The sequence below is a fragment of the Streptomyces sp. TAA486 genome (assembly GCF_000426165.1).
In genome coordinates this window covers 399889-457267 of sequence record NZ_AUEV01000002.1, presented here as the reverse complement: position 1 = coordinate 457267, position 57379 = coordinate 399889, and the positions used below count along the sequence as shown (strand labels likewise).

At 70.3% G+C, this 57379-nt stretch carries 53 protein-coding genes (2 of these 53 running past the window's edge); 34 read left to right on the top strand and 19 right to left on the bottom strand.

The window, feature by feature from the left end; all coding sequences use genetic code 11:
• Nucleotides 1-210, top strand: the 3' portion of a protein-coding gene (gene nadE / locus I004_RS0105990) for an ammonia-dependent NAD(+) synthetase (protein WP_028434730.1). Its footprint begins 633 nt before the window's first position; 210 of the gene's 843 nt are visible here — the last part of the coding sequence; the start codon falls outside the window, past its left edge; the stop codon is at nt 208-210.
• A 127-nt stretch (nt 211-337) separates the two neighbouring features.
• Here the strand turns inward: nadE and I004_RS0105985 are convergent, their stop codons facing one another.
• The 4 genes from I004_RS0105985 to I004_RS32495 all read right to left on the bottom strand — a co-directional run bounded on the left by I004_RS0105985 (nt 338) and on the right by I004_RS32495 (nt 5027).
• On the bottom strand, nt 338-2782 hold the full coding sequence (locus tag I004_RS0105985; RefSeq protein ID WP_028434729.1) for a Tex family protein: 2445 nt from the start codon (nt 2780-2782) through the stop codon (nt 338-340).
• 164 nt (nt 2783-2946) lie between these two features.
• On the bottom strand, nt 2947-3072 hold the full coding sequence (locus tag I004_RS40180; protein WP_281393654.1) for an LPFR motif small protein: 126 nt from the start codon (nt 3070-3072) through the stop codon (nt 2947-2949).
• A 96-nt stretch (nt 3073-3168) separates the two neighbouring features.
• On the bottom strand, nt 3169-4029 hold the full coding sequence (locus I004_RS0105975) for an SCO6745 family protein (RefSeq protein ID WP_028434728.1): 861 nt from the start codon (nt 4027-4029) through the stop codon (nt 3169-3171).
• Nucleotides 4030-4127: 98 nt separating this feature from the next.
• Nucleotides 4128-5027 carry an enoyl-CoA hydratase/isomerase family protein gene (locus I004_RS32495; RefSeq protein WP_078510864.1) on the bottom strand — a complete coding sequence of 300 codons (900 nt, stop codon included), beginning with the start codon at nt 5025-5027 and terminating at the stop codon, nt 4128-4130.
• A gap of 223 nt (nt 5028-5250) precedes the next feature.
• Here I004_RS32495 and I004_RS0105965 point away from each other — a divergent pair, with 223 nt between their 5' ends.
• Nucleotides 5251-5799: an ATP-binding protein gene (locus tag I004_RS0105965; RefSeq protein ID WP_078510863.1), complete on the top strand. Its 549-nt coding sequence runs from the start codon at nt 5251-5253 to the stop codon at nt 5797-5799.
• On the opposite strand, the gene idi is transcribed toward I004_RS0105965, so the two are convergent.
• The 3 genes from idi to galE form a co-directional block, all read right to left on the bottom strand.
• Nucleotides 5774-6334 carry an isopentenyl-diphosphate Delta-isomerase gene (gene idi, locus I004_RS0105960; RefSeq protein ID WP_051344740.1) on the bottom strand — a complete coding sequence of 187 codons (561 nt, stop codon included), beginning with the start codon at nt 6332-6334 and terminating at the stop codon, nt 5774-5776. The two genes, I004_RS0105965 and idi, sit on opposite strands and share 26 nt — an antisense overlap.
• A 65-nt stretch (nt 6335-6399) precedes the next feature.
• Complete coding sequence (locus tag I004_RS0105955; RefSeq protein WP_028434725.1) at nt 6400-7335, bottom strand: cation diffusion facilitator family transporter; 936 nt, start codon at nt 7333-7335, stop codon at nt 6400-6402.
• A gap of 172 nt (nt 7336-7507) precedes the next feature.
• Entirely contained in the window at nt 7508-8500 is a 993-nt protein-coding gene (galE, locus tag I004_RS0105950; protein WP_028434724.1) for a UDP-glucose 4-epimerase GalE, read from the bottom strand.
• Nucleotides 8501-8881: 381 nt separating this feature from the next.
• Between galE and I004_RS0105945 the strand changes: the two genes are divergently transcribed.
• From I004_RS0105945 to I004_RS0105915, 7 genes are all read left to right on the top strand, one after another.
• Nucleotides 8882-10774 carry a CDP-alcohol phosphatidyltransferase family protein gene (locus I004_RS0105945; protein WP_028434723.1) on the top strand — a complete coding sequence of 631 codons (1893 nt, stop codon included), beginning with the start codon at nt 8882-8884 and terminating at the stop codon, nt 10772-10774.
• Complete coding sequence (locus tag I004_RS0105940; protein WP_028434722.1) at nt 10771-11523, top strand: phosphocholine cytidylyltransferase family protein; 753 nt, start codon at nt 10771-10773, stop codon at nt 11521-11523. Before I004_RS0105945 ends, I004_RS0105940 begins: the two co-directional genes overlap by 4 nt.
• Nucleotides 11511-12572 (top strand): iron-containing alcohol dehydrogenase family protein, encoded by a 1062-nt coding sequence (locus I004_RS0105935; RefSeq protein ID WP_028434721.1) that lies wholly within the window; start codon nt 11511-11513, stop codon nt 12570-12572. Before I004_RS0105940 ends, I004_RS0105935 begins: the two co-directional genes overlap by 13 nt.
• Nucleotides 12550-13329, top strand: a complete 780-nt coding sequence (locus I004_RS0105930; protein ID WP_078510862.1) for a CDP-alcohol phosphatidyltransferase family protein — start codon at nt 12550-12552, stop codon at nt 13327-13329. Before I004_RS0105935 ends, I004_RS0105930 begins: the two co-directional genes overlap by 23 nt.
• Nucleotides 13330-13343: 14 nt before the next feature.
• Nucleotides 13344-14252, top strand: a complete 909-nt coding sequence (locus I004_RS0105925) for a glycosyltransferase (RefSeq protein ID WP_051344739.1) — start codon at nt 13344-13346, stop codon at nt 14250-14252.
• Nucleotides 14253-14319: 67 nt separating this feature from the next.
• On the top strand, nt 14320-15264 hold the full coding sequence (locus I004_RS0105920; protein ID WP_028434718.1) for an ABC transporter permease: 945 nt from the start codon (nt 14320-14322) through the stop codon (nt 15262-15264).
• On the top strand, nt 15251-16084 hold the full coding sequence (locus tag I004_RS0105915; RefSeq protein ID WP_028434717.1) for an ABC transporter ATP-binding protein: 834 nt from the start codon (nt 15251-15253) through the stop codon (nt 16082-16084). The genes I004_RS0105920 and I004_RS0105915 overlap by 14 nt, the downstream gene beginning before the upstream one ends.
• A gap of 98 nt (nt 16085-16182) precedes the next feature.
• On the opposite strand, the gene I004_RS0105910 is transcribed toward I004_RS0105915, so the two are convergent.
• Nucleotides 16183-18414 (bottom strand): efflux RND transporter permease subunit, encoded by a 2232-nt coding sequence (locus tag I004_RS0105910; RefSeq protein WP_028434716.1) that lies wholly within the window; start codon nt 18412-18414, stop codon nt 16183-16185.
• A 102-nt stretch (nt 18415-18516) separates the two neighbouring features.
• Between I004_RS0105910 and I004_RS32490 the strand changes: the two genes are divergently transcribed.
• The 9 genes from I004_RS32490 to I004_RS0105865 all read left to right on the top strand — a co-directional run bounded on the left by I004_RS32490 (nt 18517) and on the right by I004_RS0105865 (nt 29201).
• The gene (locus I004_RS32490; RefSeq protein ID WP_486579759.1) at nt 18517-19266 is read left to right on the top strand and encodes a TetR/AcrR family transcriptional regulator; all 750 of its coding nucleotides are present in this window, start codon (nt 18517-18519) and stop codon (nt 19264-19266) included.
• 191 nt (nt 19267-19457) lie between these two features.
• On the top strand, nt 19458-20372 hold the full coding sequence (hpnC, locus tag I004_RS0105900) for a squalene synthase HpnC (protein WP_028434715.1): 915 nt from the start codon (nt 19458-19460) through the stop codon (nt 20370-20372).
• Between the two features lie 7 nt (nt 20373-20379).
• On the top strand, nt 20380-21321 hold the full coding sequence (gene hpnD / locus I004_RS0105895) for a presqualene diphosphate synthase HpnD (protein ID WP_028434714.1): 942 nt from the start codon (nt 20380-20382) through the stop codon (nt 21319-21321).
• Nucleotides 21318-22895 (top strand): hydroxysqualene dehydroxylase HpnE, encoded by a 1578-nt coding sequence (hpnE, locus tag I004_RS32485; protein WP_078510861.1) that lies wholly within the window; start codon nt 21318-21320, stop codon nt 22893-22895. The genes hpnD and hpnE overlap by 4 nt, the downstream gene beginning before the upstream one ends.
• Nucleotides 22892-23962, top strand: a complete 1071-nt coding sequence (locus I004_RS0105885) for a polyprenyl synthetase family protein (RefSeq protein ID WP_028434713.1) — start codon at nt 22892-22894, stop codon at nt 23960-23962. The genes hpnE and I004_RS0105885 overlap by 4 nt, the downstream gene beginning before the upstream one ends.
• 52 nt (nt 23963-24014) lie before the next feature.
• Nucleotides 24015-26027, top strand: a complete 2013-nt coding sequence (gene shc / locus I004_RS0105880) for a squalene--hopene cyclase (RefSeq protein WP_028434712.1) — start codon at nt 24015-24017, stop codon at nt 26025-26027.
• Entirely contained in the window at nt 26024-26716 is a 693-nt protein-coding gene (locus tag I004_RS0105875) for a phosphorylase family protein (RefSeq protein ID WP_028434711.1), read from the top strand. Before shc ends, I004_RS0105875 begins: the two co-directional genes overlap by 4 nt.
• Before the next feature lie 7 nt (nt 26717-26723).
• The gene (gene hpnH / locus I004_RS0105870; RefSeq protein ID WP_028434710.1) at nt 26724-27737 is read left to right on the top strand and encodes an adenosyl-hopene transferase HpnH; all 1014 of its coding nucleotides are present in this window, start codon (nt 26724-26726) and stop codon (nt 27735-27737) included.
• An 81-nt stretch (nt 27738-27818) separates the two neighbouring features.
• A complete protein-coding gene (locus tag I004_RS0105865) occupies nt 27819-29201 on the top strand; it encodes a class-III pyridoxal-phosphate-dependent aminotransferase (protein WP_028434709.1) in 1383 nt (460 codons plus the stop codon).
• Nucleotides 29202-29222: 21 nt separating this feature from the next.
• Here the strand turns inward: I004_RS0105865 and I004_RS0105860 are convergent, their stop codons facing one another.
• The gene (locus I004_RS0105860) at nt 29223-30014 is read right to left on the bottom strand and encodes a tyrosine-protein phosphatase (RefSeq protein WP_028434708.1); all 792 of its coding nucleotides are present in this window, start codon (nt 30012-30014) and stop codon (nt 29223-29225) included.
• Nucleotides 30015-30996: 982 nt separating this feature from the next.
• Between I004_RS0105860 and I004_RS32480 the strand changes: the two genes are divergently transcribed.
• From I004_RS32480 to I004_RS0105835, 5 genes are all read left to right on the top strand, one after another.
• Nucleotides 30997-32772 carry a sensor histidine kinase gene (locus I004_RS32480; RefSeq protein ID WP_486579758.1) on the top strand — a complete coding sequence of 592 codons (1776 nt, stop codon included), beginning with the start codon at nt 30997-30999 and terminating at the stop codon, nt 32770-32772.
• Between the two features lie 210 nt (nt 32773-32982).
• Nucleotides 32983-33399, top strand: a complete 417-nt coding sequence (locus I004_RS0105850; protein WP_028434707.1) for a roadblock/LC7 domain-containing protein — start codon at nt 32983-32985, stop codon at nt 33397-33399.
• A 9-nt stretch (nt 33400-33408) separates the two neighbouring features.
• Entirely contained in the window at nt 33409-33792 is a 384-nt protein-coding gene (locus I004_RS0105845) for a DUF742 domain-containing protein (RefSeq protein ID WP_028434706.1), read from the top strand.
• Complete coding sequence (locus I004_RS0105840) at nt 33770-34375, top strand: ATP/GTP-binding protein (protein WP_028434705.1); 606 nt, start codon at nt 33770-33772, stop codon at nt 34373-34375. The genes I004_RS0105845 and I004_RS0105840 overlap by 23 nt, the downstream gene beginning before the upstream one ends.
• Nucleotides 34365-34934 carry a GAF domain-containing protein gene (locus I004_RS0105835; RefSeq protein ID WP_028434704.1) on the top strand — a complete coding sequence of 190 codons (570 nt, stop codon included), beginning with the start codon at nt 34365-34367 and terminating at the stop codon, nt 34932-34934. The genes I004_RS0105840 and I004_RS0105835 overlap by 11 nt, the downstream gene beginning before the upstream one ends.
• Before the next feature lie 62 nt (nt 34935-34996).
• Here the strand turns inward: I004_RS0105835 and I004_RS0105830 are convergent, their stop codons facing one another.
• Complete coding sequence (locus I004_RS0105830) at nt 34997-36199, bottom strand: acyl-CoA dehydrogenase family protein (RefSeq protein ID WP_028434703.1); 1203 nt, start codon at nt 36197-36199, stop codon at nt 34997-34999.
• A gap of 669 nt (nt 36200-36868) precedes the next feature.
• Here I004_RS0105830 and I004_RS0105825 point away from each other — a divergent pair.
• A complete protein-coding gene (locus I004_RS0105825; RefSeq protein WP_028434702.1) occupies nt 36869-37810 on the top strand; it encodes an alpha/beta hydrolase in 942 nt (313 codons plus the stop codon).
• Nucleotides 37811-37915: 105 nt separating this feature from the next.
• Nucleotides 37916-38206, top strand: a complete 291-nt coding sequence (locus I004_RS0105820; RefSeq protein WP_051344786.1) for an MmcQ/YjbR family DNA-binding protein — start codon at nt 37916-37918, stop codon at nt 38204-38206.
• Nucleotides 38207-38247: 41 nt separating this feature from the next.
• Here I004_RS0105820 and I004_RS32475 read toward each other — a convergent pair whose 3' ends face one another.
• Together I004_RS32475 and I004_RS0105810 are read right to left on the bottom strand one after the other, a co-directional pair.
• A complete protein-coding gene (locus tag I004_RS32475) occupies nt 38248-40461 on the bottom strand; it encodes an EAL domain-containing protein (RefSeq protein WP_037975065.1) in 2214 nt (737 codons plus the stop codon).
• The gene (locus tag I004_RS0105810) at nt 40458-41279 is read right to left on the bottom strand and encodes an SAM-dependent methyltransferase (protein WP_028434700.1); all 822 of its coding nucleotides are present in this window, start codon (nt 41277-41279) and stop codon (nt 40458-40460) included. Before I004_RS0105810 ends, I004_RS32475 begins: the two co-directional genes overlap by 4 nt.
• Nucleotides 41280-41886: 607 nt before the next feature.
• On the opposite strand from I004_RS0105810, the gene I004_RS0105805 reads away from it, so the two are divergent.
• From I004_RS0105805 to I004_RS32465, 3 genes are all read left to right on the top strand, one after another.
• Nucleotides 41887-42087, top strand: coding sequence for a DUF2180 family protein (locus I004_RS0105805; protein WP_028434699.1), 201 nt, complete (start codon nt 41887-41889; stop codon nt 42085-42087).
• A gap of 113 nt (nt 42088-42200) precedes the next feature.
• Nucleotides 42201-42539: a DUF6343 family protein gene (locus tag I004_RS32470; protein WP_158677007.1), complete on the top strand. Its 339-nt coding sequence runs from the start codon at nt 42201-42203 to the stop codon at nt 42537-42539.
• A 49-nt stretch (nt 42540-42588) separates the two neighbouring features.
• The gene (locus tag I004_RS32465) at nt 42589-43092 is read left to right on the top strand and encodes a midas domain-containing protein (protein ID WP_199779333.1); all 504 of its coding nucleotides are present in this window, start codon (nt 42589-42591) and stop codon (nt 43090-43092) included.
• A 75-nt stretch (nt 43093-43167) separates the two neighbouring features.
• On the opposite strand, the gene I004_RS0105790 is transcribed toward I004_RS32465, so the two are convergent.
• Complete coding sequence (locus I004_RS0105790) at nt 43168-44484, bottom strand: transglycosylase family protein (RefSeq protein WP_028434698.1); 1317 nt, start codon at nt 44482-44484, stop codon at nt 43168-43170.
• Nucleotides 44485-44656: 172 nt separating this feature from the next.
• Nucleotides 44657-45436 carry a DUF6227 family protein gene (locus tag I004_RS0105785; RefSeq protein ID WP_028434697.1) on the bottom strand — a complete coding sequence of 260 codons (780 nt, stop codon included), beginning with the start codon at nt 45434-45436 and terminating at the stop codon, nt 44657-44659.
• A 197-nt stretch (nt 45437-45633) separates the two neighbouring features.
• Here I004_RS0105785 and I004_RS0105780 point away from each other — a divergent pair, with 197 nt between their 5' ends.
• Complete coding sequence (locus I004_RS0105780; RefSeq protein WP_028434696.1) at nt 45634-46278, top strand: phosphoribosyltransferase family protein; 645 nt, start codon at nt 45634-45636, stop codon at nt 46276-46278.
• A gap of 75 nt (nt 46279-46353) precedes the next feature.
• Here the strand turns inward: I004_RS0105780 and I004_RS0105775 are convergent, their stop codons facing one another.
• Nucleotides 46354-47535 (bottom strand): alcohol dehydrogenase catalytic domain-containing protein, encoded by a 1182-nt coding sequence (locus I004_RS0105775; protein WP_028434695.1) that lies wholly within the window; start codon nt 47533-47535, stop codon nt 46354-46356.
• 275 nt (nt 47536-47810) lie between these two features.
• Between I004_RS0105775 and I004_RS0105770 the strand changes: the two genes are divergently transcribed.
• From I004_RS0105770 to I004_RS0105755, 3 genes are all read left to right on the top strand, one after another.
• Complete coding sequence (locus I004_RS0105770) at nt 47811-49358, top strand: FAD-dependent oxidoreductase (RefSeq protein WP_028434694.1); 1548 nt, start codon at nt 47811-47813, stop codon at nt 49356-49358.
• Between the two features lie 336 nt (nt 49359-49694).
• Entirely contained in the window at nt 49695-51023 is a 1329-nt protein-coding gene (locus I004_RS32460) for an LCP family protein (protein ID WP_051344738.1), read from the top strand.
• A gap of 637 nt (nt 51024-51660) precedes the next feature.
• Nucleotides 51661-52167 (top strand): GNAT family N-acetyltransferase, encoded by a 507-nt coding sequence (locus I004_RS0105755; RefSeq protein ID WP_028434692.1) that lies wholly within the window; start codon nt 51661-51663, stop codon nt 52165-52167.
• A 37-nt stretch (nt 52168-52204) separates the two neighbouring features.
• On the opposite strand, the gene I004_RS0105750 is transcribed toward I004_RS0105755, so the two are convergent.
• The 4 genes from I004_RS0105750 to I004_RS0105735 form a co-directional block, all read right to left on the bottom strand.
• A complete protein-coding gene (locus tag I004_RS0105750) occupies nt 52205-54007 on the bottom strand; it encodes an acyl-CoA dehydrogenase (RefSeq protein WP_028434691.1) in 1803 nt (600 codons plus the stop codon).
• Between the two features lie 112 nt (nt 54008-54119).
• Nucleotides 54120-54926 carry an SAM-dependent methyltransferase gene (locus tag I004_RS0105745; protein ID WP_028434690.1) on the bottom strand — a complete coding sequence of 269 codons (807 nt, stop codon included), beginning with the start codon at nt 54924-54926 and terminating at the stop codon, nt 54120-54122.
• A gap of 120 nt (nt 54927-55046) precedes the next feature.
• Nucleotides 55047-55304, bottom strand: coding sequence for a DUF397 domain-containing protein (locus I004_RS0105740; RefSeq protein ID WP_028434689.1), 258 nt, complete (start codon nt 55302-55304; stop codon nt 55047-55049).
• Nucleotides 55305-55308: 4 nt separating this feature from the next.
• Entirely contained in the window at nt 55309-56166 is an 858-nt protein-coding gene (locus tag I004_RS0105735; RefSeq protein WP_028434688.1) for a Scr1 family TA system antitoxin-like transcriptional regulator, read from the bottom strand.
• Between the two features lie 217 nt (nt 56167-56383).
• On the opposite strand from I004_RS0105735, the gene I004_RS0105730 reads away from it, so the two are divergent.
• Together I004_RS0105730 and I004_RS0105725 are read left to right on the top strand one after the other, a co-directional pair.
• A complete protein-coding gene (locus tag I004_RS0105730; protein WP_028434687.1) occupies nt 56384-56836 on the top strand; it encodes an ATP-binding protein in 453 nt (150 codons plus the stop codon).
• 174 nt (nt 56837-57010) lie between these two features.
• Nucleotides 57011-57379, top strand: the beginning of a protein-coding gene (locus I004_RS0105725; protein ID WP_028434686.1) for an SAM-dependent methyltransferase. 447 nt of this gene lie beyond the right edge of the window; the window shows 369 of its 816 coding nt (coding positions 1-369); the start codon lies at nt 57011-57013; its stop codon lies beyond the right edge, outside the window.

The following is a 57379-nucleotide window of genomic DNA, read 5'->3' as shown; positions in this document are numbered from 1 at the left end:
GAGAAGGTGCCGACCGCCGACCTCGAGGACGACCGGCCTGCGCTGCCCGACGAGGTGGCACTCGGCCTGAAGTACAGCGAGATCGACGCCTATCTGGAAGGCGCCGACGTCACGCCTGACCTGGCGGCAAAGGTGGAGTCGCTCTACCTGGCGACCCGGCACAAGCGGACCGTTCCGGTGACCCCGCTCGACGACTGGTGGCGGAATTGATCTCTGTCTCAGTCCTCCACCCGCCCAGCTCAAGGCGGGCTTGGACGGGCCCGATGTGAAACGACGGCAACCGCGCGGGCCGGGCCGCCCCTGAGGGACGGCCCGCGCCCGCGCAACACGCTTTCGCTCAGCGCTTCTTCTTGCCGTCGCCGCCCAGCAGCCCGGCCCGGCGCAGCGCGTCGGCCATCTCGCTGTTCGCGGGCGCGGAGTCGCGGCGCTGCTGCCTGCCGCCGTTGCCGCCCCCGTTCTGCTTCCTGCCCTCGGGACGGCCTCCGCCCTGCCGTCCGCCGCCGCCCTTGCGGGGTCCGGGCGTGCGGTCGTTGGCGCCCTGGCGCTTACGGCGCTCACCGCCACCGCCGCCCTCGCCGGAACCCGAACCGGCCGCGGAGGTGTCGTCGTCCAGACGCATCGTCAACGAGATGCGCTTGCGGGCCGCATCGACTTCGCGGACCTTCACCTTCACGATGTCGCCGGGCTTGGCGACGTCCCGCGGGTCCTTCACGAACGACTTCGACATCGCGGACACATGCACGAGCCCGTCCTGGTGCACACCCACGTCCACGAAGGCACCGAACGCGGCCACGTTCGTGACGACGCCCTCCAGGACCATCCCCTCTTCGAGGTCCGTGAGCTTCTCCACGCCTTCCTTGAACGCGGCCGTCTTGAAGGCGGGACGCGGGTCGCGGCCGGGCTTCTCCAGCTCACGCAGGATGTCCGTGACGGTGGGCAGGCCGAACGTCTCATCCACGAACTGCTTCGCGTCGAGGGAGCGCAGCACCGCCGTGTTGCCGATGAGCGAGGGCACGTCGGTGCCGGTGGTGCTCACCATCGTGCGGACGACGGGGTAGGACTCGGGGTGCACGCTGGAGGCGTCCAGAGGGTCCTCGCCGTCGCGGATGCGCAGGAAGCCCGCGCACTGCTCGTACGCCTTCGGGCCCAGCCGCGCCACGTCTTTCAGTTCGCGGCGGCTCTTGAAGGGGCCCTGGCCGTCGCGGTGCGCGACGATGTTCTCCGCGAGGGACGTGCCGATGCCCGAGACGCGGGAGAGCAGCGGTGCGGACGCCGTGTTCACGTCCACACCGACGCCGTTCACGCAGTCCTCGACCACGGCGTCGAGCGAGCGCGACAGCTTCACCTCGGACAGATCGTGCTGGTACTGACCCACGCCGATCGACTTGGGGTCGATCTTGACCAGCTCCGCGAGCGGGTCCTGGAGCCGCCGTGCGATGGAGACGGCGCCGCGCAACGAGACGTCCAGGTCCGGCAGTTCCTGCGAGGCGTAGGCCGAGGCCGAGTACACGGAGGCGCCCGCCTCCGAGACCGTGACCTTCGTCAGCTTCAACTCCGGCTGCTGGGCGATGAGTTCGGTCGCCAGCTTGTCGGTCTCACGGGAAGCCGTGCCGTTGCCGATGGCGATCAGCTCCACGGAGTGCTCCCGCGCCAGCACGGCAAGCTTGGCCAGGGACTGGTCCCACTGCTTCTGCGGAGCGTGCGGATAGACGGTGTCCGTCGCGGCCACCTTGCCGGTCGCGTCGACGACGGCGACCTTCACGCCCGTGCGCAGACCGGGGTCGAGGCCCAGCGTGGAGCGCGTGCCCGCGGGCGCGGCCAGCAGCAGGTCACGCAGGTTCGACGCGAAGACGCCGACCGCCTCGTCCTCCGCGGCGGTACGCAGCCGCAGCCGCAGATCCAGGCCGAGGCGCACCACGATGCGCGTACGCCATGCCCAGCGCACCGTCTCCTGCAGCCAGGCGTCGCCGGGCCGGCCCTCGTCGCGCACCCCGAAGCGCTGCGCGACGGTGGATTCGTACGAGCTGGGCGTGCCCCGCGGCGCGGTCTCGCCCGGCTCCTCCGGCTCCAGCGTCAGATCGAGGATCTCTTCCTTCTCACCGCGGAGCATGGCCAGCACCCGGTGCGAGGGCAGTTCCGTGAAGGCTTCGGTGTAGTCGAAGTAGTCCTTGAACTTGGCGCCCTGCTCCTCCTTGCCCTCGCGCACCTTGGCGGCGAGGTGGCCCCGCAGCCACATGCGCTCGCGCAGTTCGCCGATCAGGTCGGCGTCCTCGCTGAAGCGCTCGGAGAGAATGGCACGGGCACCCTCCAGCGCCGCGGCCGCGTCGGCCACACCCTTCTCGTCGTCGACGAATGCGGCGGCCGCCGCCTCCGGCTGCACGCTCGGGTCGCCCAGCAGCCCGTCGGCGAGCGGCTCCAGGCCGGCTTCGCGGGCGATCTGTGCCTTGGTGCGGCGCTTGGGCTTGAAGGGCAGGTAGATGTCCTCCAGGCGGGCCTTCGTCTCGGCCGTGCGGATCTGCTCTTCCAGCTTCGGGTCGAGCTTGCCCTGCGACCGGACGGATTCGAGAACCGCCTCGCGCCGGTCCTCCAGCTCGCGCAGATAGTGCAGCCGCTCCTCGAGGGAGCGCAGCTGCGCGTCGTCGAGGAGCTCCGTCGCCTCCTTGCGGTAGCGCGCGATGAACGGCACGGTCGACCCGCCGTCGAGCAGCTCGACGGCGGCCTTGACCTGCCGCTCCCGTACGCCGAGTTCCTCGGCGATCCTGCCTTCGATGGTCGTCGTCACGATGGTTGGTCCGCCTTCTTGGTGCTGGGTGTCCCCGGTGAGCCTGCATTGTGGCAGGTGGCACCACCAGGCGGAGGTACGGACCGGGCCCGCGTACGGAAAACTCCGCACGCGGGCCCGGTCGTTGTGGCGTCTCCCGTTGTCCTGTCGGGTGATACGGGGGTTCAGACCCTGCGGCCCGCCCTCGATGCGCCGCCGAAGAGACGGGCCACCAGGCGGAAGGGCAGGGTCACCACGGTCGCGATGGCACCTCCGACCATGCGGAGTGCGTCTGCGATTGCTCGGAACATGCCGACCGGGTAGCCCCGTGCGGCGGACGCAAACCTCGGGCCACTGCCGGGGCGGCCGCGGCCAACCGGTCCGTATCCCTTTTCACTTGGCCCTTGTCACTTGCTGAACAGGTCGGCAGGGAAGGCGCCCGCGTTCACGGCCGACGCGGCGAAGCCTCCCGCCAGTTCGGTGAGCCGTGCCACGCCCGCCTCACCAAGGTGTTCATAAGGGGCCCTGTCCATACGGTCGGTGCTGTACTCCATCTCCTTGCGGAGTGAGTTGCCTTCCTCGGTGAGTTCGCCCTCGGCGTCCAGCAGCCCCCGTTCCCGCAGCCGCTCCTGGGCCGCCGTCCAGTCCTGCTGGTTGTAACCGCGGGTCCCCAGCACCCACTTGGGCGCCATACCGCGACCGCTGGCCGTGTGACTGACGAGGGCCTCCAGCGGATCCAGTCCCGCCGAGAGCAGTACGGCTATGTGTGCGTCGCCCCGGTGTTCGCGAAGCACGGTCGCGGCGTGCCAGTAGGCCAGGTGCGGTGCTTCCGGCACGGGGAGTTCCGCGTTGGCGGCGCAGAGGGGACGGCCCGGGCGCGTACACCCTTCGGTGGCCTTCAGCGCCAGCTGTGCGGCTTCGGCCATCTCCGGGGAGGAGATGGCCTCTTCGCCGAGCAGGTCGCGCAGCATCGCGTCGACGGCCCGCAGCCGCGCGGCGAGCACCGTCGCAGGGGAGGCGGACTCCCACACGGCCGGCACGAAGCGTGAGACGAGGGTGTGGCTGAAGTTGTAGAAGGTGGCCGTGACCGTGCCGGCGCTCGCCGCACCGAGAGGCGCGGCACGTCCCGCGAGGTAGACGGCACTGGTGTCCTCGATGCCGTACGGGGCGAGCTCCTTGGCCAGCGTGGGGGAGAAGTACACGGCCGAGTGGAGTGGGTTGAGCATGTTGTGGCACCGGCGGGCGGCGCGTTCCGGGAGAGACGTCATGACCACACGTTACCGATAGGTAAGTGTCCTGTCCCGGGGCCTCCCTGCGGCAGCCGGGCAGCGGCGGGCCACCGGGACGGAACGTCCCGGCCCCGGCACTACGGGTTGGCCGGGCCTTCCGGGCTTTGCGCGTTTTTCGGGCCTTCAGGACTCTCCGGGCCCGGCGTCCAGCGGAAGTGCGGGGACCGCCGCTCCATGAACGCGGCGGCACCCTCGGCCGCTTCGCCGCTCTCCGCGGCAACCCGCCGCCAGTACTCCGTACGGGATGCGTCCACGGTGCTCCGCGTGAACTCCTTGGCGGCCGCCTGGGTCAGCTGCGAACGCTCCACGAGCGTGCGCGTGAAGACGCCGACCCGCTCGTCCAGGCCCTCCTGCGGGTGCACCTCGTCCACGAACCCGGTGCGCAGCGCACGGTCCGCATCGATCAACTCGCCTGAGAAGAGCAGGTACTTGGCCGTCGAGGGCCCCACGAGCCGCACGAGGCGCTGTGTGGACGACGCCGGATAGACGATGCCGAGCTTCGCCGGTGTGACGCCGAACAGCGAACCCTGCGCGGCGAACCGCAGATCGCACGCCGCCGCGAGCTGGGCGCCGCCTCCGACGCAGTGACCGCGCACGGCGGCCAGCGTCGGCTTGGGGAACGCGCTCAGCGCCTCCTCGGCAGCCACCGCGAGTCCCTGCGAGGACTCCACGGAATGACGCAGCGTGGAGATGTCTGCGCCCGCACAGAAGGTGTTCTCCGCGCCCGTGACGACGAGGACACGCACGGACGTGTCGTCGGCGAGGGCTGAGAGCACCCCGGGCAGCTCGCGCCACATGGCCTCGGTCATCGCATTGCGCTTGGCCGGATTGTGGAGGACGAGGGTGGCCACGCCGTCCGCGTACTCCGTGAGCAGCGTGGGCGGTGCCTGCTGCGCTCCCTGCGACTGCTGTGCCTGAGGGGTCCTGGGTGTCTGCGGGGCGCCTGGTCCGTGCTGCCCGGGTCGTGCTCGCTCCATGCGCGGATCGTAGCCGGGCAGTGGCCTGCGGCTGCCTGAGCGTGGATGCAAGCTCTGTCACAGAGCCGTCCCGCACGGAAGTCTTCTGTCAATTGCCATCGATAAGTGCCGACTTGCGGTCAGTGGGCAGGACTTGGCCTCCGGCATACCAACACTCTATGCACGTACATCTGCAAGAACGCTCGCGTGCAAGAGCACTCGGAGAGGATCGGGGGTGCGGGAAATGGAGAACCACAGGGCCATCGGGCCCGGAGCGGGTGGAGTGTTCCCGGTCGCCCTGCCGGTGCAGGAGCGAGCCGAAGCGCCGGTCCGTGAGGGGAACTGGCGGTTCACGGCCCCCGCGCTGGACTCCTCCGTGCCGCAACTGCGGCACGCCGTGCGCGATCTCATCCGGCGCCAGGGCGCCGTGCCGGACGAGGTCCTGCAGAACCTGCTGCTGATCCTCTCCGAGCTGGCCACGAACGCCGTACGGCACGCGGCGCTGCTGTCACCCGAGATCGGAGTGGAGGTGGGCCTGCAGAACGGGTGGCTGCGCATCGCCGTGGAGGACAGCCACCCCTACAGACCCAAGGCCCTGGACGCCGACCCCGATCAGGAACACATCGGCGGCAGGGGCCTGCTGCTGGTGAAGGTGATCACGTCGGAGGCGGGCGGCGTGTGCGACGTCGAACAGACCGGAACCGGAGGCAAGGTGATCTGGGCCGCGCTGCCGATCCCCGTCGTCAGCGGGGCACTGCCGCCGGAGGTCACCAGCCGGCCGCCGCTCCCGTGAGGTCGCCGATCGCCGGACGCGCCGCGCCGAGCACCGTCATGAACCAGGTGGAGAACGCCCCTTCGGCCTGACGCCGGTCCAGCTCGCCCGAGGTGACGAACGCCGTCTCGGCGATCTCCTCCGGGTCGGGGCGCAGTTCGGCACGCACGAGTCCGGCGAAGAGGTGGTTGTACTCCTGCTCCACCAGACCCGAGTCGGGGTCGGGGTGGTTGTAGCGGACCGTGCCCGCCTCACGCAGCAGGAAGGGTGCCACCCCCAGCTCCTCGCTCACGCGGCGCGCCGCTGCGGCGAACGGCGACTCGCCCGGAAAGGGATGTCCGCAGCAGGTGTTGGACCACACACCGGGGGAGTGGTACTTGCCGAGCGCTCGGCGCTGGAGCAACAGCCGCCCCGCGTCGTCGAAGAGGAACACGGAGAACGCGCGGTGCAGCCGGCCCGGTGCCACATGTGCGGAGAGCTTCTCCGCGGTACCGATCGTGGTCCCGTCCTCGTCGACCAGTTCGAGCATGATCGGTGCCGCTGCGCTGTTCGCCATGTTGATCCTTCTATCGGGGCTGTCCGTCGTCCGCCGGCAGGCAATGTGCCCCAGTCTGCCGTAGATCAGTGGCACAACTTCGCTTCGTGGGCCGCATGTCCGCGCGGCTCCAGCTGGAACGTGCAATGAGCGACGTCGAAATGGTCACCGAGGCAGAGCTGCAGGTCGTGCAGCACGCGCTCCTGCCCCACGGTGTCCAGGGTCTGCTGTGTGACCACCACGTGGGCCGAGAGCACCGGCATGCCGGAAGTGATCGTCCACACATGCAGATCGTGCAGGCCGACCACTCCCTTGACGGAGAGGATGTGCTCGCGCACCTCGGCCATGTCCACGTCCCGCGGAGCCGATTCCAGCAGCACGTCCAGCGCCTCCCGCGCCAGTTTGAGCGTGCGGGGGACGATCATCGCGCCGATCACGAGGGAGGCTGCGGGGTCGGCACCCTGCCATCCCGTCGTCGCGACGATCACGGCGGAGATCAGCACGGCGAGCGAACCCAGAGCGTCCGCCAGCACCTCCAGGAAGGCGCCGCGCACATTGAGGCTCTCCCGCTGGCCGCGCAGCAGCAGCGAGAGCGAGACGACGTTCGCCACGAGGCCGATGCCGCCGAAGACCGCGGTGAGAACGCCGTCGGTCCCCGCCGGCTCGATGAAGCGCTCGACCGACTCGAAGAGGATGTATCCGCCGACGCCCAGCAGCAGAAGGCAGTTGGCGAGCGCGGCGAGGATCTCGGCGCGCGCGAAACCGAAGGTGCGCCGCTCGCTCGAAGGCCTGTTGGCGAAGTGGATCGCGAGCAGCGCCATGCCGAGCCCGAGCGCGTCGGTCGCGACGTGCCCGGCGTCCGCAAGCAGGGCGAGCGAATCGGCGAGCAGCCCGCCGACGATCTGCGTGACGAGGACGGCCAGCGTGATGAACAGCGCGACCCGCAGCCGCTTTCGGTACGCCGCGGACGTGGTGCCACCTGCCGCCGGAGCGGGCCCTCCGTGAGCGTGCCCAGCGCCCATCGCTGTGAGCCTCCGCGTCCTCGGTCCTGTGCGTCACGCGCCTGTCGGTGGCAAGTCAACTACGCCGGACGGGTAGGTGCAACGCGACGCTGAACACCGTTGTCATGTGCCGTGACCTGGGATTTCCGTCCGGGGGTGGACGGCGCTGAGGATCAGCGGGCGGGGCCCGGGATCAGCGTGCGCCGGGGTGCCGCAGACACCAGCCCTCCCACGCTGAGTTGATCATGTCGCGCACGCTGTGGCGGGCCGTCCAGCCCAGCTCCTTCTCCGCGAGTTCCGCCGAGGCGACCACGCGCGCCGGGTCGCCGGGCCGCCGTGGCGCGACCTTCGCGGCGGGCTCGCGCTTCCCCGTGAGCTCGGCGACGAGATCCGCCATCTCCCGTACCGACAGGCCCTTGCCGGTGCCGATGTTCACGGTGAGATCGCCGCCGCTGCCGGCCGGCGAGAGCCTGCGTGCCGCCGCGAGGTGCGCCTCGGCCAGATCCTGGACGTGGATGTAGTCGCGCACGCAGGTGCCGTCCGGGGTGGGGTAGTCGTCGCCGAAGATCAGCGGAGCTTCGCCGCGGGTGAGGGCGTCGAAGAACATCGGCACGATGTTGAAGACCCCGGTGTCCGCCAGCCGCGGCTCGGCGGCGCCCGCGACGTTGAAGTAGCGCAGGCAGGCCGTGGCGAAGCCGGCGGCACGGCCGGTGGAGCGCACGAGCCATTCGCCGGTGAGCTTCGTCTCACCGTAGGGATTCATCGGCACGCACGGGGTGTCCTCCGTGACGAGCCCGACGTCCGGCGTGCCGTAGACCGCGGCGGAGGAGGAGAAGACGAAGCGGGGCACACCCGCCGCGACGACCGCCTCCAGCAGCACCGTCAGCCCGTGCACGTTCTCCCGGTAGTAGCGCAAGGGCTGCTCGACGGACTCCCCGACCTGCTTGCGGGCAGCGAGATGCACCACGCCCGTGATGCCGTGTTCGGCGAACGTACGGTCCAGCAGCTCACGGTCCAGCACCGAACCCCGCACCAGGACGGGCCGCGGCTCGGGCATCGCCTCCAGCCGCTCCGGCACCGCCGCCGAGAGATCGTCCAGGACGACCACCCGCTCCCCGGCCTCCACCATCGTCCGCGCGACGTGCGCCCCGATGTAGCCCGCCCCACCTGTGATCAACCACGTCATGACGGCAGCCTATCCGCCGCCGTGACGGACCGGTCCGGGCGCAGATCACGCCGGTGCTGGCCGCGGCGCCGCTCGCGGTGAGCCAGCCTGACGGACACCACCCGAACGAGTCCGCGCGGGCCTCACGCCGGGTACGGAGGCACCGCGGAGCCGGGAGGGCGGCAGACAGCGCATTTTGCGCTCCGTTCAAGATCGACCATGCTGTGCTCCGGCAGAGCAACCCCCGCACGGTGAACGCGCGATGAAAGCCCGCCCGTTCGATCCGATAGCCTCTGCCGACGCGCCGCCCGCCACCGTACGGGCCACGGCGCACCCTGCCCGCTGCCCGGCCGTCCCCAGGCCGGAAGACGCGCTGTGCCAGCGTCCAAGGAGTGAGTTCGACTGTCGACCGCCATCCTCACCGGTCCGCCGGTCGCGGGGTCGCCGCTGGAGGGCGACCTGCGGTCGCTGGGGTTCGACGTCCAGGTCGCGGCGGAGGCCGGCCAGGTGTCGGCGGCAGTGTCCGCAGCCCCCGCGGGAGCGAGGGTCGCGCTCGTCGACCCGCACTTCGTCGGCCACCGCCACAGCCTCCGGCTCGCGTTGACCGACCCCCGCTTCGCGGCCGGCGCCGTCACCGGGGCACTGTCCGTACAGGCCCAGGCCCGCGGTGCGCTCACACGCGCCCTGCACGAAGCGGACTCCGCGGCGTCAGGCACTGCGGCCGACGTGGCGGGACGCGGACCCGATGACGAGGGCGCGGTCACCGCACCGCCGCGGACCCTGCCCGACGCCGTGGCCGACGCGCTGGAAGCAGGCGACGTCGACGTGCACCGTCCCGAACTGGGCCCGCTCGTGGCGTCCGTGCCGGTGGGGGAGGAGGCCCGCGCGGCCGCACGCGGCGCCGTCGACGGCGTCGACGACGAGGCGGTGCGCCTGCGCAACGCGGTGAAGTCGCGGGACGGCTTCTTCACCACCTTCTGCGTCAGCCCCTACTCCCGCTACATCGCCCGCTGGTGCGCACGCCGCGGCCTCACCCCGAACCAGGTCACCACCGCGTCCCTCGTGACCGCGCTGATCGCGGCCGCCTGCGCCGCGACCGGCACGCGGGGCGGATTCGTCGCCGCCGGGGTGCTGCTGATCGCCTCCTTCGTGCTGGACGCGACCGACGGGCAGCTCGCACGCTACGACCTGCAGTACTCCACGCTCGGAGCCTGGCTCGACGCCACCTTCGACCGCGCCAAGGAGTACGCCTACTACGCGGGCCTCGCCCTCGGCGCCACCCGCGGCGGCGACGACGTATGGGCGCTGGCCCTCGGCGCGATGGTGCTGCAGACCGTTCGCCACGTCGTGGACTTCTCCTTCAACGAGGCCAACCACGACGCCGCCGCCAACACCAGCCCCACCGCGGCCCTGTCCACAAGACTGGACAGCGTCGGCTGGACGGTGTGGCTGCGCCGCATGATCGTGCTTCCGATCGGCGAACGCTGGGCCCTCATCGCGGTGTTGACCGCCTGCACCACTCCCCGCATCACCCTCGCCGTGCTCCTCGTCGGCTGCGCCCTCGCCGCCTGCTACACCACGGCGGGCCGCGTGCTGCGTTCGCTGACCCGGAAGGCGCACCGCACCGACCGCGCCGCGCGCGCACTGGCCGACCTCGCCGACACCGGCCCCCTCGCCGCGGGTTTCGCGGCCCTGGCCCGTCGCGCACGTATCCGCCTGCCCGGCTACGGGCCTCCCGCCGTCGCGTTCCTCGGCACGGCCGCGCTGCTGGCCACCGCGCTGTGGACGCCGCTGGGCAGCGTCTGGACGTGCGGGGCCGCCCTCGGTTACGCGCTGACCTCGGGTTTCGCTGTCGCCGCCCCGCTGCGGGGCGCGCTGGACTGGCTGGCCCCGCCCTTCTTCCGTACCGCGGAATACGTGCTCGTGCTTGTCCTGGCGGCACGCGCGGAACAATCAGGGGTGAACGGCGCGCTGCCCGCCGCTTTCGGGCTGGTGGCGGCGGTCGCCTACCATCACTACGACACGGTGTACCGCATCCGCGGCGGCACCGGCGCGCCTCCGCACTGGCTTGTCCGTGCGACCGGGGGTCACGAAGGACGAACCCTGGTCGTCGCCCTCGCCGCGGCCCTCTGGGCCTCCGGCGCAGGCCGCGGCCCGGACCAGGGCCAAGGTTTCACCATCGCGCTGACCACGCTCGCCGTGGTCGTCGCGGCAGTGGTGCTCGTCGAGAGCATCCGCTTCTGGGTGTCCTCCAAAGCACCCGCCGTACACGACGAAACAGGAGAACCCGCATGATCGGCCTCGTGCTGGCCGCCGGCGCCGGACGGCGTCTGCGCCCCTACACCGACACCCTCCCCAAGGCCCTCGTGCCGGTGGGCCCCGAAGGCGACGAGGAGTCGCAGACCGTCCTCGACATCGCCCTGGCCAACTTCGCGGCCGTCGGCCTCACCGACGTCGCCGTCGTCGTCGGCTACCGCAAGGAAGCGGTGTACGAGCGCAAGGAAGCCCTGGAGAAGAAGCACGGCGTCAAGCTCACCCTCGTCGACAACGACAAGGCCGAGGAGTGGAACAACGCCTACTCCCTGTGGTGCGCACGCGACGTCATCAAGCAGGGCGCGCTGCTCGCCAACGGCGACACCGTCCACCCCGTCTCCGTCGAGAAGACCCTCCTCGACGCCCGCGGCAACGGCCAGAAGATCATCCTCGCCCTCGACACGGTCAAGAACCTGGACGAGGAGGAGATGAAGGTCGTCACCGACCCGGAGAAGGGTGTCCAGCAGATCACCAAGCTGATGGACCCGTCCACGGCGAGCGGTGAGTACATCGGCCTCACCCTCATCGAGCCCGAGGCCGCCGAGGAGCTGGCCGACGCGCTGAAGACCACGTTCGAGCGCGACCCGCAGCTCTACTACGAGGACGGCTACCAGGAGCTGGTCAACCGCGGGTTCAAGATCGACGTCGCGCCGATCGGCGACGTGCAGTGGGTCGAGATCGACAACCACGACGACCTCGCCAAGGGCAGGGAGATCGCATGCCGGTACTGACCCGCCTCATCCCGTCGCCCGTCGTCGTCGACATCAGCCGCGGCGCCCTGGACGACCTGGCGGGCCTGCTGGCCGATCAGCGGATCTCCTCGAACGGCAGGCTCGCCTTCGCCATCAGTGGTGGCTCGGGCGCGGCTCTGCGTGAGCGCTTCGCCCCCGCCCTCCCCAGCGCCGACTGGTACGAGGTCGGCGGCGGCACCATCGACGACGCCATCAAGCTGGCCGACTCCATGAAGTCCGGGCGCTACGACGCCGTCGTCGGCCTGGGCGGCGGCAAGATCATCGACTGTGCCAAGTTCGCGGCGGCGCGCATCGGCCTGCCGCTGGTCGCGGTCGCCACCAACCTGAGCCACGACGGCCTGTGTTCGCCGGTCGCCACCCTCGACAACGACGCGGGGCGCGGCTCGTACGGCGTGCCCAACCCGATCGCCGTCGTCATCGACCTCGACGTCATCAGGGAGGCCCCGGCCCGGTTCGTACGCTCCGGGATCGGCGACGCCGTCTCCAACATCTCCGCCGTACGGGACTGGGAACTCGCCCACACCGTGCGCGGCGAGGACATCGACGGCCTCGCCGCCGCCATGGCCCGCCAGGCGGGGGAGGCCGTGCTGAGGCATCCCGGCGGTGTCGGCGACGACGCGTTCCTCCAAGTCCTCGCCGAGGGGCTGGTGATGACCGGGATCTCGATGTCGGTCGCCGGTGACAGCCGTCCGGCGTCGGGCGCCTGCCACGAGATCAACCACGCCTTCGACCTGCTCTACCCCAAGCGCGCGGCCAGCCACGGCGAACAGTGCGGTCTCGGGGCGGCGTTCGCCACGTTCCTGCGGGGCGACCGGGAGATGTCGATGCTGATGGTCGAGGTGCTCCGGCGCCACGGCCTTCCTGTATTGCCTCACGAAATCGGCTTCGACGAGGACGAGTTCGTGAAAGTCGTGGAGTACGCCCCGGAGACCAGGCCCGGGCGGTACACCATTCTCGAACACCTCGACCTGTCCGCCGACCAGATCAGGGACGCATACCGCGACTATGCACAAGCCATCAGTAGCTGAACTCCGTCCGGTCGTTCATCCCGAGGGCGTGAAGGACAGGCGCAGCGGTGAGCACTGGGCCGGGCGGCTCTACATGCGCGAGGTCTCCTTGCGCATGGATCGGCACCTGGTGAACACGAAGGTCACGCCCAACCAGCTGACCTACCTGATGACGCTCGCCGGTGTCCTCGCCGCCCCGGCCCTGCTGCTGCCGGGGATCGGCGGGGCGGTGCTGGGCGTGGTGATGGTCCAGCTCTACCTGCTGCTCGACTGCGTGGACGGCGAACTCGCCCGCTGGAAGAAGCAGTACTCGCTCGGCGGGGTGTACCTGGACCGGGTCGGCGCATACCTCTGCGACGCCGCCGTGCTCCTGGGCTTCGGCCTGCGCGCGGCGGACCTGTGGGGCGGGGGGCGCGTGGACTGGCTGTGGGCCTTCCTGGGCACTCTGGCCGCGCTCGGGGCCGTACTGATCAAGGCCGAGACCGACCTGGTCGGTGTGGCCCGCCATCAGACCGGGCTGCCGCCCGTGAAGGAGGCCGCGAGCGAGCCGCGCTCGTCCGGCGTGGCGCTGGCCCGCAAGGCCGCCGCGGCGCTGAAGTTCCACCGCCTGATACTCGGGATCGAGGCATCGCTGCTCATCCTGGTCCTGGCGGTCGTGGACGAGATCAGAGGGGACCTCTTCTTCACCAGGCTGGGTGTCGCCGTGCTCGCCGGCATCGCCGTCGTCCAGACGCTGCTGCATCTGGTGTCCATCCTCGCCTCCAGCAGGCTCAAGTGACGGAGGGAGCCACCATGCCGCAGCAGAGCCCGGAGCGGTCCGCACCGACCGCGAGGCTCGGCGCCGTCATCCTCACGATGGGCAACCGGCCCGAGGAGCTGCGGGCGCTGCTCGACTCCGTGGCCAAACAGGACGGGGATCCGATCGAGACCGTCGTCGTGGGTAACGGCGCGCCGCTGCCCGCGTTGCCGGAAGGTGTACGGACGGTCGAGCTTCCGGAAAATCTCGGCATCCCCGGAGGCCGCAACGTCGGCATCGAGGCCTTCGGTCCGTCCGGCGCCGAAGTCGACGTGCTGCTCTTCCTCGACGACGACGGGCTGCTGCCGGACACCGGCACCGCCGAGCTCGTGCGTGAGGCCTTCGCCGCCGACCCGTCACTGGGCATCATCAGTTTCCGCATCGCCGACCCGGACACCGGTGAGACACAGCGCCGCCATGTTCCCAGGCTGCGGGCCGCGGACCCGATGCGCTCCTCCCGGGTCACGACCTTCCTCGGCGGGGCCAACGCCGTGCGTACGAGGGTCCTCGCCGAGGTCGGCGGACTGCCTGACGAGTTCTTCTACGCACACGAGGAGACGGACCTGGCCTGGCGGGCCCTGGATGCGGGCTGGTCGATCGACTACCGCGCCGACATGGTGCTGCACCACCCCACGACGGCCCCGAGCCGGCACGCGGTCTACCACCGCATGGTCGCCCGCAACCGCGTCTGGCTCGCCCGCCGGAACCTTCCGGCCCTGCTCGTTCCCGTCTACCTGGGCGTCTGGCTGGTCCTCACTCTCGCCCGCCGCCCCTCGCGCCCGGCGCTGCGCGCCTGGCTCGGCGGATTCCGGGAGGGGTGGACCAAACCATGCGGTGCGCGCAGGCCGATGCGCTGGCGTACGGTGTGGCGGCTGACCCGACTAGGTCGCCCGCCCGTGATCTGACAAGCTCGTCTCAAGCACCACCATCTCTTCCAGTTCACTTGCGCGTGTGAGGACGAAAGTTTCAAAAGTGACCGAGACAACGCACGGCGGTGCGGTGGGCGTCAAGCCTCCGCCCACACCGGACGACCGTCTGTCCCCGGCCGATCTGGCGACCAAGTACGGGCTCTCCGTGAGCGGTGCCCGGCCGTCGCTGCCGGAGTACGTGAGGCAGCTGTGGGGGAGACGGCACTTCATCCTGGCCTTCTCCCGGGCCAAGCTGACCGCGCAGTACAGCCAGGCGAAGCTCGGGCAGTTGTGGCAGGTGGCGACACCCCTGCTGAACGCCACGGTCTACTACTTCATCTTCGGTCTCCTGCTGGGCGGCAGGGACGGCACACCGGGCGGCCATCAGAACTACATTCCCTTCCTGGTCACCGGCGTCTTCGTCTTCACCTTCACCCAGACCTCGGTGCTCAACGGTGTCCGTGCGATCTCCGGCAACCTCGGTCTGGTGCGCGCTCTGCACTTCCCGCGCGCGTCGCTGCCGATCTCGATCTCGCTGCAGCAGCTCCAGCAGCTGCTGTACTCGATGATCGTCCTCATCGCCATCCTGATCGGATTCGGGCACTTCCCGGCCTGGTCCTGGCTGCTGATCTTTCCGACGCTCGCCTGCCAGTTCCTCTTCAACACCGGCATGGCGCTGATCATGGCCCGTCTGGGCAGCAAGACCCCGGACCTGGCCCAGCTCATGCCGTTCGTGCTCCGCACCTGGATGTACGGGTCCGGTGTGATGTTCCCGCTGGAGCCCATGCTGCGCGACCGGGCGGGGGCGCAGCCGTGGCTGGTCGATCTCATCCAGGCCAACCCCGCGGCCGTCTACATGGATCTCATGCGCTTCTCGTTCATCGACGGCTACACCTCTGCGGATCTTCCGCCGCACGTCTGGGCGCTGGCGCTGGGCTGGGGACTGCTGATCGGTGTCGGCGGATTTGTTTTCTTCTGGAAGTCGGAGGAGCGTTATGGGCGTGGCTGAAGACACCCAGGAGAAGGCAGAGATCGTCCCGCAGGTGGAGGGTCCTCCCGCGGAGAACCCGTGGATTCCCACCGTCATCGCCGAGGACCTGCACATTGTCTACCGCGTCTACGGCGGCGCGAAGGGCAGGGGCAGTGCCACCGCGGCGCTGAACCGCATCATCCGCCGCAAGCCCGGTGGCGGCAGCCTGCGCGAGGTGCACGCAGTCAGGGGCGTGAGTTTCACCGCATACCAGGGCCAGGCCATCGGCCTGATCGGCTCCAACGGCTCGGGCAAGTCGACGCTGCTGCGCGCCATTGCGGGCCTGCTGCCCCCCGAGAGCGGCCGCGTCTACACCAACGGCCAGCCCTCCCTGCTGGGGGTCAACGCCGCGATGATGAACGACCTCACGGGCGAGCGGAACGTCGTGCTCGGCGGGCTGGCGATGGGCATGTCCCGCGAAGAGGTCGAGGAGCGCTACCAGGGCATCGTCGACTTCTCCGGGATCAACGAGAAGGGCGACTTCATCACGCTGCCCATGCGCACCTACTCGTCCGGCATGGCGGCACGGCTGCGGTTCTCCATCGCCGCCGCCAAGAACCACGACGTGCTGATGATCGACGAGGCGCTGGCGACGGGCGACAAGAAGTTCCAGCGGCGCTCGGAGCAGCGCGTCCGCCAACTGCGGGAAGAGGCAGGCACCGTCTTCCTCGTCAGCCACAACAACAAGTCGATCCGCGACACTTGCGAGCGGACGCTGTGGCTGGAGAAGGGCGAGCTCGTGCACGACGGGCCGACCGAGGAAGTGCTCAAGGAATACGAGAAGTTCACGGGCAAGTAGGCCCGGCGGACACCACACGAGCCGCACACACAACGGTCAGCGGCTGATCCGGACCCCCGTTCCGAACCAGCCGCTGACCGTTGTCTCGCAGGGGACCGTCAGACCCCCGCGGGCGTGCGCTCCGGCTCCCGGGACTCCGGGAGTCCGGGCCCGGACCCGTCGGAGGGTGTCTCCTCCAGGCCGATCTTGCTGTGCAGCTTCCGCAGCACACGCGGCGCGTACCAGGCACCGCGGCCCAGCAGGCGCATCGCGGCGGGCACCAGCACTCCGCGCACGGCGACGGCGTCGATGAGGATCGCCAGCCCGCTGCCCAGGCCGAACATCTGCAGGAAGCTGATCTCGCTGGTGGCGAAGGCGAAGAAGCTGACGCCCAGCAGCCCCGCGGCCATCGTCACGATGCGCCCGGTGCGGGACAGGCCGCGCGTGACGGCCGTCGCGTTGGGGGCCCCGCTGTCGTGCAGCTCCTTGATGCGGCTGGTGACGAAGACCTCGTAGTCCATGGAGAGTCCGAAGACGATGCAGAACATCAGCACCGTCATCGAGGTGTCCATCGGCATGGCCGTGAAGCCCAGCGCCGACGAGAGATGGCCGTCCTGGAAGATCCAGACCATTGCGCCGATCGAGGCCGTCAGACTCACCGTGTTGAGCAGGAGAGCCCGCAGAGGCTGGACGACGCTGCCGGTGAAGAGGAAGAGCAGCACGAGGGTGGAGCCGACGACCATCCCGATGGCGCCGGGCAACCGGTCGCCGATCGAGGCCTTGGTGTCGACGAGCTGGGCGTCGCGTCCGCCCACGAGGGCCTCGCCGCTACCGGGAGCGGCCACGTCGCGGATGCTGCGGACGGTGTCCTGCCGCTCCTCCACCGCTGAGCCCCGCTCCGGTGTGACGGTGAGGAGCTGTGCGTCGGGCTTGCCCAGCGCGGCCTGGGCGCGCCCTGCCGGTGCCGCCTTCTTCCCGTCGGCGTAGACGCCGCTGCTCGCCTGTACGCGGGCCACGCCGTCGAGGCCCGAGACCCGCCCCGCGTACGCGTCGAGCTCGTCCCCGGGCACCCCGGCCGTGGTGACGATCTGGAGGGCCTCCGTAGAGCTGCCCGGGAACTGTTTGTCCAGGACGCTGCTGACCTGCCGGCTCTGTGCGTCCTCTGGCAGTACCCGCTCGTCCGGCATCCCGAAGCGCGCGCCCAGCAGCGGGCTCGCGGCCAGCAGGAGCACCGCCAGCACGGGCAGCGCGGTCAGGGCGGGACGGCGCATGACCGTACGCGCGAGCCTGCCCCACATGGGTGCGTCAGGGCGGCGCACGGCGTCGGCCCACGGCAGCCGGCCCTTGTTCACGCGGTGTCCGAGAACCGCCAGCAGCGCCGGTACGACGATCAGCGCCGCCATGGCCGCGATGGCCACGACCCCGATCCCGGCGTACGCGAAGGAGCGGAGGAAGAACGGCGGGAAGAGCAGCAGCGCCGCCAGAGCAGCGACGACGGTCGCCGCAGAGAAGGCGATCGTGCGCCCCGCCGTCGTCACGGTCGTGCGCAGCGCGTCCCCGACATCGTCGCCCTCGGAGAGCCGTTCGCGGAAGCGGCTGACGATCAGCAGCCCGTAGTCGATCCCCAGACCGAGCCCGAGCGCGGTGGTCAGATTGACGGAGAATACCGAGACGTCCGTGACGCTGCCCAGGACGAACAGTTCGGCGAAGGTGCCGAGAATCGCGATCAGCCCGATCGCCAGCGGCAGCAGCGCCGCGACGAAACTGCCGAAGGCGATGACGAGCAGCACCAGCGTCAGCGGCACGGCGATGGACTCCGCGACCGCCAGGTCCGCGGAGACCTGCTTCGAGATGTCGTTGTTGAGTGCCGCGCCACCGCCCGCCCGCACTTCCACCGGACCCTGGTCACCGCTCCACTCGTCGGTGATCTCCTTGGTGTGGTCGGCCACGTCGCTGCTGTCGCCCCGCACATGCGCCAGCACGAGGGCCTGTGAGCCGTCCCGCGAGGTCAGTGCTGACCCGCCGGCGTCCCAGTACGAAGAGACGTGGGAGAGCTGCGAGTTGTCCGTCAGCTCCTTCGTCAGCTTCTCGCCGGCCTCGCGCACCGCGGCCGAGTCCAGGCTTCCGCTCTCCGCCCGCACCAGCAGAACGAGGTTGTCCTCGCCGCCGAACTTGTCGGCGATGAGGGTCTGTGCGCGGCTCGATGGCGCGTCGGGATCCTCGAAGCCACCGGCCTGCAGTTTCCCGAACGCTCCGAAACCGATGGCGCCCATGGCCACCACCGCGATCAGGCTCGCTATGAGCAGAGCCCGAGGCCGGTGCAGGGCCAGCTCCGCGATTCGTCTCAGCACTGTCCTAATCCCCCCATGTGGCATTGCGCGCCGATGTTTACGGCGTCAACATGGACTCTGGCAGTGAATGTTAATGGTGTCAACATCGGACAGGATGAAAGCATGGCGGACATGGAGGCGCAGACCGGCTCGAGCGAGGCGCGGGCGGCGAACGGACCCGCGGAGGAGCGGACTCGGCGCGGAGGCAGCCGGTCCGCCGCCGGCGGCAAGGGGACCTATCACCACGGAGACCTGCGCAACGCCCTCATCGAGGCCGCGACCGACCTCGCCCGCGAGGGCGGCCCCGAGTCGGTCGTCCTGCGCGCCGCGGCGCGGCGCGTCGGCGTCTCACCGACCGCCGCCTACCGGCACTTCGCCGGCCAGGCCGAACTGCTCCACGCCGTCAAGGAACTGGGCCAGGAGCGCCTGGCCGTGAGCATGGAGGCCGGTGGCCGCTCTGCCTCGCCACTCGGTAGCGCCGGAGAGGCAGCGGAGGCGCGCATGCGGGCCCTCGGTCACGGCTACCTGTCCTTCGCGCTGTCCGAGCCGGGCCTCTTCCGTGCCGCCTTCTGCCACGACACGCTCCATCTCAGCCCGATGAGCGGCACTTTCGACCACGAGGGCGAGGACGGCTGGGAATTCCGCTCGTTCGAGATCCTCGTCGAGACGCTGGACGCCCTCGTCGAGGACGGCAGGATGCCCCCGGAGCGGCGTCCGGGCGCCGAGCTCACGGCCTGGGCGACCGTCCACGGGCTGGCCATGCTCTTCCTGGACGGGCCCCTCGGGGGGCTGTCCCCCGAAGAGACGCATGCCGTGGCCGAGCGCGCGTTCGACGTCCTCATCGGGGGATTCACCGCCCCGCCCGCGCGCTGAGGAGGCGCCAGCCCCGTCCCTGGCGGGTCCGTCCGGGCCGGGATCGCGCTCTTCGCCCGCCGTTTCACGCCGTCCGTGCAGCCGCCGCGGGCCGCCTCTCGCCGCCGTGCCGCAGCGGCGTGTCCGAAATAGGATGTTTTCGCCCAGCGGTGTAGAAACGGAGATGTGACGGCAATGGCTTCTGGCAGCACGTGGTGAGCGCGGAGGCGGACGCCCATGCGCGTGCCGTCCTCGCCAAGGCCACGCGGGAGAACTTCCCAGTGGCGCCCGGATTCCTGCCGCGCGAATGGCGCTACGACCTGATGGCCGTGTACGGCTACGCCCGGCTCGTCGATGACATCGGCGACGGCGATCTCGCCCCCGGCGGACTCGACGCCAAGTATCTGGGGCTCGGCCCCGAATGGGGCAGCGACCCCGGCGCCGACCGGCTCGCGATGCTCGACGCGTTCGAGGCCGACCTGTGCCGCCTCTTCGAAGCCGGACGTCCCGCCCCAGGTCACCCCCTGCTGAGGGCACTCGCGCCGACGGTGCGGCGCCGCAAGCTCACCCCCGAACCGTTCCTCGCGCTCATCGAGGCCAACCGCCAGGACCAGAAGGTCCGCCGCTACGCCGACCACGCCGAACTGCTCGGCTACTGCGAGCTGTCGGCCAACCCCGTGGGCCACCTCGTCCTCGCCATCACCGGAACCGCGACTCCCGAGCGGATCCGGTACGCGGACGACGTGTGCACCGGGCTCCAGATCGTGGAGCACCTCCAGGACGTCGCCGAGGATCTCGGCCGCGACCGCATCTACCTGCCCGCCGAGGACATGGCCCGCTTCCACGTCTCCGAGTCCGACCTCGCCGCCCCGAGCGCCAACGCGTCGGTCCGCGCGCTACTGGCCTTCGAGGCGGACCGTGCCCGCGCGCTGCTGTCGTCGGGCGACCCGCTCGTCGCCAGCGTGCGCGGCCGTCTGAGGCTGCTGCTGGCGGGATTCACCGGCGGTGGTCGCGCCGTCCTCCGAGCCATCGGCCGTGCCGGATACGACGTACTCCCAGGACCTCCCCGGGCCACCACGCGCGGGCTGCTGCGCGAGGTGGCCGCAACCCTGCGACGAGAGGGGTGAGCGGACCGTGGACAGAGCCCGGCCCGTACCGTACGTGCCACCGTCGGTGGCCGCCGCGTACGACTACTGCGAATCCGTCACGGGCCAGCAGGCCCGCAACTTCGCCTACGGAATCCGGCTGCTGCCGACGGGAAAGCGCCGGGCGATGTCCGCGCTCTACGCATTCTCCCGGCGCGTCGACGACATCGGCGACGGCCCTCTCGAACAGTCCGTCAAGATCGCCAGGCTGGAGGAGACCCGGGATCTGCTGGGACGCATCCGCGAAGGCGGCATCGAACAGGACGACACGGACCCCGTAGCGGTCGCGCTGAGCGACGCGGCGCGCCGCTACCCCGTCCCGATGGGCGGGCTGGACGAACTCATCGACGGGGTCCTGCTGGACGTGCGCGGCACCAACTACGGCAGCTGGGAGGAGCTGGAGGTCTACTGCCGATGCGTGGCCGGTGCGATCGGCCGGCTCTCGCTCGGCGTCTTCGGCACTCTCCCCGGTGTACGGGACGCGGTCCGCGCCCCCGAATACGCCGACACCCTCGGCCTCGCGCTCCAACTCACCAATATCCTCCGGGATCTTCGGGAAGACGCTGATCACGGACGCACGTACCTGCCTGCGGAGGATCTTGAAAAGTTCGGCTGCTCCGCTGACTTCCACAACGGCGAGGCGCAGCCCGGTAGCGACTTCCGCGGGCTCGTCCACCACGAAGTGCAGCGCGCCCGAGCCCTGTTCGCCCAGGGCTACCGGTTGCTGCCGCTGCTCGACCGCAGATCCGGCGCCTGTGTGGCCGCCATGGCCGGGATCTACCAGCGTCTGCTGGAACGTATCGCCGCGGATCCGTACGCGGTGCTGCGCCAGCGCGTCTCGCTCCCCAACAGGCAGAAGGCGTACGTCGCCGTGCGCGGGCTCACCGGCATCGACGCACGGAACGCCGCGAGGCGGAGTGCACGCGCATGACCAGGGCTGATGCCGGTGCGGCGGGCAGCCGCGCCTCCCGCGAGCGCCGCGCCCTCGTCGTCGGCGGAGGAATCGCCGGAGCCACGGCCGCACTCCGCCTGGCCGACGCGGGCGTGCCCACCACCCTCCTCGAGTCGCGTCCGCGCCTGGGTGGTCTCGCCTTCTCCTTCCGCCGCGACTCCCCGGCCGGCCCGCTCTCCGTCGACAACGGGCAGCACGTGCACCTGCGTTGCTGCACGGCCTACACCTGGTTCCTGCGGCGGATCGGCGGATCGGGGCTCGCACCGGTGCAGCGCCGCCTCAATGTGCCCGTCCTCGATGTGGCAGGCCCGCGGCCGCAGTTGAGCAGGCTGCGACGCAACTTCCTGCCCGTACCGATGCACTTGGCCGCCTCTCTGGCCAACTACCGGCATCTGACGCCGGCCGAGCGAGCCCGGGCGGCCCGCGCGGCCCTCGCCCTGAAGGCACTCGACCCGGCCGATCCCGCCCTGGACGACGTGGACTTCGCGACCTGGCTGCACGGGCAGGGCCAGAGCGACCGGGCGATCAGCGCGCTGTGGGACCTGGTGGGCACCGCCACGCTCAACGCCCGTGCTCCCCACGCCTCCCTGGGCCTCGCCGCGATGGTCTTCAGAACGGGGCTGCTCTCCGCGTCCGGCGCCGCCGACATCGGGATCTCCCGCGTGCCGCTGGGACATCTGCACGACACTCTCGCCCGCGAGGCACTGCGCGCGGCGGGCGTGCACGTCCTCACCCAGACCCGGGTCCGTGCCGTCACCGCGGCGCCGGACGGGGGCTGGACCGTATCGGCCGGCGACGGGCAGGGGAGCGTAACGGAACACCACGTCGACGCCGTCGTCCTGGCCGTGCCGCAGCGCGAGGCGCACGGCCTGCTGCCGGAGGGGGCGCTGCCGACCCCCGGCAGGCTTCTGGAGATCGGCACCGCCCCGATCCTCAACCTGCACGTCGTCTACGACCGCCGTGTGCTGCGCCGTCCCTTCTTCGCCGCGCTCGGCTCGCCCGTCCAGTGGGTCTTCGACCGCACAGGCCCATCAGGGCTCGGCGGCGGCCAGTACCTTGCCGTGTCGCAGTCCGCCGCGCACGGGGAGATCGACGAGTCCGTCGCGGCGCTGCGCGAGCGCTATCTGCCGGAGCTGGCGCGACTGCTGCCCGCGGCCCGCACCGCTCGCGTCGTCGACTTCTTCGTCACCCGTGAACGCACGGCAACCTTCGATCCCCGCCCCGGCGTGGGCCGGCTGCGTCCCGCCTCCCGCACCGCGGTGCCCGGTGTCTGCCTCGCTGGAGCTTGGACGGATACTGGCTGGCCGGCAACGATGGAGAGCGCCGTACGGAGTGGAATGACCGCCGCCCGGGAAGCCCTCACTGTCATGGGCCGCCCGTACGACAATGATCCGGTGCCCAGCACCACAGGAAAGGGCGGTGGCATGAGCAGCGCCGACACAGGTGGCACGTCCGGTCAACCCAGCAGGACGGCACCGCAGAATTCCCCCACTCCACCACCGCGGACAGCGGTACACGCACGAACGGCACAGAACGCAGAGGAGACCCCGTGACAACGGCGAACCAGCACACCGTCGTCGACAACACGAGCGTCAGCGCTCTGCTGGAGCGAGGCAAGAGGCTCGCCACCCCGCTGCTGCGCGCGGCGGTGGAGCGGCTCGCTCCACCGATGGACACCGTCGCCGCGTACCACTTCGGGTGGATCGACGAAGCCGGCCGCCCGGCGGAGGCCGACGGCGGCAAGGCCGTACGCCCCGCACTCGCCCTGCTGTCGGCCGAGGTCACCGGGGCCGCGCCGGAGACAGGCCTCCCCGGCGCCGTCGCCGTGGAACTGGTGCACAACTTCTCGCTGCTGCACGACGACCTGATGGACGGGGACGAGCAGCGCCGCCACCGCGACACCGTCTGGAAGGTGCACGGCCCGGCGCAGGCGATCCTCGTCGGCGACGCCCTCTTCGCCCTGGCCAACGAAATACTGCTGGAGCCGGGCACCGCCGAGGCGGGCCGCGCGACGCGCCGGCTGACGCGGGCCACGCGCAAGCTCATCGACGGACAGGCCCAGGACATCTCCTACGAGCACCGCGAGCAGGTCACGGTCGAGGAGTGCCTGGAGATGGAGGGCAACAAGACCGGCGCGCTCCTGGCCTGCGCCGTCTCCATCGGCGCCGTGCTCGGCGGTGCCGACGACCGCACGGCCGACGCGCTGGAGTCCTACGGCTACCACCTCGGTCTCGCCTTCCAGGCCGTCGACGACCTGCTGGGCATCTGGGGCGACCCGGGCGCCACCGGCAAGCAGGCCTGGAGCGACCTGCGGCAGCGCAAGAAGTCCCTGCCCGTGGTGGCCGCACTCGCCGCGCCGGACCCGGCCGCGACCCGGCTGGCCGACCTGATGAGGGGTGACGCGAAGAAGAGCCAGGCGGAGATCGAGGAGTTCGACGAGGCCGAGTTCGTCACGCGTGCCGCACTGATCGAGGAGGCGGGCGGCCGCGAGTGGACCTCGGGGGAGGCGCAGCGACAGCACGCCACCGCCCTCGCGGCTCTCGAACCCCTCGACCTGCCCGCGCACGTGCGGGAGCAGTTGACCGCGCTGGCCGACTTCGTCGTCGTACGCCAGCGATGACCACCCGGCCCCGGCGCCCGGCGCGTCACCGGAACCTCCGGAAGGTAGTGAGATGACAGCTACGACGGACAGCGGTGCCGGGGCGATGGCCACCGCTGTGTCGGCGGGTCCCGAGAGCCTTGAGGCCCGCGCGCAACGGGCGGCCGGCCTCGCCGTGGAGAACCTGCTCGCCAGGCAGGACGCGGAGGGCTGGTGGAAAGGCGACCTGGAGACCAACGTCACCATGGATGCCGAGGACCTGCTGCTGCGCGAGTTCCTCGGCATCCGCGACGAGAGCACCACGCGGGAGGCGGCCCGCTTCGTACGGTCCCAGCAGGGCCAGGACGGCACCTGGGCGACCTTCCACGGCGGGCCGGGAGACCTCTCCACGACGATCGAGGCGTACGTCGCGCTCCGGCTCGCCGGCGATCGTCCGGACGCACCGCACATGGAACGTGCCTCGGCCTGGGTGCGGGAGCAGGGCGGAGTCGCCGCGAGCCGGGTCTTCACGCGGATCTGGCTGGCGCTCTTCGGCTGGTGGCGCTGGGCGGACCTGCCCGAGATGCCACCGGAGGTGATCTGGTTCCCGAAGTGGTTCCCCCTCAACATCTACGACTTCGGCTGCTGGGCACGGCAGACGATCGTCCCGCTCACCGTCGTGTGCGCGAAGCGCCCCGTACGGGCGGCGCCCTTCTCGCTGGACGAGCTTCACCGTGACCCGGCACGTCCGAACCCTTCTCGCGGCATGGCGCCCGCGGCCAGCTGGGAGGGTTTCTTCCAGCGTCTGGACCGGAGCCTGCACGCCTACCGCAAGGTCGCCTCGCGCTCCCTGCGCAGAGCCGCGCTGCGCAGCGCCGCCCGGTGGATCATCGAGCGGCAGGAGAACGACGGCTGCTGGGGAGGCATCCAGCCGCCCGCCGTGTACTCGCTGATCGCGCTGCGGCTGCTCGGCTACGACCTGGACCATCCGGTCATGCGGGCGGGCCTGTCGGCCCTCGACAGCTACACGGTCCGCTACGAGGGCGGCCGGGGCGGCGACACCGGCGAGGCGCAGGACGGTCCGATGCGGATGGTCGAGGCGTGCCAGTCCCCGGTCTGGGACACCTGCCTGGCGACCATCGCGCTCGCCGACGCCGGCGTGGCCCCCGACCACCCGGCGCTCGTCAAGGCAGCCGACTGGATGCTCGGCGAGCAGGTGTTACGGCGGGGGGACTGGTCCGTACGCAAGCCTCAACTGCCGCCGGGCGGCTGGGCGTTCGAGTTCCACAACGACAACTACCCTGACGCGGACGACACCGCCGAGGTCGTCCTCGCACTGCGCCGCGTACGCCACCACGACCAGGCGCGTGTGGACACCGCAGTACGCAGAGGCGTTCGCTGGAGCCTGGGCATGCAGTCCAGGAACGGAGCCTGGGGCGCCTTCGACGCCGACAACGACAGCCCCTTCCCCAACCGGCTTCCCTTCTGCGACTTCGGCGAAGTCATCGATCCGCCCTCTGCCGACGTCACCGCGCACATGGTGGAGATGCTCTCGGCCGAGGGACGCCGCGACGACACCCGGGTGCGCCGGGCCGTGTCCTGGCTGCTGTCGGAACAGGAGATCAGCGGAGCCTGGTTCGGCCGCTGGGGCGTCAACTACATCTACGGCACCGGTTCCGTGGTGCCGGCTCTCATCGCCGCGGGGCTGCCCGCCTCCCACCCGGCCGTCCGGCGCGCCGCCTGCTGGCTGGAGAGCGTCCAGAACGGCGACGGCGGCTGGGGCGAGGACCTGCGCTCCTACCGGCCGGGCCACGAGCGCGAATGGGCCGGACGCGGTACCTCTACGGCCTCGCAGACCGGCTGGGCGCTGCTGGCGCTGCTCGCGGCGGGGGAGCGGGACTCGATGGCGGTGGAGCAGGGGATCAACTGGCTCGTGCGGACGCAGCGCGACGACGGCTCCTGGGACGAGCCGCATTTCACCGGTACGGGCTTCCCGTGGGACTTCTCCATCAACTACCACCTCTACCGGCAGGTCTTCCCGCTCACCGCTCTCGGCCGGTATCTGCACGGTCCGGGCACCGGAACCGGGCGGCAGGAAGAGAGATGACGCCCTCCGGTGACCGCGGCCCCCTGCTGATCGCCTGCGCGCTGGGCATCGAGCGGCTCGCGCTACGGCGCTTCGGCGACGCCCCGGAGGGGGCGGCAGGCCCGGTCACCGTACTGCGCACCGGCATGGGCCCCCTGGCTGCCGGACGCGCGGTCGCCAGGGCCCTGCGCGACGAGCCCGAGGCCGGCATGACAGCCGTCGTCGCGACGGGATTCTGCGCGGGACTCCTGCCCGGCATGCATCCCGGGGACCTGGTCGTCGCCGACGAGACACGGGACGCCTCGGGACGCACGGAGTGCACCGGCACGGAGCTGCTGGCCAACGCGCTGCGCCCCTACGGAACCGTGCACGTCGGACCGCTCGCCGGCTCCGCGCACATCGTGCACGGGCCATCACGTGCCGCTCTGCGCACCACCACCGCCGCCGTGGCCGCCGACATGGAGTCGGCCGCCACGCTCCGCACGGCCACAATGCCCGCCGGGCGGCCCGATGCCTCCGGGGGTCCGCAGCCCACGGCGCCGGAGCGAAGACGTCCCGTTGCGGCCGTACGGGTGGTGGTCGACGCGCCCGGACATGAACTGATCCGTCTCGGGACACTGCGAGGTGGAATATCGGCATTCCGCATGCTTCGCGGAGTTATGCCCGCATTCCTCGAATGGCACCGATCCTTGCTGCTCCCCTGGAGGTGAGCGAGTCATGGCCATGCCTCTGCGTCAGACCGTCCGAATCGGCAGCTATCTCTTCCAGCAGAAGCTGCGAGGCCGCGAGAAGTTCCCGTTGATCGTCGAGCTGGAGCCGCTGTACGCATGCAACCTGGCGTGTGAGGGCTGCGGGAAGATCCAGCACCCGGCGGGAGTGCTCAAGCAGCGGATGCCGGTCGCGCAGGCGGTGGGTGCGGTGACGGAGTCGGGTGCGCCGATGGTCTCGATCGCCGGCGGCGAGCCGCTGATGCACCCCCAGATCGGCGAGATCGTCCGCCAGCTGGTGGCGAAGAGGAAGTACGTCTTCCTGTGCACCAACGCCATGTTGCTGCGCAAGAAGCTGGACCAGTTCACGCCCTCCCGCTACTTCGCCTTCGCGGTGCACATCGACGGGCTGCGCGAGCGGCACGACGAATCGGTGGCGAAGGAAGGTGTCTTCGACGAGGCGGTCGAGGCGATGAAGGAGGCCAAGCGGCGCGGTTTCCGCGTCACCACCAACTCCACCTTCTTCAACACGGACACGCCTCAGACCGTCATCGAGGTGCTCGACTTCCTCAACGACGACCTGAAGGTGGACGAGATGATGATCTCGCCCGCCTACGCATACGAAAAGGCCCCGGATCAGGAGCACTTCCTCGGCGTCGAGCAGACCCGTGAGCTGTTCCGCAAGGCCTTCGCAGGTGGTAACAGGCGCCGCTGGCGGCTCAATCACAGCCCGCTCTTCCTCGACTTCCTCGAAGGCAAGGCCGACTTCCCCTGCACGGCCTGGGCGATCCCCAACTACTCCCTCTTCGGCTGGCAGCGGCCCTGCTACCTGATGAGCGACGGCTACGTGCCCACGTACAAGGAACTCGTCGAGGAGACCGACTGGGAGGCCTACGGCCGCGGCCGGGACGCCCGCTGCGCCAACTGCATGGCGCACTGCGGCTACGAGCCCACCGCCGTGCTGGCCACGATGGGCTCCCTCAAGGAGTCGCTCCGAGCGGCCCGCGAGACCGCGCGGGCCTGACGCCGGACATCTGCGGCGCCGCGTCCCGCCGGGCCGCCCACATCACCACGAGGCAACCGACACCGGGAAGAGGGCTGGGGGATGAGCGACTTCGACCTCACCGAGCTGCTGGCGGAACGCGGAGCCGAGCGGTACGAGTTGCACGCGCGTCACCTCAACCATCAGCAGCCGCGGATGCTGCGGACGATCGGCTTCGACAAGGTCTACGAACGGGCCGAGGGCGCCCGGCTCTTCGACGCCGAGGGACACGACTACCTCGACATGCTCGCCGGGTTCGGAGTGATGGGGATCGGACGCCACCACCCGGTGGTGCGGCAGGCACTGCACGACGTGCTGGAGGCCCAACTCGCCGACCTCACCCGCTTCGACTGCCCCCCGTTGCCGGGGCTGCTCGCCGAGCGGCTGCTCGCCCTCGCGCCCGGCATGGAGCGGGTCTACTTCGGCAACAGTGGCACGGAGGCGGTCGAGACGGCGCTGAAGTTCGCCCGCTGCGCCACCGGTCGCCCGCGAATCCTCTACTGCGACCACGCATTCCACGGGCTCACCACCGGCTCGCTCTCCGTCAACGGGGAGGCCACGTTCCGGCGCGGGTTCGGCCCGCTCCTGCCGGACACGGCAATGCCGCTGGGCGATCTGGAGGCTCTGGAGCGGGAGTTGAAGAAGGGAGAGGTCGCGGGACTCATCGTCGAGCCGATCCAGGGCAAGGGCGTACACCCCGCGCCGCCGGGCTATCTGGCAGCCGCCCGTGAAATGCTGCACCGCCACGGCGCGTTGCTGATCGTGGACGAGGTGCAGACGGGGCTGGGGCGCACGGGTGACTTCTTCGCCTATCAGCACGAGGAGGACGTGCGGCCGGACCTCGTGTGCGTCGCCAAGGCCCTCTCCGGCGGCTACGTACCGGTCGGCGCGACGATGGGGAAGGAGTGGATCTTCAAGAAGGTCTACTCCTCGATGGACCGGGTGCAGGTCCACTCGGCGAGCTTCGGGGCCAACGCACAGGCGATGGCCGCCGGGCTGGCGACCCTGGCCGTGCTGGAGAACGAGGACCTCACCGCCAGGGCCCGCCGCACGGGCGAGCTGCTGCGCGACCGACTCGCGGGGCTCGTGGGGGACTACGAGATGCTGCACGAGGTGCGCGGGCGCGGCCTGATGATCGGCATCGAGTTCGGCAGGCCCAAGTCCCTGAAGCTGCGCGGGCGTTGGACGATGCTGCAGGCGGCGCGCAAGGGTCTGTTCGCGCAGATGGTGGTCCTGCCGCTGCTCCAGCGGCACCGCATCCTCACCCAGGTCTCCGGCGACGAGCTCGAAGTCATCAAGCTCACCCCGCCGTTGGTGATCGGCGAGCCCGAGGCGGACAGGTTCGTCCGAGCCTTCAAGGAGATCATGGACGAGGCGCACGACGGCGGCGGCCTCATGTGGGAGTTCGGGCGGGACCTGATCAGGCAGGCGGCGGCGAACCGCTGAGCACGACGCCCACGCCCGGCGTCAGCCGTCCTCGAGCATCCTCTCCTGAAGGCGCTCACGGGTGGCCCGGTCCAGGCCGAGTCCCTCGGTGAGGTACCGCTCGACGCCGCCCCACATCTCGTCGATGGTGTTGAGGGCGGCGTGCAGATACGCGGCGCGCGCGTCGAAGAGCGGCGAGAGCAGTTCCGCCACCTCGGGGGAGATCTTGCCCTTCGAACCGCGGTGCATCTTGTAGCGGCGGTGCGGGGAGTTGGACTGCAGATAGTCGTCCTCGATCGCCTCCTGCTCCACGCCCAGCGCCATCAGCGTCACGGCGACGGAGAGTCCGGCGCGGTCCTTGCCCGCCGCGCAGTGCATCAGCGCGGGCACGCTGTCCTCCGCGAGGGCGTGCAGGATCCGGCTGTGCTCCGCCGTGCGGTTCTTGATCATGGAACGGTACGAGGCGATCATGCGCGTCGCGCCCCGGCCGTCGGAGAGGACCGACCGCAGCTGCTCCAGCTCGCCGTCGCGCACCATCTTCCAGAACTCCGCGCCGTCGGCCGGGTCGGACAGCGGGATGTTCACGTTGCGCACGCCCGGCAGGTCCACGTCCGGGCCCTCGAGGGCCTGGTCGGCGGAGTTGCGGAAGTCGAAGACCGTGTGCAGCCCCAGACCGCCGAGGAATGTCGCGTCCTCCGGCGTCGCGTGGGCGAGGTGGCCGCTGCGGAAGAGCGTTCCGTGCCGCAGCCGGCGCCCGTCCGCCGTCGGTACTCCGCCTACGTCGCGGAAATTGCGCACCCCGGTCAACGCGGGTTCGGTGGACTGCTGGCTCACGGATGCTCCTCGTCTGCGCGACAGCGGATGCCCGATCCGACGATACGACATGAAGGAGTGCGGGGCCGGAAGGGCGGAGATGCGCTGTCACGTACTGCACTCGACGTCCTTCGGAGAGTAATCAGTGCGGCTCTGTGGTGGCGCAGTGAGCCGGTCGTTTCGGCGGGGTCGAATTCCGGCCCAATATCCGGAGTTGTGAATCGGGGGCGGCGAGGGAGTGCGCGTGGAGAATATGCCGGTGTCAGCCGTCGGGTGCCGGTCCTGCATATGCGCGTATGAGCTCTTCGCCCGAATCGGCTCACGCGGCCAGGGAGTCGGAGCGATTCCGTTTGTGAATCGGTTCAGGGGGGTGACGGCCACGCGGTCGCGCGCTCCGGGTGCGCGACTCGAACTCGCCGTTCGTTACGGCGTATTCGCAGCTCAGTGCCGGTGTCCATGTGAACTCGATCTGAAGCGTGGCGAGTTGGCGGTCGGCGGGCGTGCGGAGGGTGGGGCGGTGCCGGAGGTGGCGAAGAGTAACCGCGAGGCTGCGCAAGGGAGTTACGATCACCTCGCGCACCCCGCACCCACGGTTGCGATCTTCACTCGTTAGGAGCTGGCGAAGGGTGGCGAATATGTCATCGGCGTCCGCCATGAGTGGTTGTGAGCACTAGCGTGGCCGTGGCGTTGCAGGAGCCGACGTGCACTGTGCTCGTGCTTCGAAGAAGCCCACCAGCAGACCTCAAGTCAACCGAGGAATCCGATGCCTGAACCCCCGAGCCACGCGGTGCAGACAGGAAGGGGAACAACCGGTCCCGCACACCTCACAGGGTCCCGCCCCGGGAACGCTCCGCTCCCGGTCGCCTTCCACGGGCCCAGTGGTGCAGCACCGCACAGCGCGCCGGCGGCACACGCGGCGGCCGGCGCCGGCAACGGCTCCCGGCGACGGCACGGCCGCACCCCGGCACGTCAGAGCCAGGGCGACGCCGCGATCAGACGCAGCATGGTGCGCCTGGCCGTCTTCCCCGCGGGGGTCATCGCCGTGGCCGGCGCCGCGGTCGTCGCGTACGTGATGAGCGCGGAGGCGGGCGCCGGCGCGTCCGGCGCCGCCGCACAGGGCACGAACGACATCGTCCTCTGGAGCATCCTCGGGGCGGCACTCTTACTCGTCTGCGGTGTCATCTTCGGTGCCGCACACTCCGCCACCACGCAGTCCCGCCGCGCTCTCGAGCGCCAAGCCGCGCTGCGCCGCTCCGTCGCACGGGGGCATTCCCAGATCCGTGCCCTGGTGAGCGCCCTGGAACAGGGCGAACGCCCGCGTCCCCGCCAGCTGCCGGTACCGGCCGAACCGGGCCCGCAGGCAGACGCGTTCGAACTGCTCACCCACGAACTCACCCTCGCCCAGCACGCCGCCGAGACGGCCGTGACCGAGGTCGTGGCACTCGTACGCAGCAACTCCAGCGGCAGCGAGGAGAAGGTCGAGGTCTTCGTCAACCTCGCCCGGCGCCTGCAGTCCCTCGTGCACCGAGAGATCGAGCTCCTGGACGAGCTGGAGAACGAGGTCGAGGACCCCGACCTGCTCAAGGGGCTCTTCCACGTCGACCACCTCGCCACCCGCATCCGCCGGCACGCGGAGAACCTCGCCGTCCTCGGCGGTGCCGTCTCGCGCCGCCAGTGGAGCCGTCCGGTCACGATGACGGAGGTGCTGCGCTCCTCCATCGCCGAGGTCGAGCAGTATCCGCGGGTCAAGCTCGTACCGCCCATCGAGGGCACCCTGCGCGGCCACGCCGTCGCCGACGTGATCCACCTGCTCGCCGAACTCGTCGAGAACGCCACGGTGTTCTCCGCGCCGCAGACCCAGGTGCTGCTGCGCGCGCAGCACGTGACCGCGGGCCTGGCCATCGAGGTCGAGGACCGCGGACTCGGCATGCCCGCCACCGAGCAGAACCGCATGAACGCCGTGCTCTCCGACCCCGAGCGCATCGACGTCGGTGAGCTGCTCCAGGACGGGCGGATCGGGCTGTTCGTGGTCTCCGCGCTCGCGCAGCGGCACGGCATCGTCGTACAGCTGCAGAGCAACATCTACGGCGGGATCCAGGCCGTGCTGGTGCTGCCCCGTGAGGTGCTCGGCGAGGATCCGGGCGCCGTCGAGCAGTCCGGCGCCGCGGTCGCAGCCGGTGCGAACGGCTCCGGGGGCGGCGGCCGCGCGGTCGTCGGCGCCCGCATGCCGCGCGCACGCACCGAGAGTTCGGAACATCCGCAGCAGCCTGCCGCGGAGCCGGCGGGCGTCGTCCCCCCTCAGGTGCCCTGGCCGGAGGCCGGATCACCGGCGGCACGTGCCGCCGTTCCGCAGCCCCAGCCGCAACAGGATGGGCAGTCCCGGCCCCAGCCCTCCCGGCACCAGCCGCAACGACAGCCGCAGCCGGAACCCACCACATCGTCGCCCGCCGGGGCCCGGCCCGGTCCGCAGCCCAACGTCCAGGCGTCCCAGCAGCGTTCGGCACCGGCTGCGGGTGCCACGAACGGCGAGCGCCCCGAACTTCCCAGGCGCCGGCGCCAGGAACACCTCGTCCCCGAGCTGCGAGAGGTACCCGCCGCCAGGGGCGGTGAAGGTGCGGACGGCAGCTGGGACGAGGCCGTGCAGGGCCACGACCCCGGCCTGCTGGCCGCGTTCCGGCGGGGCACCAGCCTCGCCGAGGACTCCGACGGCAACACCGACGGCGCAAGGAACGGCCACGCCGACGGCACCGGCACCGACGCCGCCTACCCCGCCAACTAGGGCCCGGCCGGTGCGCTTTCCGCGATCCTCCGGCCTTCGGCATGGGCATCCCCACCTGTCCATCGGCACGGCGGATCACATGTCCCCGACCCCGCGGCGGTACGTACCGCACGCCGCGGGCCCGATCTAGAGATTCCGAAGGACCGGGCCCGGAGCGGCCCTGGTCCCGCCCGCTCTGCGGTCCCCGCCCTGAAGGAGAAGAACGCGATCATGGTGAGCGAAGCCCCCATCGGCCACACGGCAGACCTCTCCTGGCTGCTGACCGGACTCGTCCAGCGTGTTCCCCACACGCGCAGCGCGCTGCTGCTGTCCTCCGACGGCCTGGTCAAGGCCGCACACGGTCTGGAGACCGACACCGCCGACCACATGGCGGCCCTGGCGTCCGGCCTGTACTCCCTGGCGCGCAGCGCCGGAGTGCGGTTCGGCGACGGCGGTGAGGTGCGCCAAGTGGTCGTGGAACTCGACACCTCGCTGCTCTTCGTCTCGACCGCGGGGCAGGGCGCCTGCCTCGCCGTGCTCGCCGGGAGCGACGCGGACGCCGCCGTGCTCGGATACGAGATGGCGATGCTGGTGAAGAGCGTCCGTCCGTATCTGGGCACACCGGCGCGACAGCCTGCCGGCCACTGAGGCGGCCGGATGAGACAGGAACCGTTAGAAGGGCCGTGGCTCGACGACGACGCCGGGCGGCTGATCCGCCCGTACACCGTGAGCAACGGCCGTACCAAGCCCACGTCCCAATTCGACCTTCTGACACTGGTGATGGCCACCGGCGACCGCCCGAACAACTACCTGGGCCCGGACCACAGCCATGTGCTGAAGCTGTGCGGCGGGCCCGTCTCCGTCGCCGAGATCGCCGCACAGATAGCCCAGCCCGCAGTGGTCACCAAGGTGCTGCTGTCCGACCTCGTGGACTGCGGAGCCATCACTTCGCGTGCCCCGGGGCGTGCGCCGCTGGGAGACGACCCGACCGATCGAGACCTGCTGGAGGCGGTGCTGGATGGGCTCCGTAGACGACTCTGAAGTGAGCCGTGCCGATCCGTTCCCTACCGCGCTGAAGATCCTCGTGGCCGGCGGCTTCGGCGTCGGCAAGACGACGTTCGTCGGCGCCGTGAGCGAGATCGAGCCGCTCAGTACGGAGGAGCTGCTCACTCAGGTCAGCGCGGCCACCGACAGCCTGGACGGCGTCGAGGACAAGGCGACCACCACGGTGGCCATGGACTTCGGCCGCATCACGCTCAGCGCCGCGCACATGCTCTATCTCTTCGGCACCCCGGGGCAGGAGCGCTTCTGGTTCATGTGGAACGAGCTGTCCGAGGGCGCCCTGGGCGCGGTGGTGCTCGCCGATACCCGGCGCCTCGAACACAGCTTCGCCGCCGTGGACTTCTTCGAGCGGCGGGGGATCACCTTCATCGTCGCGGTCAACGAGTTCGACAACTCATACCGCTACGAACCCGACGAGGTACGGGCCGCGATCGACCTCAAGCCCGACGTGCCGGTGGTGCTGTGCGACGCCCGGCAGGCCTCTTCCGGCACGCAGGTTCTCGTCTCACTTGTCCAGCATCTGCTCAACACGAGGAGTTCCCATGGCACCGATGTCGTTTGACCCGACAAGCCACCTGCTGCTGACCCCCGAGGACGCCGAGGCGCCGAACAGGGTCGTGCGGCTGCGGGAGTTGGGCCTCGGTGAGGCTCCCGTCCCCGAGTTCGACGACTTCGCCCGCCATCTCGCGCGCGTCACCGGCGCCCCTTACGCCATGGTGAACTTCATCGACGAGGAGCAGCAGTACTTCGCCGGTCTGTACGCACCCGGGTCCGACCAGGCCGTGGAGCTGGACCCCTCGTCGAACGCGGGAGGCGACGTCGGCCGCGTGATGGCCCGCGACCACGGCTACTGCCCGCACGTCATCGTGCGGCGCAAGGCCCTGGTGCTGGAGGACGTGTGCGACTACCCGCGCTTCGCGGGGAATCCCGTCGTCGACGAGATCGGTATCCGCTCCTACCTCGGGGCCCCGCTCATAGACCGGACGGGCATGGCCCTCGGCACCGTGTGCGTGGTCGACCAGGAGCCCCGGCCGTGGGGACGGCAGGGGCTGGAGACCATCAAGTCGATGGCGGCGGACCTCGTGGAGCAGATCCACCGGCGGGAGCACCAGGGGCCCTGACCCCGGCGCGGCCCTCCCGGGCGGGCCGGGGTGCCGGCCACCCGTGCCGGCCCCGCTCCTGGTCAGCCGGCGGGCTCGGACTCGCAGCGCACGAGTTCGCTCAGCCGCTCGGACCAGGAGCCCTTGGCGGTTCCGAGGGCGACCTCTCCCAGGCGCAGCCGCTGGACGTCGGAGGTGCCGGCCGGGGCGAAGATGTGGTGGGCGTCGCGCAGGTACCGCTCGACGGGCCGGTCGGTGAAGAGGCCGCATGCCGCGTGGATCTCCATGGCGTCGCGCGCGGAGTCCAGGGCGTACTCCACGTTCACCAGCTTGGCGTTCATCAACTCGGCGTCGCAGGGCAGCCCTTGGTCGAGGAGATGGACGGCGTGGTAGGCGGCCAGACGTGCCGTCATCAGCCGTGACTGCATCTGTCCGAGCTTCATCTTGATGGAGCCGAGCTCGCCGAGCGGAGCGTCGTAGCGCTGCCGCTCGGAGCAGAACGCGGAGGTCTCGTCCAGGATCGCCTGGTGGATGCCGAGGGAGACGGCGGTGAGGTTCGCGCGCCCGTACAGAACGCTGGAGGAGTAGGCGACGGCGAGACCGTCACCCTCCTCGCCGAGCCGGTGGGCCGCGGGCACCCGGCAGTCGTCGAAGATCAGCTCGCCGAAGCTGAAACCGTGCAGCCCCATCGCGGGCCGCTGGCGGCCCAGGGAGAAGCCCGGGGTGCCGGACTCCACGAGGAAGGCGGTGAGGCCCCCGGAGCCGGGGCCGGTGCGCACCACGACGCCGTGGAGGTCGCCGACGTGGGAGTTGCCGACGTAGACCTTGCTGCCGTTGAGGAGGTAGTCGTCGCCGTCCCGGACTGCGGAGGAGGTCATTCCGAGTACGTGGCCGCCGGAACCGGGTTCTGTCACCGCTATGGTCGGCAGGCAATCGCCGGAGGCAATTGCAGGTAGCCAGGTTTTCTTTTGCTCTTCGTTGCCGAAGTGAATGATCTTGGCGGCGCCGAGCTGTGACGCCTGCACCATGGCGCCCATCGCGCCGCTCACCCTGGACAGTTCCTCGATCACCACGGTCTTGCCGAGGTGACCCACACCCATGCCTCCGTATCCGGCCGGGACGGTGGCCCCGATCCACCCTTGACGGGCGATCAGACGTGACAGTCCGACGGACGCGGTGCGGCTGGCTTCCATCTCGGCTATTCGGGGTGTGACCTCGTTCTTCGCGAACTCCCGGACCGCCGTGCGTAATTCCTCGTGGCGATGGTCCGTGAAGTAGCGTTCCATGACGAGCCCTTCTCCGCGGGTGGCTCCGCTTCTGGTCGGGCGGAGTCGTGCATCGGTAGCTGACCCGCCCCTGGCATAGGCCGACCGCATTATCCTCCACTCTTTCACGGTCAGTACAAGATCGATCACAGCATTTGGCCGAAACGCTCCCTGGTGCAACTTCAACTGGCCGGTGCAAAGGGGCGGATGACGCCGACAGCGGTCGGTGCATGCGGGGACGCCCCACGAGCATTACCCAATGGCATAGCACCGTTACCGGCCGCAGTCAGCAATTCCCGGCGATTGGCGGCAACTCGACACGGGATGAGGCCGATCAGGATTCGTGAGGATGCGGCACTGATCGTCGGAGTGTGTAGCGGTTTGTGCTGGTCCGGCGCCGCTGCGGTGCTGTTCGGAGACTCGGTACGCCGGTGACTCGCGGGCGTGCGCGGCGCACGCGCCCCCCGTGAGCCGGCGGACGCGCGCTGCATCGGTCCCGTGAGTCCGGTCGTCCCGATGTGAGGCCGCCCCGACTGAGCGACGAGTACGGCCGCTACGTCATGGGTGGGACAGCACCGTCCATGCATGCTGTAGCCGTCCTCATGCCCTGGTGGCGACCTTCCCGCCGGAGGCGCCTGACAGTACGGTTACCGTCTGCGAGCGAACCAGGCGAGCGAGGAGGCAGAGACCGTGGGCGGCGTACGGCAGGACCACACGACGGCGGCGGACGGCACCACGATCGCCACCTACACCTGGCACCCCGACGACGCCGAAGGCGCGGGCAGAGTCCCGCGCGCCCTGGTGCAGATCGCCCACGGCGCGGCCGAACACGCCCAGCGCTACGACAGGTTCGCCCGCTTCCTCGGCCGCTTCGGCTACGCCGTCGTCGCCTCCGACCACCGCGGCCACGGTGCCACCGCCGAGCACACGGGCGGATACGGCGTGGTGGGTGAGAGCGGCTGGCGGGCGACAGTCGACGACCTCAAGGCCGTGGGTGACCGTGTGCGGTCCGAGCTGCCCGACGGCACGCCGTTCGTCTTCTTCGGGCACAGCATGGGCTCACAGCTGGCCCGCGACTACGTCCAGGAGTACGGGGAGGGCGTGGCCGGGCTGATCCTCTCCGGCACCTTCCGCTCCCTGCCGGGCTGTGAGGCCGAGATGGCGATCCGGCAGCTGGAGCGCGAGATCGACAAGGGCGGCCGCGACACCGTCTCGGACTTCGTGCCCGACCTGTTCAGCTCGTTCAACGACCCGTACCCGCACCGCACCGGATTCGAATGGCTCTCCCGCGACGAGGACGAGGTCGACGTCTACGCGGGCGACGAGCGCTGCGGGTTCGCCTTCAGCGCCGGGCTCTCACTGGACTGGGTGCTCGGCAGCCGCAAGATCAACGACCCCGCGCAGCTCGGACGGATCCCGCGCGACCTTCCCGTGCACATCGCCGTCGGCGACCAGGACCCCTGCAACCAGGGAATGACGCTCGTCTACGAACTCCTCGAGGACTTCCGTTACTTGGGGATGCGCGAGGTCGACTGGCGGGCGTACGCGGACGCGCGCCACGAGATCCTCAACGAGACGAATCGCGACGAGGTCCACACCGACCTGCTGCAATGGCTCGATGCGCACGTGTGAGACGCGCGCACGCAGGCCCGGAGGGGAGCAGCAGAGGTGAAGAACCGGGACAGTGAGAGACCAGGGACGGTCTCCGCCGAGGACGTCCGCGAAGTTGCCCTGTCCATGCCCGAGACGACGGAGAAGCTCGCCTGGGGGCAGCCGACGTTCCGCGTCGCGGGCAAGATGTTCGCCTCGCTCGGCGACGACGACACGACCATCGGCGTGAAGTGCCCGAGGGACGAGCGGGCCGAACTCATCGCCGCCGAACCGGCGAAGTTCTTCATCAAGCCGGGACATGACGACAACTACAGCCTCGTGAGGGTCCGTCTGGAGGCGCTCGAGGACGTGGAGGAGCTCCGCGTCATCCTTCTCGACTCCTGGCGGCAGGCGGCGCCCAAGCGGCTGAACGGCTGAGCGCCCGGCCGGGGCGGCGTGGCCGCCGGCGCGCACCCGGGTCAGGGAAGGACCGCGAAGCCCTGCTGGAAGCTGGAGGGCGGCCCCGGACGGGCGTAGTACCAGCCCTGAGCGGTGTCGCAGCCCAGGTCCCGCAGCTTCGAGGCCTGGTGCTCCGTCTCCACGCCCTCCACGGTCACGGCAAGGCCCAGAGCGTGCGCCAGCGTCACGATTCCCTCGACGAAGGTGACGTCCGCCGGGTCCGCCGGATGCTGCTGCAGGCCCCGGGTGAAGGAGCGGTCCAGCTTCAGCGTGGTGGCGGGCAGCCGGCGCAGGTTGGCGAGGTTGGAGTAGCCCGTGCCGAAGTCGTCGAGCGCGATCTCCACGCCGAGTTCGGCGAGTTGGCGCAGCGGCTTCAGCTCGTCCTCGTCGGCGCCGATCAGCGCGCTCTCCGTCACCTCCAGGCACAGCGACGAGGGCGCCATGCCCGCGGCCTCCAGCACCGCCACCGTGTCGGGCACCAGATCGGGGTGGTGCAGCTGCCTGGGGGAGAGGTTCACATTGACCCGCAGCGGCCTGCCGTCGTCCTCCGAAGCGCCCTTGCCTTTGGCCTTGCCCCGGCCCTTCTTCTTGCCCGCGTTGTTGCGCTCCTCGTGCCAGGCGCACGCCTGCCGCACGGCCTGCTCCATCACCCAGCGCCCCAACGGGACGATGAGGCCGGTGTGTTCGGCCAGCGGGATGAAGCGGTCCGGGCCGAGCAGACCGTGCACCGGGTGCTTCCAGCGCACCAGCGCCTCGGCGCCGTCCACGTGGCCGTCGCTCATGCGGATCAGCGGCTGGTACTCCAGGAAGAACTCGTCCCGCTCCAGCGCCGCCGGCAGACGGTTGGTGAGGCTGTGCCGGTCTATGGCACGGGCATCCGAGTCGGGGTCGGCCAGCTCGTAGCGGTTGCCGCCGGCGTCCTTGGCTCGGTACATCGTGATGTCCGCGCTGCGCATGACCTCTTCGGGACGCAGTTCGCCGCTCGGGCCCTCGACGATGCCGATGCTCGCCCGTACGGACAGCTCGCGTCCGTCGACGCCGATCGGGGTCGCCAGGGCCGCCAGCACCTGCCTGGCGAGCTCTGCGACCTCCTCGGAGCCCGAGGGGTCGGTGACGAGTGCGGCGAACTCGTCGCCGCCTATCCGTGCCACGAGATGGCCCGACCCGGCGGTGCAGGACTGCAGCCGCTCGGCGACGGCGATCAGCAACTGGTCGCCGACCGCGTGCCCCAGGCTGTCGTTGACGGCCTTGAAGCCGTCGATGTCGAGGTAGCACAGCCCGAAGCGCTTCACGTCGCCGCTCGCCGAGAGCAGCCGGTCGAGTCGCTCGGCGAACAGGGTGCGGTTGGGCAGACCGGTCAACTCGTCGTGCGTCGCCTCGTAACGCAGACGCAGATGCAGCAGCCGGCGCTCGGTGATGTCCTCCAGCAGCGCGAGCTGGTAGCGCGGTTCGCCGTCGGCGTCACGCAGCAGCGACACGGTGAGGTTGGTCCACAGGACGGTGCCGTCGGGCCGGTGGTACGGCTTCTCCACGCGGAAGTGGTCGCGCTCGCCGCGCACCAACTGACGGTGCATGCGCCACACATGAGGAGCGTCGTCCGGGTGCACCCACTCGTTGACGTTCCGCCGGCGCATCTCCTCCTCGGAGCGGCCGAACATCCGGGCCAGGGCACCGTTGGCGTCCCGGATGCGGCCGTCCATGTCGGCGATGGAGATGCCGATGGTGGCGTCGTTGAAGACGGCGCGGAAGCGGGTCTCACTGGCGTGCAGCGCTTCCTCGACGGCGGTCTGCGCGGCGAGCGCTGCCCGGGAGAGGGACTCCTGCTCGCTGAGGGTGCGGTCGCGCAGGGCGTGGGTGAAGCCGGCGGCGATGGAGTGCTGGAGCCGGGAGCAGCGGGCGCGCGCCTCGTCGACGTCGAGTGTGCTGCTCTCCGGGTCGCGTCCGTAGAGCACCAGATAGGAGTCGATGACGCCGAGCAGATGCGGCAGCGCGTCCGGGCTGGTGCAGTGACCGTCCACGAGCGCGGCCCCGACCTCACGGCCCACCGCGGGGGTGAAGGGATGGGCGTGGAGTGCTTCGCACAGCTGCACGGCCAACGGGTAGAGGTAGTCCTCCAGTTCGGCACGCGTCATCGAGGTCTGCGTGACCGGATAGACGGCGCGGCTCCAGATCGTCGCGAAGCGCCGTAGTCCGTCCTTCTCGAGCCCCTCGGACTCGTGCGGCCCGGGACTCACCCGACGCTTCCCGCCTTGTGGCCCACCCCGGCGTAGCCGCTGAGGAGCAGGGGATCCTCCGCCTCGGGCATGTCCTCGGGGCGCCAGCGGGGCAGCGGCACCAGCCCCGGTTCGACGAGATCGAAGCCGTCGAAGAACTGCTTGATCTCCGAGCGGGTCCGGGTGATCAGCGGTGAGCTCGTCTGTCTGTAGACGTCGCGGACCCCCCTGCCGAGGGTGCGCATCGGGCCCTTGTCCGCCGAACTGTGCGACACCACAAGGAGACTGCCGGGTGCCAGAGAGTCACTGATCTCTCTGACGGTCTTCCAGGGATCGTCCTTGTCCTCGACGAAGTGCAGGACCGCGACGAGCAGCAGCGCGACGGGCTTCCCGAAGTCCAGGAGCCGGTCGGCCTCCGCGCTGTAGAGGATGTCCTGCGGGGAGCGGAAGTCGGCCGAGACCACGTCCGCGAGGTCGTTGCCGTCGAGCACCGCGCGGCTGTGCGCGACGGCCACGGGGTCGTTGTCGACGTACACGACGCGGGCGGAGGCGTCCGCGGACTGCGCGACCTCGTGGACGTTGCCGAAGGTCGGTATGCCCGAGCCGATGTCCAGGAACTGGGTGACGCCCTCGCCGATCGCATGGCGGATGGCGCGGCGCATGAAGGCACGATTCGCCTGGATTATTTTCGGCAGCCCCGGCCAGGCTTCGATGGCGCGTTTCCCCGCTTCCCTGTCCACCTCGAAGTTGTGCGAGCCGCCCAGGTAGTAGTCATACATTCTGGACACGCTCGGCACCGTCAGGTCTATGCCCTGCGGGGCCCAGGCAGGACGCTCCATCTGGGTCTCCAGCTCGTTCAACTCCACGGCCGACTGCCGCTGGGTCATGAGGCTACTGACAGGTGCCGGGCGGTTGGAAGGAATCGGTAACTCTACGGCTTGATCTTGTCCGCTGGTACGGGCGTTTCTGGGGCATAGCACCCCGGCAAGTTACCTCCGGCCGGATGAGGACCCCGAGAACGGGACGAACTGGGCTGCCCTGCCCCTGTGTTGGCTTCCGGATCGTCCGGCGGCGCCGGATGCATGGCACCGTAACCCCCTTCGGCACGTGGGCGCCGTAGAACGGCAGACCTTCGGTGCGAATCCCGTACGGGTCGGTAGGTGCCGCACGATCCGCGCAGAGCGCATGCTCCGGTTGGGCGCCAACCCGGCGAGCAGGGCGGGCCGTTGACGGTGCGTCCGCCCGGGTCCTCGTCGCGGGTCCCGAATCCGTCGCCGTCGCTCCCCGGTGCCTCCGCTCCCCGGTGCCCTGGTCCTTCAGAGCCCTTCGGGTTCCGTCACGGACCGTAGCGGAGGGTGTGCCGTTTCCGCGCCACCGGCGGTGGCAACCCGGGCCTGGCGGCGGGCCCGCCCGCGCCCGCCGCGGGCGGCTGAAGGGAGTCCGGTCATGAACTGCTACGACTGCCTGGCACTGCAGGAGAACACCGTCGCGGTGGCCGTCTGCAGCCGCTGCGGTGCGGGGCTGTGCATGGACCATGCACATCTGGCGCCGCAGACCGTGCACGAGGCGGCCGGCACGGGCAGGTCCACGCACACGCCGAACGCACGGCGTCTCACCTGCGGTGTGTGCCACGAGGCCGAGGCCTGAGCGGGAAGCTGCCTTCTCGCCACCGGCGTCCCTGCGCGGCGCCTTCCTGCCACCGGGCGGCGCGGACTGGAGGACACTGGAAGTGGAAGCCAGAACGGGAAGAGGCGAGAGAAATGACCCTTCGCCGTCCCGGACAGCGGGCCGGGACGCCACGCCCCGAGCCGCCCCAGCCGTTCGAACGCTACTGGTCACGCACGGGGACCGAACCGGTCACGGCCCGTAGCGCGATGGGCGTCCGGCTCGTACTCGCGGTGCTCTTCACACCCGTCTTCCTGGCCGGAACCGCGCTGTTCTGGTTCTGGGCGACGCAGACGGGCCCCGGTGACGTGCCCGGCGCGGACTCTCTGCAGACCCTCACCGCGATCTGTGCCGGACTGTCGCTGTTCGCCCTCACAGACCTGATCATCTTGTTGCGGCGCAGGCGCAGGCGGCGTCCGCCGCCCTCCCGGTGAGGCCGTCATGGACGTTTTCGACTGGGCCACACGGGTACCGCCGGGTGGCATGACAGAGGACGAGGGCCACGACCCCGGCGCGGAGCCGGAGGACGAGGGCATCCCCGACGTTCAGGACGATGCGTCGCCCGAGTCGGCACTGGCGAGCGACCCCCAGCAGGCGCCTGTTCCGGGAGACGAGCCCGTGGCTGTCGAGAGCTACGGGACGACCTTCAACGAACAGGTCGCGGGCGAGTCCCTGGACGAGCGCCTGGCCGAGGAGGAGCCCGACGTCGGCGACGAGGGCGCCGAGGAACTCCCTGACGCACCGGCCGGTCAGCTCAGCGACGATCCGCTGTCGTGGCGGAGCGCCAACCAGGACACCTTCTCGACCGCGTCACCGGGGCAGGGACTGTCGGGCGAGGAGACGGCGATGCACGTCGCCGAGGACGACGAGCGTGAACTCGGCCTGGACCTCCAGGACATCGAGGAGGCCGCGGAGGGCATGGACCAGCGGCCGGACCGCCCCGCCGGACCGGAGCAGGTCGACCTGGACACCGATGAGGACCAGTGACGAGCGGCCGGCCACGAGGGCCCGAGGCGACGTCCTTCTGACGAAGATCTGCGACCGAAGCCGCAGACGCTGCCGTCACAGGCGCACGCCGCGCCCTCGCAGATAGCCGAGCGGGTCGATGTCCGTGCCGAATCCCGGGCCCGTGCGGATCTCGAAGTGCAGGTGCGGGCCCGTGGAGTTGCCCGTGGAGCCGGAGCGGCCCAGACGCTGTCCGGGGGTGACGGTCTGGCCCGCCCGTACGGAGATCGCCGATAGGTGCCCGTACTGGCTGTACCTGCCGTCGCGGTGCCGCAGGACCACCTCGTAGCCGTATGCGTCCGCCCAGCCCGCCGAGACGACCTTCGCGGCGGAGACCGCCTTCACCGTGGTCCCGGTCGGGACGGGGAAGTCGACGCCCGTGTGGTGGCCGGACGACCAGCTGCTGCCTGACGCCCGGTACGCCGTGCTCGGGGCGAATCCGCTGACCGGCGCGGACGCGGCTGTGGACGCGGGCTTCCGTGCCGGTGCCGCCGCCTTCTGCTCGGCCCCCGCCTTCGCGTCGGCCTTTTGCTTCGTGCCTGCCTTCTGCTTCGTCTCCGCCTTCGCACCGGCCTTGGCGTCGCCGTGCGCCTTCTTCGCGGACTGGCCGGAGCGCTGCGAGCCCTTGGCGGCGTCGGACTGGTCCGGTTGTGACGGCTTCGCCTGAGGCTTGCCCGTACGGTGGGTGCCGTCCAGGTGCAGCTGCTGGCCGGGGAGGATGAGATTCGGGTCGCCGCCGACGGTCTTGCGGTTGCGCTCGTACAGGCCGGGCCAGCCGCCCTTCACCTCGTGCTTCTCCGCGATGGCGGAGAGGCTGTCACCGCCCACGACCTCGTACGTCGTCGCCTTCTTCGAGCGGTCCGCTCTTGCCCGTTCGGCTCTCTCGGCCCGCTCCGCCCGTTCGGTCCGCTCCGCCTCGTCCGTCTCCGGCTTGTGCTTCCCGCTCTCCGCCTGGCGCTCGCCCGTCGCCGCCCGTTCCGCGAGAGCCCGTACGCCTCCGCGTGAAAGTCCCGCCCGCGGCCCGCAGTTGGGCCACGCCTCGGGGCCCTGACCCAAGAGCACCTTCTCGGCCACGGCGATCTGCTGGCCCTTCGTCGCCAGGTCCGCACGGGCCGCGTGGGCGGTGCCGCCGTACGCCTCCCAGGTGCTCTGTGAGAACTGGAGCCCGCCGAAGTACCCGTTGCCCGTGTTGATTTCCCAGTTCCCGCCGCTCTCGCACGCGGCGACCTTCTGCCAGGTGTCGTCCGGAGCGGCATGCACGAGCTGCGCCCCGATCAGGGGTAACGCGACGCCGGCACCTCCCGCGGTGACCTTGAGCGACGTGCGGGAGAGCGTGCCGGTGCGGTTGCGGCGGTGACGTCCGCGAGCGGCCATGGCGGGACCTCCGGGTCAAGTGGGCACCCCGTCATGGGAGTTACGGAGCGTCAGTGAGGTAACGGAGCGCGCCCACGATACGTTCGGCGCCCGGAAAGTCACAAGGGGTCACGACAAGTCGCACAGAGACACACAGTTGTGCCGTCCCCGGACAGGCCCGGCGCTCAGACGTTCAGGAACCGAAGCCGCGGTCGCGCACCAGACGGTTCACGGCACGGTCGGCGAAGCCCTCTTCCAGGTAGACCTCGCAGACCAGTGCGCCCGTGCCGGACAGGTCGTGCTCGACCTCGTACAGGCTGATCTCGGAGCCGTTGGCCAGCAGGAACGCGTGCTCGTAGACCGTGCACCACACGTGCCGCTCGTGGGCCAGCACCTGCGGCCTCGGCACGGGCAGGATCTCGTGGCCGCGGGCCGTCTCGAGCAGCCGGACGACGGCCTCACCGGGACGGTCCGCGTTCTCCGCACGGCGCAGCAGCCGTCGGGCGTGGTCGGGGGAGTCGGTCTCGCTGTACGTACGCCGGCCGAAGGGATGGTCCGCCGTCAGCAGGAGCTCGACAGGTACCTCGCGGCTGCCCCGCCTGCCGCGCGGACCGTGCGCCGCGGACCTGTGCGCCTCGTGCACGCGCCGCTCCGAGCGGACCAGTGCCTCCTCGCTCTCGTACACCTCGTGCAGAACGCGGCCACCCGCGGTGCTGCCGTCGTCGCTGTCGTAGCTGAGCTCCCACAGCGAGAGGAGGTCCCCGTCGGGCAGCAGGAAGACGTGCCGGTGGCTGGTGCACCGCAGACTGGGCGCCGGCGCCTTGCGCTGCCGCCAGCCGTGCAGCTCCACATGGCACAGCAGGGCGTTCTCGACGCGGGCCAGCACGGCGTCGGAGACGTCGAAAGGATTCCGGGCCCGCGCCAGCAGTTCACGCACATGTACAGCAGGCGTCGGCACTGCTTGTACGCCCATGGCGGAGCCCCTCCCGGCATATGGCAAATGACGATCCCCGCAGACACACACCGTAGTCCTGAGGGCACGCTCACGGGAGCGGATTCGATGGAATTCCGGTGCCGGAAGGGGAACTTCCGCGGCAAGGGACTGTGTAGTTCCACCGAAGGCGGGTACCGCGACCAGCACAGCTCCCTGCATGGAGGGAGGAGGCCGTCATGCAGTTCAGTGACCGCCGGGAGGCAGGGAAGGCGCTCGCCGAGAAGCTGACCCGGCAGCAGCACGAAGGACGGCTGCCGGACCCCGTCGTGCTGGCGCTGCCGCGCGGCGGCCTGCCCGTCGCCGATGAGATCGCCCGAGCGCTGGGTGCGCCCCTGGACGTCGTCGTCGCCCGCAAGATCGGCGCTCCCTTCCAGCCGGAGCTGGGCGTGGGAGCGGTGGCGGGTGACGCTCCTCCCGTCTACGACCACGCTCTATTGGGGCAGTTGAGGCTGAGCGAGCACGATCTGGCACACACCGCCGAGCGCGAGCAGGCCGAGCTCAAGCGGCGTGAGAAGGCCTACCGGCGCGGCCGTGGTCCCCTGGAGCTCGCGGGCCGCTCGGCCGTCCTCGTCGACGACGGCGTCGCCACGGGCTCGACCGCCCGGGCCGCGCTGCGCGCCGTACGGGAGGCAGGTCCCGTACGGACGGTTCTCGCCGCCCCCGTGTGCTCGCGGGAGGCGACGGAGCAGCTGGCAGGGGACGCCGACGAGATCGTCTGCGCGTACGTGCCGCCGGCCTTCGGCTCGGTCGGCTTCTGGTACGCGAGTTTTCCGCAGATGACCGACGACGAGGTGCTGGACATCCTGCACGTCACGAGGTGACGCCGGCGACGAGAACGGCCCCGGCAGCCCTTCCGGGCCACCGGGGCCGTATGTACGCCCGCCGCAGATTCGCGCTCACGGCCGCATGACGACCTTCACGGCGCCGTCGGCCTTCTTCTGGAACATCTCGTAGGCCTCTGGTGCCTGCGCGAGCGGCAGGTGATGGGTGGCGAAGTCGTCGACCCCGAGGACGTCCTCGTCCGTGAGCAGCGGCAGGATGTCCGGCACCCAGCGCTTGACGTTCGCCTGTCCCATGCGCAGCTGGATCTGCTTGTCGAAGAGGGTCATCATCGGCAGAGGGTCCGCGGCGCCGCCGTACAGGCCGGAGAGCGAGATCGTCCCGCCGCGGCGCACAATGTCGATCGCGCCCTGGAAGGCGGAGAGCCGGTCCACCCCGGCCTTGGCGACGGCCTTCTCCGCCAGCTTCCCGGGAAGCATGCCGCCCACGGTCTGCGCCACCTTGCCGGCGATGTTGCCGTGCGCCTCCATGCCGACGGCGTCGATGACGGCGTCCGTGCCGCGGCCGCCTGTCATCTCCCGTACGGCGGCGCCGATTTCATCGTGCTCGGTGACGTCGAGGACCTGTGCGCCGCGGGCACGCGCCCGCGCCAGCCGCTCGGGAACGAGGTCGATGCCGATCACCTGACGGGCCCCGCGGTGCAGCGCGATCCGGCACGCCATGTCGCCGATCGGGCCGAGCCCGATGACGGCCAGGGTGCCGTCCTTGGGCACGTCGGCGTACTCCACCGCCTGCCAGGCGGTCGGCAGAACGTCGGAGAGGAACAGGAAGCGGTCGTCGTGGGGCCCCTCGGGGACCTTGATGGGCCCGTACTGGGCCTGCGGTACGCGCAGATACTCGGCCTGTGCGCCGGGTACGGAGCCGTAGAGCTTCGTGTAGCCGTACAGCGGCGCACCCATGCCGTGCTCACGGATCTGCGTGGTCTCGCACTGGGTCTGAAGACCCTGGTCGCACATGAAGCAGGAGCCGCACGATATCTGGAACGGCACCACCACGCGGTCGCCGGGCTTCAGGTGCGTCACCTCGCTGCCGACCTCCTCGACGACGCCCATCGGTTCGTGCCCGAGGATGTCGCCCGGTGTCATCAGCGGTGTGAGCACCTCGTAGAGATGCAGGTCCGAGCCGCACAGTCCGGTCGACGTGATCCGGACGACCGCGTCGGTCGGCTGCTGCACCGCGGGGTCGGTCACGTCGGTGACCTGCACATCCCGCTTTCCCTGCCAGACGACTGCCTTCATTCGTCATCACCTCCGTCGGAGGCGGCCGGGTACCCGCGGCGCCGTCCCCGGACACCTGGCCGCGGTGCGAAACCCGGCTGTCACGCGTGACACGTGCGGTGCCGGGAATCACAGCAGGGTCGAACACCTCGACAACGATCACGGGGAGCCACGGGGGTGTCCCGCCTGACGCGCGTGCGGCGATGAACACCGGTGCGTGTCACGAGCGAGCGAGCAGCACGAACCCGGACGAGCCGGAGGAGCCGGTGAGCCGTGGGCGACCATGAGGAGCAGCGGTGACCACACTGCCCGTCGGTTACGAGTCCTACTGGATGCTGTCGGCCGGGGCCTCCGCCCATCCGCCGCTTCCGGCCGGGAGCGTGACGGAAGTGGACGTCGCGGTCGTCGGCGGCGGTGTCGCCGGCCTGTCCGTCGCGTGGGAGCTGGCGCGGGCAGGCCGGAGCGTCGCCGTCCTCGAGGCCGACCGCATCGCCGCCGGGGTCACGGGACACACGACCGGCAAGGTCTCGGCCCTGCACGGTCTCGTCTACTCGCATCTGCGCGAGAAGCGGGGCGCGGACGATGCCCGCCTCTACGCCTCCTCCCAGCAGCAGGCCATCGACCATCTCGAGGCCGTGGCAGGGGAGTTGGGGATCGGCTGCGACCTGGAGCGGGTCCCGGCCTACACCTTTGTCGAGTCCGAGCACCACGCGGAAGAGATACGGGCCGAGGCGGAGGCGGCCCGCGAGGCCGGGCTGCCCGCCTCCCTCGTCACGGAGACCGGGCTTCCCTTTCCGGTGTGCGCGGCCGTACGGGTCGAGGACCAGGCCCAGTTCCATCCGCGCAAGTACCTTCTCGCGCTCGCCGAGGACCTGCTCAGACGCGGCGGACGCATTTACGAACGCACCCGTGTCATGCGCCTGGATCAGGGCGATCCGTGCCGTGTGGTGACCGAGAACGACGCCGAGGTCGTCGCGCGGGACGTCGTGGTGGCCACTCACTACCCCGTCTTCGACCGTGCGTTGATGTTCTCCCGGCTGGAGCCGCGCCGGGAACTCGTCGTCTCCGCGCTGCTGCCCGCCGGACAGGACCCGCAGGGCGCCTATCTCACGCCGGAGCGGGGCACGCGCTCGGTGCGCACCGCTCCCTATCCGTTCGGCAAGGGGAAGCGGCTGCTGATCGTCACGGGCGAGAAGTTCACCCCTGGAACGGGCGGGCAGGGCTCGGTGGCGGCGGGCTACGAGCGGCTCGCGGCATGGACGTACGAGCGCTTCCCCGACGCACGGCTCGTGCACCGATGGGCGACCCAGGACAACGACACCACGGACCGCGTCCCCTATATCGGGGCCTTCCACCCGGCTGCGCAGCACACCTGGGTGGCCACCGGCTTCGGCGGCTGGGGCATGTCCGGCGGGGTGCTCTCCGGGCAGCTTCTTGCCGCGTACATCACGGGTGAACCACTGCCGCCCTGGGCGAAGTTGTACGAGCCGCGCCGTCTGAGTCCCCGTGAGGCGCCCGCGATGCTGCGCCTCCAGACGGCGGTCGCGGGCCGCTTCGTCGGTGACCGGCTGCGTTCGTCGTACGTCGACTCCGTGGACGAGATCGCTCCGGGTACGGGCGCCATCGTCCGGGTGCGGGGCCGTCGTTGCGCGGTGCATCGCACGCCCGAGGGCGAGGTGCGCGCCCTCTCGCCGCGATGCACGCACCTGGGCTGCCTCGTGCGGTTCAACGATGCCGAGGGTGCGTGGGAGTGCCCCTGCCACGGCTCGCGCTTCGACACCGAGGGGCGCGTCATCCAGGGTCCCGCCACCAGACCGCTGGAGCGGCGCGACGACGTGACGTGAGCGGTGCGGGTCGGGGGCCGGGAGGGGATTCGGCGTCCGAGTGACCGGGATGACCGGGCGGGAGGCGCTGGCGTTCATCTGACCGGGTGAGCCGTACGGGTGAGCACGACGTAGCGCCGGAGGTCCGGGCACGGGCCGTGCCTAGCATGCGGAATCCCCCATTCCGCGGAGGTGCACAGACTCATGTCCCCTCTCCACCGCCCCGCCCGGTCGCCACGCTCTCGCCGGATGCTCGCTCTGGCCTGCGCCGTCTGCGCCGCCCTAACCTGCGGCGCCGCACTGGACGCGAGTACGGCCGCGACGAACGCCCCTGCCCCGCCCGGGGGTTCGGAGCGCGTGAGCAACGCCTTCGACAAGCTCCCGGAGTCCGGCCGCCCCGCCCGGGGCCCCGGCATGACCATCCTTCTCGCCGGCCTCGACAGACGTGAGGGGCTCTCCAAGAAGACGAGGAACCGGCTGCACGTGAACGGCGAGCAGTGCGACTGCACGGACGTGATGATGCTGCTTCACATCTCCGCCGACCGCGACCGCGTCAGCGTCGTGAGCATTCCCCGCGACTCCTACGTGCGCTTCGCGGCACACCGCGACCATGGAAAGGGCTTCGGCAAGATCACCGATCGCACCACCCGCCACCTCGGCAAGATCAACAGTGCCTACGCCCACGGCGGCCCGGCGCTCACCATCCGCACCGTGGAGCAGAGCACCGGGGTCCGGATCGACCACTACGCCGAGACCGACTTCCGCGGGTTCGAGAAGACCGTGAACCGGCTCAAGGGCGTGAAGGTGTGCTCCGCCAAGCCGATGGAGGACAAGAACAGCGGCCTGAAACTCGCGCAGGGCACCCACGTCCTGAACGGGAACAAGGCACTGAGGTTCGTACGCGCACGTCACGTCGACCCGCCCGGCGACCTCGGCAGGGCACGGCGTCAGCAGCACGTGGTCGGTGAGCTGCTGCGCACGCTCACCGGCGACCGCACGGCCGCGCAACCGCTCGAAGTGCTGCGTGCCGCCGCCGCGTTGCGCGGCTCGGTCCGCTGGGACAAGGGCTTCACGACGGGACGTCTCGCACGGCTCGCACGCGATCTGCACGGCCTGACGGCGAAGCGCACGGAGTTCGCGACCGTTCCGATCCTCGACTTCGACCACCGGGCACCCGTGTGGGGCTCCACCCTCAGATGGGACGGTCCGCGCGCACGCGCCCTTTTCGCCGATCTGCGTGCTGACCGGCCCATCACGGGCAGCACCGTCACCGGCCCGGCGCCAGGTGCCACGCCCGTCCCGTACAAGCCGGAGGAGGTCACCGTCCGGGTGGAGGGAAGCGGGGAGACAGCCGCGCGCATCGAGCAGGATCTGCGGGACAACGGCTTCAAGGTCATGAACCCGCGGCGGGCTTCCGCCGCCGGCCCGCGCGGCGGCCGTACGGAGATCACCTACGACGTCTACTGGCAGCGCAAGGCGAGCACGGTCTCGGCGGCTATGCCCGGTGCGGTGATGCGCGCCCAGCAGGTGAAGGGCACGAAGCACTCGGACGTCTTCACGGTACGGCCCGGCACGGAGGGCACCGACGTGGCCGACGTCGTCTACGACCGCAGCAGCGTCGAGGGCGCCCCGGTACGCGGCGACGAACTCGACTGTGACGGGCGGACACAGCACAACAAGAGCTGAGGCAGGGGCAGTTCAGGCGTGGGCCCGGTCGGCAGACCGGGCCCACGCCGTGTCCGTGTCCGGATTCCCGGACCCCCTCGGAGGTCTCCGGAGGGGTACGGAGCGTGCGGGTCCTCGCTCCCGAGAGGTCGCAGTTCCTGCCTCCTGGCGAGTCAGCCGTGCGGGCCCAAGTCCCCCTGCCCTACTTTCACTTGTCATGGAAGCGTGACGCCCGACCGACGATCCGCGGGCTGTCCCGTGCCACAGCGGCGAGGCCGCCCGCCACCGTCAACCGTCCCGGCAGAGCGCATTGATATTCCGCAGCGAGTTCGCCGACGTCCCGCCTGCCGACCGGCCCATCCACGAAGCCGCGTTGGGCGAATCGGCGCTCGCGCATGCCGAACGTGCTGCCTTCGTCGACGTGTCGGACGGGTCCACGGTCACGTATGCACACGAAGCCGGGAACGAGGTCCCGAAGGCTTTCGTCGTCCGAAGGCCAGACCGTGCGGGATCCTCTGCCTGGAACTGCGAGGTGCGGCGGCGAACTGAACCCTCCCTGGTGTTCCGGCCGTGGATCTTCATCTGCCCTGGCCCCGGGGCTGTCCGAGCCGGCGCAAACCCAGATGAGCCCGACGGGCCGTCTGCGTAGGGTTGGGCGGTGCCCGAGCTGAGGCGGCTGCATGCCGACCATGGTCCGGCGGTCCTGGCGTTCGAGCTGGCGAACCGTGCCTACTTCGCTGCCTCAATCCCCGACCGCGGCGACGACTTCTTCGACCACTTCACGGACCGGTACAGCGCCCGGCTGGCCGAGCAGGAGGCGGGCATCTGCGCCTTCCATGTGCTCGTCGCCGAGGACGGCTCGGTACTCGGCAGGTTCAACCTGGTCGACATCGAGGACGGCACGGCGGAACTCGGCTACCGGGTCGCCCAACACGTCACCGGCCACGGTGTGGCGACCGCGACCGTCCGGGAGCTGTGCCGGCTGGCGGCGGGGCGGTACGGGCTGCACACACTCACGGCGGCCACCTCCAACGGGAATGCCGCGTCCCGGAGGGTGCTGACCAAGGCCGGGTTCGTCCCGGTCGGCCCGGCGGACCCGGCCGACCTCGGCGGGAAGCCCGGAACCTGGTATCAGCGCGACCTGGTTCCCGGCGGCAGATCGTGATCTCGCGTTTCAAGATCACGATCTGCCGGCCGCACTACTAGAACCAGTCCGGCTCGGCGTCCAGCGTCGTGGTGTCGAGCGATTCCAGCAGGTCGAACTGCGGTCCCGTGCGGGGCAGTTCATGACGGAAGAAGTAGCGCGCCGCCTGCCGCTTGCCCCGGTGGAAGGCGTCGTCGTGTCCGGCCGTGGCCAGGAACTGGCCCAGCCATATCCACGCCACGACGGTGTGGCCCACCGCCTCCAGGTAGGCGGAGGCGTTCGCGAGGGCCACCGACGGATCGCCGGTGCCCCACAGCCGCGCGGTGACCTTGGAGACCCGCTCCCACGACTCCCGCAGCGCGGCGCCCAGTTCGGCTGCCTCGCCGTCGGTCGCCAGCGCCCGTTCGACCGTCTTGCCGATGGTCTCGCCGAGCGCGATGAGGCCGGCGCCGCCGTCCATGACGGCCTTGCGGCCGAGCAGGTCGAGGGCCTGGATGCCGTGCGTCCCCTCGTGGATGGGGTTGAGGCGGTTGTCGCGGTAGTGCTGCTCCACGTCGTACTCACGGGTGTAGCCGTAGCCACCGTGCACCTGGATGGCGAGGTTGTTGGCCTCCAGGCACCACTGCGAGGGCCAGCTCTTGGCGATCGGGGTGAGTACGTCCAGGAGCAGGCGCGCGTGTGCGCGCTCCTCCTCCTGCTCGGCCGTCTGCTGCTCGTCGACGAGCCGCGAACAGTAGAGCAGCAGGGCGAGGGCGCCCTCGACGTACGACTTCTGGGCGAGCAACATCCGCCGCACGTCGGCGTGTTGGATGATCGGGACCTGCGGCGCGGAGGCGTCCTTGGCTGCGACGGGCCGGCCCTGCGGGCGTTCCCGTGCGTACTCGAGCGACTTCAGATAGCCGGTGTAGCCCAGGGCCATCGCGCCGGCGCCGACGCCGATGCGGGCGCCGTTCATCATGTGGAACATGTACGTGAGCCCGCAGTGCGGCAGGCCCACGATGTACGCGGCCGCGCCCGGAGCCCCGCCCGGAGTGTGCGCGCCCTCACCGAAGTTGAGCAGTGTGTTGGTCGTACCCCTGTAGCCCATCTTGTGGTTGAGCCCGGCCGTCACGACGTCGTTGCGCTCGCCGAGGGAGCCGTCCTCGCCGACGAGGTACTTGGGCACGATGAACAGCGAGAGTCCCTTGACGCCCGGGGGCGCTCCGGGGATGCGGGCGAGGACAAGGTGGACGATGTTCTCCGACAGCTCGTGGTCGCCCGCCGAGATCCACATCTTGCTGCCGAACAGCCGGTAGGTGCCGTCGGGTTGGGGTTCGGCCCGGGTGGTGACGTCGGCCAGGGACGAGCCCGCCTGCGGCTCGGAGAGGCACATGGTGCCGAAGAAGCGGCCGGCGAGCATGGGCCGTACATAGGTGTCGATCTGCTGGCGGGAGCCGTGCTCGCACAGGAGTCTGGCGTTGCCGAGTGTCAGGAAGACGTAGGCGGACGTGCCGACGTTCGCCGCCTGGAACCAGCTGAAGCAGGCCGTCGTGACCAGCTGGGGCAGCTGCATGCCGCCCAGTTCCTCGTCCATGGGGGCGGCCAGCAGGTCGGCCTTGGTGAAGGCGTCCAGCGCCTCCTTCGCCTCGGGCAGGGTGTGGACGCGCTCGCCGTCGAAGCGGGGCTCCTCTTGATCGTTCTTCTTGTTGTGCGGCGCGAAGTGGCGCGTCGCGATCTGCTCGCTGAGGTCGAGCACCGCGTCGAAGGTCTCGCGGGAGTGCTCGGCGAAACGGGGGCGCCTGGTCAACTCCTCGGTGTCGAGCCACTGGTGGAGGAGGAAGTCCAGGTCCCGGCGGGAGAGCAGGAGCGACGAAGTGGCCATGGGGCGTGATCCGATCACGGTCGACGGCGTACGGGTGCATACCTAAGCGCTTGCTTATCGTGCGTCCCGGCGACGTCCCGTGTCAACGGCCCCCTTACCGCGGTACTCGCGATCAGGGCTTGCGGGCGACCCCGGCGTAGCTCGGCACCTCTTCGGCGGGGAGGTGCGCGGGAGTGTCCCGGTCCGGGCGCCAGCGGTGGGGGAGTACGAGCCCGGGGCCGGCCATCTCCAGGCCGTCGAAGAAGCGGGTCACCTCCGTGCGCGTACGGGGTCGCAGCGGGCAGCCGTTGCTCGCGTACGTCTCCAGCACCGTCTCGGCCCGCTGCGCGCCGGCGGCGTCGAGGAAGTCGGCGGTGGTGTGCGTGAGGACGAGATGGCTGCCGGCGGGCAGCGCGCCAAGCAGGGTGCGGACGATGTCGTACGGATGCTGCTCGTCGGCCACGAAGTGGAGGACGGCGTTGAGGGAGAGGCCCACGGGGCGGCCCAGGTCGATGGTGTCGCTCAGGCCCGGGGCGTCGAGGATGCTCTCCGGGTCCGTGACATCCGCGTGCACATAGGCGGTGCTGCCCTCCTCGTCGCCGTGGAGCATCTCCCGGGCGTGCTTGAGTACGAGGGGATCGTTGTCGCTGTAGACGACCTTCGCCTCGGGGGCGACGCCCTGGGCGACCTGGTGCAGGTTGGGCTCTGTGGGGATGCCGGACCCTATGTCCAGGAACTGCCTGACGCCGCGCTCGGCCGCCAGCCAGCGGGTCGCCCGGACCATGAAGTCCCGGTTGGCGCGTGCCGCGGTGCGCACCGCCGGCAGCGCGGTGGCCACGGCCTCCGCTGCCCGCACATCGGCGTCCGAGTGGTCACGGCCGCCCAGGTAGTAGTCGTACATGCGGGCCGGGTGCGCTCTGCCGGGCTCCTGCGCGGGCACGGCCCGGCCACTGGTGCTGCCGCCGCGGGAGACTCCCGCGGACCGCACCGCTCCCGTCCGTCCCGGCGTTCTCGTCACTCCAGTCAACGGTGTCTCCGTTTCCGTACTGGGCGGTCGTGGTCATCCGTGGGTGAGCAGGAAGTCGGCCTCACCGCGTTTCGTGCCGCGTATGAAGGTGTCGATCTCGGCGGGGTCGTATATCAGCGCCGGCCCGTCCGGGTCGTTGGACTGCCGCAGCGCGATGCGGCCGTCCCCGAGCTTCATGACCTCCAGGCAGTTTCCGCCGTTCGGGCCGCTCCACGGCTTGTGCCAGCCCTCGGAGCCCAGCTCCCGGGAGGGCATGCCGTTGTAGATGTGCTGTGTCGAATCGCGGCCCATGCAGTCAGAACTCCTTGCGGATCTCACCGAGGAGAGCCTCGGTGCGTTGTGCCGGTGCGGCCTGCGCACCCATTCGGTCCAGTGCCTCCAGGTAGACGGCTGTGTCGTGGCGTTCGTCGTAGTAGACGGCGCCGCTGAGACTCTCGGCGTAGACGATGTCGGGCAGTTCGGGGATCTCGAACCGGAAGAGCTGGAAGGGCCCGAACATGGCGGGGTGCGCTCCCGAGGCGAACGGGATGACCTGCACGGTGACGTGAGGCAAGGCGGCGCACTCGATGAGCCGGTCGATCTGGGCGCGCATCACCTGCGGAGTGCCGACGTGCCGTCGGACGACCTGTTCCTCCAGCAGGATCCACAGCCGCGGGGCGTCGGCACGCCGCAGCAGCTCCTGCCGCTCCATGCGCAGGGCGACCCGGCGGTCCAGCTCCTCGTCCGCGGCGTTGGGGAACCCGGTGCGCAGCAGAGCCCGTGCGTAGTCCTCCGTCTGGAGCAGCCCGTGCACGCAGTGCGGCTCGTACGCCCGGATCAGGCTCGCCTCGCCCTCGAGGCTGACATAGAGGCTGAACCACGGCGGCAGTACGTCGCGGAATCCCTGCCACCAGCCGGGCTGATTGGCTTCGTCCACCAGCTCGAGGAAGGCGGTGATCTCGTTCTCGGGGATGCCGTACGTTTTGAGAAGTTTCTCCACGTATGGCGGCTTGAGGCCGACCTCGGCCTTCTCCATGCGGCGGACCGTCGTGGTGTTCACGCTCAGGGCCGCGGCCGCCTCGGCGAAAGAGCATCCGGCGGCTTCGCGCAGGTCCCGCAGCCGCATTCCGAGGACCATCTGGCCCACGGTCGGTGCGGTACGGCCGTCAGCCAAGACGCCTCCCTTCCACCGGACTTGCTGCGCTAGAAGTGTGCCACGCGATCAGTGCATGGACCACTCTGTCTCTCCGGTTCTGCAATTCGCAGAACGACTCTTGCCAACTGTGACGGGCACGGCCATAGTGATGTACGTGATACAGCTCATGCCCCGCATGGTGCTGCCTCCGGGCCCTGTCCCTCCCCAGCAGGTAGTCGGAAGGCGTTAACCCACCGTGGCCCCGTCCCGCCCCGTCATACCGCTCTCCCCGTCCGAACCGGTCGGGGCGCTCGTGCGTCGTGGGGGATTCGAGCTGCCCGCGCACGCGACGGCCGTGGCGGACGCCCGGGAGATGGTGCGTGGCCAGGTGCGCAGCTGGGGGCTGCCGGAGGAACTGGGCCGTACGGCGCAGCTCGTCGTCTCGGAGTTCTTCACCAACGCCGTGGTGCACACCGACAGCTGCCGCGTCCGCTGCAGACTCCAGGTGCAGGAGCAGCGGCTGCGCATAGAGGTGTGCGACGAAGGCGTCGGATGCGATGCGGTGACCCCCCGTCAGGCAACCGCGGAGGACGTGAACGGTCGCGGGTTGCAGCTCGTGAACGCCGTCGCGGAGACATGGGGAGTGCGCTCGGAGGACTCGGACTCCGGGCGCGTCGTATGGGCGGAGCTGCCTCTCCCGGGACTGTGACCGCCGGTCACTCCCGTCACTCGCGTCCCGGCCGCAGCAGCAGTCGCACTTCTTGCGAATTTCCGTTCCCTACTGGGCAGTTGCGGTGCTCTGCGCCACATCGTCGTGCAATGCTTCGCCGTAACGGAACGTGTACGCAACGGGACGCGTGCACGGCGGGACGGTGAGGCACGCATGCGGGAAGACGAAGTCGCGGCAGGTCAGGGAGTGGACGTCACAACTCCCAGTGTGGCGCGTATGTACGACTACTACCTCGGCGGGAAGGACAACTACGAAGTCGACCGTCAAGCCGTCGAGGAGCTCGACAAGGTAGTACCGAGTACGCGGCCGCTGGCCGTCAACAACCGCCGCTTCCTCCAGCGCGCAGTACGCGTCCTCGCCGAGGATTACGGCGTACGGCAGTTCCTCGACCACGGGTCAGGCCTGCCCACGCAGGACAACGTGCACCAGGTCGCCCAGCGCATCGATCCGCAGTCGCGGGTCGTCTACGTCGACAACGATCCGATCGTGCTGGCGCACGGGCGGGCGCTGCTGGAGGAGAAC

Coding starts and splice junctions, on each gene's coding strand:
- I004_RS0105845 (WP_028434706.1), top strand. CDS start 33,409: ATGAGACAGGAACCGTTAGAAGGGCCGTGGCTCGACGACGACGCCGGG.
- I004_RS0105930 (WP_078510862.1), top strand. CDS start 12,550: ATGCACAAGCCATCAGTAGCTGAACTCCGTCCGGTCGTTCATCCCGAG.
- I004_RS0105820 (WP_051344786.1), top strand. CDS start 37,916: ATGCCCGAGACGACGGAGAAGCTCGCCTGGGGGCAGCCGACGTTCCGC.
- I004_RS0105785 (WP_028434697.1), bottom strand. CDS start 45,436: ATGGGCGTACAAGCAGTGCCGACGCCTGCTGTACATGTGCGTGAACTG.
- I004_RS0105915 (WP_028434717.1), top strand. CDS start 15,251: ATGGGCGTGGCTGAAGACACCCAGGAGAAGGCAGAGATCGTCCCGCAG.
- I004_RS0105975 (WP_028434728.1), bottom strand. CDS start 4,029: ATGACGTCTCTCCCGGAACGCGCCGCCCGCCGGTGCCACAACATGCTC.
- I004_RS0105750 (WP_028434691.1), bottom strand. CDS start 54,007: ATGGCCACTTCGTCGCTCCTGCTCTCCCGCCGGGACCTGGACTTCCTC.
- I004_RS0105875 (WP_028434711.1), top strand. CDS start 26,024: ATGACGCCCTCCGGTGACCGCGGCCCCCTGCTGATCGCCTGCGCGCTG.
- I004_RS0105780 (WP_028434696.1), top strand. CDS start 45,634: ATGCAGTTCAGTGACCGCCGGGAGGCAGGGAAGGCGCTCGCCGAGAAG.
- I004_RS32465 (WP_199779333.1), top strand. CDS start 42,589: ATGACAGAGGACGAGGGCCACGACCCCGGCGCGGAGCCGGAGGACGAG.
- idi (WP_051344740.1), bottom strand. CDS start 6,334: ATGGCGAACAGCGCAGCGGCACCGATCATGCTCGAACTGGTCGACGAG.
- I004_RS0105850 (WP_028434707.1), top strand. CDS start 32,983: ATGGTGAGCGAAGCCCCCATCGGCCACACGGCAGACCTCTCCTGGCTG.
- I004_RS0105835 (WP_028434704.1), top strand. CDS start 34,365: ATGTCGTTTGACCCGACAAGCCACCTGCTGCTGACCCCCGAGGACGCC.
- I004_RS0105805 (WP_028434699.1), top strand. CDS start 41,887: ATGAACTGCTACGACTGCCTGGCACTGCAGGAGAACACCGTCGCGGTG.
- I004_RS0105740 (WP_028434689.1), bottom strand. CDS start 55,304: ATGGGCCGCGATTCGACACAGCACATCTACAACGGCATGCCCTCCCGG.
- I004_RS0105775 (WP_028434695.1), bottom strand. CDS start 47,535: ATGAAGGCAGTCGTCTGGCAGGGAAAGCGGGATGTGCAGGTCACCGAC.
- I004_RS0105955 (WP_028434725.1), bottom strand. CDS start 7,335: ATGGGCGCTGGGCACGCTCACGGAGGGCCCGCTCCGGCGGCAGGTGGC.
- shc (WP_028434712.1), top strand. CDS start 24,015: ATGACAGCTACGACGGACAGCGGTGCCGGGGCGATGGCCACCGCTGTG.
- I004_RS0105810 (WP_028434700.1), bottom strand. CDS start 41,279: ATGGAGCGTCCTGCCTGGGCCCCGCAGGGCATAGACCTGACGGTGCCG.
- I004_RS0105840 (WP_028434705.1), top strand. CDS start 33,770: ATGGGCTCCGTAGACGACTCTGAAGTGAGCCGTGCCGATCCGTTCCCT.
- I004_RS40180 (WP_281393654.1), bottom strand. CDS start 3,072: ATGTTCCGAGCAATCGCAGACGCACTCCGCATGGTCGGAGGTGCCATC.
- I004_RS32480 (WP_486579758.1), top strand. CDS start 30,997: ATGGTGCGCCTGGCCGTCTTCCCCGCGGGGGTCATCGCCGTGGCCGGC.
- I004_RS32490 (WP_486579759.1), top strand. CDS start 18,517: ATGGCGGACATGGAGGCGCAGACCGGCTCGAGCGAGGCGCGGGCGGCG.
- I004_RS32470 (WP_158677007.1), top strand. CDS start 42,201: ATGACCCTTCGCCGTCCCGGACAGCGGGCCGGGACGCCACGCCCCGAG.
- I004_RS0105865 (WP_028434709.1), top strand. CDS start 27,819: ATGAGCGACTTCGACCTCACCGAGCTGCTGGCGGAACGCGGAGCCGAG.
- galE (WP_028434724.1), bottom strand. CDS start 8,500: ATGACGTGGTTGATCACAGGTGGGGCGGGCTACATCGGGGCGCACGTC.
- I004_RS0105965 (WP_078510863.1), top strand. CDS start 5,251: ATGGAGAACCACAGGGCCATCGGGCCCGGAGCGGGTGGAGTGTTCCCG.
- I004_RS0105925 (WP_051344739.1), top strand. CDS start 13,344: ATGCCGCAGCAGAGCCCGGAGCGGTCCGCACCGACCGCGAGGCTCGGC.
- I004_RS0105790 (WP_028434698.1), bottom strand. CDS start 44,484: ATGGCCGCTCGCGGACGTCACCGCCGCAACCGCACCGGCACGCTCTCC.
- hpnH (WP_028434710.1), top strand. CDS start 26,724: ATGGCCATGCCTCTGCGTCAGACCGTCCGAATCGGCAGCTATCTCTTC.
- I004_RS0105830 (WP_028434703.1), bottom strand. CDS start 36,199: ATGGAACGCTACTTCACGGACCATCGCCACGAGGAATTACGCACGGCG.
- I004_RS0105940 (WP_028434722.1), top strand. CDS start 10,771: ATGATCGGCCTCGTGCTGGCCGCCGGCGCCGGACGGCGTCTGCGCCCC.
- hpnE (WP_078510861.1), top strand. CDS start 21,318: ATGACCAGGGCTGATGCCGGTGCGGCGGGCAGCCGCGCCTCCCGCGAG.
- I004_RS32495 (WP_078510864.1), bottom strand. CDS start 5,027: ATGGAGCGAGCACGACCCGGGCAGCACGGACCAGGCGCCCCGCAGACA.
- I004_RS0105935 (WP_028434721.1), top strand. CDS start 11,511: ATGCCGGTACTGACCCGCCTCATCCCGTCGCCCGTCGTCGTCGACATC.